Origin of the sequence: Spirillospora sp. NPDC052269 (assembly GCF_040679435.1) — a bacterium.
Taxonomy (GTDB): domain Bacteria; phylum Actinomycetota; class Actinomycetes; order Streptosporangiales; family Streptosporangiaceae; genus Spirillospora.
The window spans coordinates 1-56,176 of sequence record NZ_JBFAUU010000029.1; the positions used below are offsets into that span (position 1 = coordinate 1).

The following is a 56,176-nucleotide window of genomic DNA, read 5'->3' on the forward strand; positions in this document are numbered from 1 at the left end:
GCGGGGGTGGGACCAGTCGAGGCCGTCGCGGTTGCGGTAGCCCTCGAGGATTTCGAGTTTGGCGACCCAGTCGAGTTCGCGGGAGAGCTGCATGGCCCGGACGGTGAGGCGTCCGGGCGACGGGCTCTACCTCACGTGCCGGAGCCGACCTTGCGGATGTCGATCGGGTCCACCGGGGCGTCGATCTTGAGCGGGGCGTCGTACTCGGAGAAGTCGAACTGGCCCACCGGCAGCCCGCCGAACGCCACGGTCGAGTTGAACCGGAGCATGCGCGGCGTCCCGTTCGCGGCCACGAACATCGTCGTCGTATGGTCCGAGCCCGTGATGGCGAGCGTCGGAGTGCCCCCGACGTCCGCGCGAACCGGCCCGCCCCCCGCGGACACCGACGAGAAGACCTTGCGCAGCTGGCCGATGACCTCCCGGTCGAACTTCTGGAGGCTGAGGAAGCTCCGGAACTCCTTGAACTCGCCCACCGGGTACAGCACCCACTTGCCGGCGAGCCTCGCAGCGAGCGCCTTGTCCCCGAGATCCTCCTCCAAGGTGGCCGGGTCGGCGATCAGATAGAGCTTGCCGCCCTTGGCGCGGAACTTCGTCACGCCGCCGTCCACCTGCATGCTGCCGTCCGCCGCGTCGTCGGTCAGACGCAAGTCGACGTGGAACGTCTGCCCGTCTTCAGTGAAGTCGCCCTTCCACCGAACGGATTTGGCGTGTTCGATGCCGTTCAGTGCGGCCTTCACGAGGTCGGCGGGCGGCTTGCCCGAGTTGTCGGGGCCGGCCGGCGTGGCCGGCGCGGATGACGTGGCCGCGTCCAGAGTGCTCTTCGGCTTGGCGCCGTCGCCCTTGCCACCCTCGCCGCCGCAGGCGGCCAGGGTGAGCGTCGTGGCGAGCAGTGCCGCCCCCGCGGCCAAGATTTCGATGCGTCCCACGTGTCAATCCTCTTTCGATCTTGCAATAGAGCATTGGTTGGTCGCCCAGATCGACCGGGACGTTGGCACGAAAGCGTGTTCTTTGCGTCTCACCCTGGCCGGTGACCTCCTCCCGCCGGGTCGGGCGGACTGTTAGGCTTCCCAAGCGAGCGCTTGGTACGTAATGTTGGCAGGGTGCGGCTCCGCCCCCGGGGGCGGGCGCCCGCCCCGCGCGTTGACGAAGGAGCCTGCGACGTGGCTGACCGCCCGATGAAGTTCTCGGCCTTCCACCTGTTCCACCAGTTCGCGGGGCAGACCCCGGGTGAGGTGTACGAGTACCAGATCGAGATCGTCGAACTGCTGGAGGAGCTCGGCTTCGACGGGGTCTGGATCGCCGAGCACCATTTCCGGGAGTACGGGACCGTCCCGAACATCTTCACGATGCTGGCGAACCTGGCCGCGCGCACCGAGCGGCTGCGGCTCGGCACCGGCATCGTGGTGCTGCCGCTGCACAACCCGATCCACGTGGCCGAGGAGGCCGCGATGGTGGACCTGCTGTCCGGCGGACGCCTCCAGCTCGGCATCGGACGCGGCTACCAGGCGATCGAGTTCGAGAACTTCGGGCTCGACCTGGCCGAGGCGCGGGACCGGTTCAACGAGTCGCTCGACGTCATCCTCGGCCTCTGGACGCAGGAGAACTTCGAGTACAAGGGCCGGTTCTTCGAGACCGAGCACCCGCTGAACCTGATGCCGAAGCCGGTGCAGCGGCCGCACCCGCCGGTGCACGTCGCGGCCGTCAGCCCCGAGACCGTCGAGATGTACGCGGCGCGCGGGCTGCCGATCCTGGCCGACCCGGCCGCGCCGTTCAAGAAGATCGCCAAGGCGGCCGAGACATGGCACGCGACCGCCGCGGCGAACGGCGTGGACGCCGCCGACGTGGAGCTGGTCGCCAGCCGGATCGTGTACGCCGCGCCGACCGTCGAGCAGGCCCGCGAGGACCAGGCCCGGTTCGAGGCGTCCTTCGACCGCTCGCGGATCTTCAACCTGCAGAGCGCGCCCATCGACCGGACGACCGGGCAGGCGGCCAAGGGCTTCGAGTACTACCAGAACCGCTACCTGAAGGGCGGTGCGGTGGACAGCGAGTTCCGCTGGGAGCAGCTCGAGGTGATCGGCGACCCCGAACGCGTCATCGGCCAGATCCGGGCGATCCGGGAGATGGGGTTCGGGCACCTGATGTGCGACTTCGGCTCCACCCGGCCGATGCCGCTCGCGGAGATGAAGAAGGTCCTGAGGTTCTTCGCGGCCGAGGTCATGCCCGCGTTCCGCTGATCCCCACCCCCAGGAGGCGCGATGTCCGCAGTACACCGGCTCACCCTCGGCGACGTCCTCGCCGAGCACGCGCGGGGCCGTCCGGCCGGCGCGGCGGTCGTGGACGGCGACGTCCGGCTGACCTATCCCGAGCTCGACGACCGGGTGGCACGGCTCGCCGGGGCGCTGGCCGCGGAGGGCGTGCGGCCGGGCGGACGGGTGCTGTGGCTCGGCCAGAACTCGTTCCGCGTGCTCGAGCTGCTGCTGGCCTGCGGACGGCTCGGCGCGATCTTCTGCCCGGCGAACTGGCGGCAGTCCGCCGACGAGCTCGCCCACGTCCTGTCCGACCTGACCCCGCGGGTCGTGGTGTGGGAGGAGTCCGAGGCCGTCGAGAAGGCACGCGGTCAGGTCGCGTCCGACACGCGCTGGATCGGCTCGGGCGAGGAGTACGAGGCGTTCCTGGCGTCCGGCGAGGCCTACCTTCCGGAGGCCGCCGACGCGGGCGCGCCCGTCCTCGCGCTGTACACGGCCGCGTTCGACGGCCGTCCGAACGCGGCGCTGCTCAGCCACTCGGCGCTCGTCGCGCACAGCGTGTCCCTGCTGCACATGCGGCAGATGGAGGACGGCTTCGCCTTCCTGGCGTGCGGCCCGCTGTTCCACGTCGGGACGATGATGTTCACGCTCGCGACGTTCCAGCTCGGCGGCCGGATCGTCGTCACGCCCGCGTACGAGCCGGCCGAGGTGTGCCGCCTGATCGAGGCCGAGAGGTGCACGCAGGCGTTCCTGTTCGGGCCGATGATCGACGGGCTCGTCCAGGCGAACGCCGGCGGGAGGTACGACCTGAGTTCGCTGCGGTTCGTCTCGCACTCCCCCGAGTGGGACGCGATGATCACGGTGGACGACAGCCCGTGGTGCGCGTCCGGGATGGGTGGGTACGGGCAGACCGAGGTCGGCGGGATGCTGACGTTCCTCGGGCTCGGCATGGGCGGCAAGGGGTTCGCCGGACGCCCCTCCCCACTCGTCCACGTGCGGCTGCTGGACGCGGCCGGGCGGGAGGTCCCGCCGGGCGAGGTCGGCGAGATCTGCGCGCGCGGGCACAGCCTGTTCTCCGGCTACTGGAACCGGCCGGAACTGAACGCGGCGAAGGCGGCGGGCGGCTGGCACCACACCGGTGACCTGGGACGGCGCGAGGACGACGGCACGCTCACCTTCATCGGACCCAGGCTGCGGATGATCAAGTCGGCGAACGAGAACATCTACCCCGCCGAGGTCGAGCGCGCGCTGAAGACCCATCCGTCGGTCGCGGACGCGGCCGTCATCGGCGTCCCGGACGAGCGGTTCGGCCAGTCCCCCAAGGCGGTCGTCGTCCTGAAGGACGGCGCCGACGCCACCGCGGAGCAGATCGTCGACCACGTCCGGGGTGAGATCGCCTCGTACAAGAAGCCGCGCGAGGTCGTGTTCGTGGACGAGATCCCGAAGCGCGGCTACACGCCCGACTACGACGCCCTGGACGACGCGCACGGCGGCGGCGCGTACCCGGGAGCCTGAGCCTCTACTGAGCGCCGATCGGCGTCCTCCGGGACGTCGGTCGGCGCTTCTTTCGAAGAAACTGGTCGGACCAGTTGACGTGTGAACCTTCGGGTCATCAGAATTCCGACATGAGCGGTTTCTCCCCTGTCGAGCGGACCTCGGTGGCGACGGCGGTCTTCGACCAGATCGCGGCGCGGATCCTGGACGGCACGCTGCCCGTCGGCGAACGCCTGCCGGCCGAGCGCGCGCTGACCGAGGAGTTCGGCGTCAACCGGCAGGCGCTGCGCGAGGCGCTGCAGCGGCTCGACCAGCTCGGGCTGGTCGAGATCCGGCACGGCGGGGCGACGCGGGTGCGCGACTTCCGCCGCACCGCCGGGCTCGACCTGCTCCCCCGGCTGTTCCTCGGCGCGGACGGCGGCATCGACGCGACGACCGTCCGGTCGGTGATGGAGATGCGGACGGCCATCGGCGCGGACGCCTCGTCGCTCGCGGCCGGACGCGCCTCCGCCGAGGTCCGCGCCGCCCTCCACGACGTCCTCGCGGACCTGGAATCCCTCGTCACGGACGGCGGAGCCGACGACACCGCCGGGCTCGCCGCGATCGACGTGCGCTTCTGGGACCTGCTCATCGAAGGCTCCGGAAACGTCTGCTACCGGCTGTCGGTGAACGTCCTTCGCGACGCGTACCGCCCGGTCGAGGCGCTGGTCGACCTGCTCGTCATGGACGAGCGGCGCGACGTGGCGGCGCACCGGGACCTGATCGCGGCCGTCGAGGCCGGGGACGGCGAGCGGGCCCGCGCCCGCGCCGTCGCGCTGCTGGACCAGGGCCGCGCAGCCGTGCTGGCCCACTTCTCCGAGGAGGAACGAGGGTGAGCCCCCGACCCGAGACCCCCGGCTGGCTCAAGCCGGGCCTGACCCTGACCGGCGCGGCGCGCGAGTTCTTCCGGCATCCGAGCCCGAAGGCGCTCGTCCCGGCCGCCGCGACCGCCGTGGCCGCGCGCGTCGCGCTCGGCCGCTGGACGCGCCGGGACGCCACCGTCGCCGCCGGGATCGTCGCCGCCGAGCCGTTCGTGGAGTGGATCGTCCATGTGGGCGTGCTGCACTGGCGTCCGAAGACCGTGAACGGCCGCCGGATCGACCCGCTGCTCTCCCGCAAGCACCGCGCGCACCACCGCGACCCGCGCGACGCCGAGCTGGTCTTCGTCCCGATGCCGGTGGTCACCCGGGCGATCGCGGGGATCGTCATCCTCAACGCCGCCCTCCTGCGGGACCGGCGGCTCGCGGCGACCGGCGTCGCGACCTCGCTCACCGCGCTCGCGGCCTACGAGTGGACGCACTTCCTGATCCACTCGTCCTACCGTCCGCGGCACGCGCCCTACCGGACCGCCTGGCGCAGCCACCGCCTGCACCACTACCGGAACGAGCGCTACTGGTTCGGCGTCGTCACGCCGATCTCGGACCAGGCGCTCGGGACGTACCCGGCGAAGGACGACGTCCCGGCCTCGCCGACCGCCAAGACCCTCGGCGTCGAGGAGATCGAAGAACCTCAGCCGGCCTGACCGGACGAGAACGGCGGGCCGCCCGTGCCGGACGGCCCGCCGTTTCGCCGGAGAAGGTCAGCGGTGCTGAGCGCCCCGGTAGACGGCCAGCGCATCCTTCTGCCACTGCGCGCCGCAGGCGTCCTTGCCGCACGAGCCGTAGTAGCTCGCGGTCTGCCAGCCGACGCCGGTGGTGGCGTTGAACTTGATCAGGAACGGGCCGCCGCTGGCGCCGCCGCTCATTCCCTTGCAGTTGGGCAGGTAGATGACGCGGTTGTCACCGCTGCCGTGCGGCTTGCCCGAGCAGCGCCACGGGTAGTCCTTGTCACCCGGGATGCCGAGCAGGTTCGTGGAGTAGGAGCCCGGCTTGTAGTTGAACGCCACGCCCTCGGATCCCGCCGCGTCCTGCACGTGCTTGCCGCTGCGCTTGTTGAGCACGATGAACGCGTTGTCGCCCTTGACCCCGGGCGTGGTCACCCAGCCGGCCTTGCGCCAGGTGAACCAGCCGCGCGGGGCCTTGCCCCTGGAGTACGCCGGGGCGAACCGGTAGTTGGTGGCGCCCTCGCCGAACCCGCAGTGCCGCGCGGTCGCGATGGTGTCGTGGTTGTCGGACACCACGACGGTCGCCGAGCACAACCAGGTCTTGCCCTTGAGGCTGAAGAACAGCCGTCCGAGCGCCGGGGGCTGCCGCCACTGCGCGGTCACCTCGCCGGCGTCGGCCTTGGGCGGGGTGCCGGCGCGCAGGTAGGGCGTGCCCTGGGCGGACGCGTCGACCGAGCCGCCGGAGTCCGCCGCCGACGCGTCCGCGCCGCGGTACTCCCTCGCGCTCGTGATCCTCGCCTTGGTCCAGAACTTGTCGATCTGCGCGGAGCTCTGCCCCGCGTCGACGAACCTGACGTGCGGAGCGGGTGCGGCGGTGGCGGCGGTCCCGGTGAGGGAGACGGCCGCGGCGACGAGCGCCCCGGCCGCGCCGACCGTCACGAGTCTGCGCATCTGGCGTCCTCCTTGCTCTGGGGGGATGGACGCAGGCAAGGCTCGTGGCGGACGATCACCCGTTGATCACTTTTGGGTGGACATAGAGCGAATATTCAGGCATCGCACAGCGGTCCCGAAGGATGCGTCGGGGCCTCGAAGGAGGACGTCAGAGGACGGCGACGGGGTTGATCGGGCTCGCCGTGCCGCCCTCGATCCGGAGGGGGGCGGCGATGAACAGGAAGTCCGTCCGGGACGACTCGGACAGCTCCTCCAGCCACAGCATCTCCAGCAGCGGGATCCCGTGCCGCCAGAGCAGGATCATGTGGAGGTCGTCGGCCAGGCCCTCGTCGGCGAGCTGGCGCTCGTTGAGGCCGCCGATCGCCGCGTTGTCGGACGCGACCGCGCACACGTCGCGTTCCGCGAGCCAGCGGCCCGCCTCGGCGGACAGCCCGGGCTGGCCACTCCAGTACGCGTCGGGACCGTCCTCCCAGGTCAGCGGCCATCCGGTGCGGATCACGGCGACGTCCCCGGGACGGACGTCCACGTCGCACGCCTCGAGGTCGTCCGGGGTGACGCGGTCGGACGTCGCAAGGTGCCGGACGCCGCGCAGGCGCGGGACGTCGAACAGGACGCCGCGCGCGACGACCGGTCCGGCCTTGTCGATGCCGCAGCGTCCGGCGCCGTAGGAGCGGACGCGGTTCGCGGGATGCCCGTTGTACAGCTCGTCACCCGACCACATGTGGCAGAGGGCGTCCATATGGGTGGTGGTGCCGTGCGGGGTCACGACGAGCGCGTCGTCCGCCATCCTCAGGCCCGCGCCGATCGCCCTCGTGCCGGCCGCGTAGTCGCCGCCGTCCACGGACATGAAGTGCTGCGGCAGCGGACGTCCGCGCAGGTGCGGGACCGTCGTCGGCGCGGGCGAGGACGTGGCGCCGCGGATCGGCAGCGACAGCCCGAGCACCCGGCCCTCCCGGACGCAGGACGCGGCGGCCAGCACGGTCTCCGGGGTCAGCAGGTTCAGCGCGCCGCGCTCGTCGGCGGCACCCCAGCGTCCCCAGTTGTTCGGCTCATCGAGCATCATTCGGTTTCAGACCCTTCCGAGGAGAGGACGCCGCCGCCATGACGAACGTGCAGGAACCGACGGTTCAAGGGCACTGCGATCCGGCCTTCGCCGGCGTCCGGGAGGTGTTCGAGCGGAACTTCGCCGAGGGCCGTGAGGTCGGCGCGGCCGTGGCGGTCTACTCCGGTGACCACAAGGTCGTGGACCTGTGGGGCGGCCTCGCCGACCGCCGCACCGGACGCGCCTGGATCGAGGACACGCCCGCGTTCGGCTTCTCCTGCACCAAGGCGCTGACCGCCACGGCCGCCCTGCTGCTCGCCGAGCGCGGCACGTTCGACTGGGACGCGCCGGTCACGGACTGGTGGCCGGAGTTCGGTGTCCACGGCAAGGACGTCGCGACCAACGAGCACCTGTTCACGCACCAGGTCGGACTGCCCGCGTTCGCGCGTCCGGTGACGGCCGAGGAGGCCGCGGACGCGGAGGCGCGGGCCGCCGAGCTGGCCGAGCAGGAGCCCGAGTGGACGCCCGGAACCGCGCACGGCTACGGCGCGCTGACCTACGGCTGGCTGGCCGGGCACCTCGTCCGCCACTTCGCCGGGATGCCCGCCGGGGACTTCATCAAGAAGGAGTTCGCCGCCGATCTGGACCTGTGGGTCGGGTCGGACGACGAGGTGATCGAGCGCGCGGCGAAGCTGACGAACATGCGCGGCGTCCAGAACGAGGACGGGCCGCGCGCGGTGGACGACGCGCGCCTCACCCGTCTCGCCACCGCCTTCCTCGACCGCGACAGCCGGATGAACCGGTCGACGAACAACCCGAGCCCTGGCAAGGGCGGCTTCAACAACCCGGTCGTGCTGCGCGCGGGCTGGCCGTCCGCGGGGATGGTCGCGACCGCGCGCTCGTTCGGGCGGTTCTACGTGAACCTGCTCGCCGGACGGTACGTCCGGCCGGAGACGCTGCGCGAGGGCATCCGGACGCGCGTGAGCGGTGAGGACCTGACGCTCACCGTGGACAGCGCGTTCGGCCTCGGCTACATGCGTCCGTCGATGACGTTCTTCACCCCGGAGGCGGGCCGCGGGTCGGCGTTCGGGCACACCGGCGCGGGCGGCGCGCTCGGCTTCGCCGACATCGATGCCGACCTGGTCGTCGCCTATCTGCCGAACCGCATGGGCGACCAGCTCTCCGGCGACCTGCGGTCGTACCGGCTGGTCGAGGCCGCCTACGCCTCCCTCTAGACCGGTCACTGCATCGTGATCCCGCCGCTGACCGAGACGGTCTGGCCGGTGATGTAGGCGGCGCGGTCGGTGCAGAGGAACGCGACGATGCCCGCGATGTCGGACGGACGGCCGATGCGGCGCAGCGGGATCTGCCGGGCGAGCTTGTCGAGCAGATCCGGGTGCCGCTCGGCCACCTGCCGGACCATGGGCGTGTCCGTCGGTCCCGGGCAGACGATGTTGCTGGTCACGCCGCCGCGCGCGGCCTCTCGGGCGAGGGTCTTGGCGAGTCCGAACAGTCCGGACTTGGTGGCGGCGTACGCGCCCTCGCCGCCCGATCCGGCCCGTGCGCCGTCGGACGAGACGAACACGAGACGTCCGTGTCCGCGTTCGGACATCCCGGGCAGCAGGGCACGGGTGAGCTGCATCGGGGCGCGCAGGTTGACCTTCCACATCAGGTCCCAGTGCGCGGGGTCGCTCTCGGTGAACGGCTCGACGACGCTGACGCCCGCGTTGTGCACGAGGACGTCCACCGGGCCGACGGTCTCGGTGAACGCGTCGATGGACGCGGGGTCGGCGAGGTCCACGTGCCGGGCCGTCCCGCCGAGCGGCTTCGCGGTCTCGGCGGCGGCGTCCGCGTCGAGGTCGGCGACGACGACGTGCGCGCCGAGGGAGGCGAGGTCGGCGCAGATCGCGCGGCCGATGCCGCCCGCGCCGCCGGTGACGACGGCGACGCGTCCGGTGAGGTCGAGACCGTCCATCAGCCCTCCCAGGCGCGGACCAGGTCGCCGGCGGTGGCGCGCGCGGCGAGCAGCGGGATCGTGTGCGCGAGGACGGCGTCCCCGTACTCGGCGGGGGTCCCGGCGACGGCGTCGGTGACGCAGACGACCCGGTAGCCGAGGTTCACCGCCTCCAGGCAGAGGCCCGGGATGCCGAGGTTCAGCGAGAGGCCGACGGCGACGACCGTGGTGACGCCGAGCGAGCGCAGCGTCATGTCCAGGGACGTCCCGGTGAACGGCGAGAACCCGTGGTAGCGGCGGGATTCGAGGTCGGACGGGTCGGACAACTCGGGCAGCACCTCGACGGCGGCCGTCCCCTCCAGCATGTGCGCGGGGTCCTTGAGCAGCGCGCGCAGGAAGGGCGAGTTGCGGGTGTGGCTGCCCGCGCGGTCGGGACGGAACGCGGCCGTGCACTGCACGACGCGCACGCCCGCCGCGCGGGCCGCCCTCGCGACGCGGGCGGCGTTGGCCGTCACGTCGCGGTCGGCGCAGGTCTTCACGAGGTCGGGGAAGCGGGCCAGGTCGCCCGCGACACCGCGCTGCATCTCCATGACGAGCAGCGCGGTGTGGGCGGGGGCCGCGAGGTCGGTGAGATCGGTCGGCACCCGCCCAGCCTAAATGACCTAGCATTTGCTTGGGTAGCTCAGATGGTCGGGCGGCTCAGGTCCGGCGGGTCTGTCCGTAGACGTGGACGCGCCTGCCCCGGTACTCGGTGTCGCGCAGGTGGCGATGCCCGATCCGCTCGGCGACGGCGACGGAGCGGTCGTTGCCCGGCAGGATCAGGGAGACCACCTCCTCGGCGTCCAGCACGGTGAAGCAGAAGGCGAGCGCCGCGCGGGCCGCCTCGGACGCGTAGCCCTTGCCCCAGTGCTCGCGCGCGAGGCACCAGCCGACGCCGAGACCGGGGAAGCCGTGCGGGCTCCACGGTCCGGCGCGTCCGACGAACGCGCCGGTGTCCTTCTCGACGAGCGCCCAGTGCGAGTAGCCGCGGATCTCCCGGTGCCCGATGAACATCGCGAGGTTGCGCCACACGTCGTCCACGGACCGCCCGACCCCCTCGGCCAGCCCGGAAGCCACGTCCGGGTCGGCCATCATCGCGGCGTAGGCGTCGAAGTCGGCGCCCGTCAGGGGCCGCAGCACCAGCCGCTCGGTCTCCAGTTCGCTCATGACCCACCAGTCTGGAGCGGCGCTACGGTTTTCGCCATGGAGATCACGGTTCCGCACGCCTGGCCGACCACACCGTCCGAGGCCGAGGCGGTCCAGAACGCGTTGCGCGGGCAAGTGGAGACGTCCGGCTCGGTCGCTCCCCGCACGGTCGCCGGGCTGGACGTCTCGTACGCGGGCGACGGCGGCGGCACGCACGCGCGCGTGGCCGCGGCGGCGGTAGTGCTGGACACCGAGACCCTGGACGTCATCGAGGAGTCGGTCGCGGTCGGGACGTCCGACTTCCCGTACGTCCCGGGCCTGTTCGCGTTCCGTGAGCTGCCGACGCTGGTCGAGGCGCTGCGCGGCCTCACCACCACGCCCGACCTGCTGGTCTGCGACGGCTACGGCCTCGCGCACCCGCGCCGGTTCGGGCTGGCCTGCCACCTCGGGATCATCACCGGCCTGCCGACGATCGGCATCGCCAAGACCGCGTTCGTCGGCACGCACGAGGAGCCCGGCGCGAAGCGCGGCGACCAGTCCCCGCTCCTCCTGGACGGCACGGAGGTCGGACGCGTCCTGCGCACCCAGGACGGTGTGAAGCCGGTCTTCGTCTCCGTCGGCCACCGCGTCGCCCTGGACGAGGCGTGCCGCCACGCGCTCGCGCTCGCGCCGCGCTACCGGCTGCCCGAGACGACCCGCCGCGCCGACCGCCTGTCCCGCGACCGCCTCGCCGTCTCCTAGATTGCGCCGGGATCGAGCCGCGTTCGGCACTCTTGTCGCCTAACCAAGCGTGCGCTAGGTTGGGCGGCGATGGACGACCCGCGCCCCACTCCGACGCCGAGCCCGGCGACCGAGCCCTACTGGGCGGCCTGCCGGCGCGGTGAGCTGGCACTCCAGCGCTGCGGCGGGTGCCGCCGCTTCGTGCATTTCCCCGAACTCCGCTGCCCGTACTGCGGGAGCGCGGAGCTCGCGTACGAGGCGGTGTCCGGACGCGGCGCCGTGCACACGTTCACCGTCGTGCACCGCTCGTTCCTCCCCGGTTTCCCGCCGCCCTACACCGTCGCCTGGGTGGACCTCCCCGAGGGCGCGCGCGTCTTCGGGGACATCACGGGATGCCCGCCCGGGGACGTCCGGATCGGGATGCCGGTCCGGGTCCGGTTCGCCGAGTTGCCCGGCTTCGGGCCGATCCCCCACTGGAGTCCCGCATGACCGATCTGCCGCGCCTCGGCACCGTGCTCTACCCCGCGCAGGACGTCGAGCGGGCCGTCGCCTTCTACCGGGACGAACTCGGCCTCACGCTGAAGTTCCAGGACGGCGGGCGGTTCGCCGTGTTCGAGGGCGGCGGCACGACGTTCGCCATCGCCGGCCCCGAGGAGGACGTCACCGGGGGCGCGCCCGCCGCGTCCTTCAAGGTCGAGGACGTCGCGGCCGCGGTCGAGAAGCTCACCGCCGCCGGGGCGACGCTCGTGCGCGGCCCGGAGGAGGGTCCGCACGAGATCCGCGCCGTGCTCCGCGACCCCGCCGGGAACCCGCTCGTCCTCTACGGCTCCCGCTGACACGGGGCTCCCGCTGACCGTCCGGTTCGTCCCGGGCCCCGAGTTCTCGCCTCCCGCCGTCCGCCCCGCATCCCACCCCCTGCAGCTTGAGCCGAAGGAGCCGAGCCGTGGCGCGAGAGAACAGTCCCTTCACCAACTACGCCCACGCCATCCTGACCGCCAACGCCCTCCGAACCCCCGACAAGACCGCGCTGACGTACTGCGGCGAGCAGAGCTTCACGTACGACCAGCTCAACCGGCGGGTGAACCGCGTCGCGCACGCGCTGCTCGCCGCCGGGGTCGCGCCGGGCACGCGCGTCGCGTCCCTGATGAACGAGACCCTCCACGTCGCCGAGGTGTACCTCGCGCAGATGAAGATCGGCTCGGTCGTCGCCGCGCTGAACCCGTACTGGCCCGCGGACACCCTCAGGCAGGTCGTCGAGCACTCCGAGTGCACCGCGTTCGTGTACGACGCGACGGTCGAGGGCCTGGTGGAGCAGATCCGCGCGGACCTGCCGAACGTGAAGCTGTGGCTGCGCGTCGGCGGGCCGGGGGACGACACCGTCGACCTCGACACGCTCGCCGCGAACGCGAGCGAGGCCGAGCCGCCGCTCGGCGGGTTCGGCGACGACCTGCTCGCGCTGTTCTACACCTCCGGGACGACCGGCCTGCCGAAGGCCGTGATGCACACGCACTTCTCGTCGCTGGCGTCCGCGCAGATCTGGCTGGACGTCGAGCACGGCCCGGACTCGGTGATGGGCACCGGCGCGATCATCTGGGGCATCGGCTTCCCCGCGCTGGTCGGCCCGGCGTTCTACGCGGGCATGACGCTCGTCCTCGAACAGGACTGGGGCCCGGCGAACTTCCTCAGGGTCGTCCCGCGCGAGAAGGTCACGCACGTCTCGCTGATCCCGAGCTTCTTCTCCGCGCTGCTCGGCTCGGACGACCACGAGGGCGTCGACCTGTCCTCACTGAAGACGATCATGCTCGGCGGCGAGCCGCTGCTGCCCGCGCTGCGCGAACGCATCCTGACGCGCGTGCCGGGCGCCGCGATCTACAGCTACTACGGCCAGACCGAGGCCCCCTACACCTGCTTCGGACGCCAGGACGACGGCAGCCAGGACCTCTCGTCCGCCGGACGCGCCCGCACGTCCTGCGCGGTGCGGATCACGGACCCGAACGGGAACCGCGTGGTGGACGAGGTCGGCGAGATCAACCTCGCCGGGCCGAACATGATGGTCGGCTACGACAAGCTGCCCGGCAAGACCGCCGACGTCATGCGGGACGGCTGGTACGTCGGCGGCGACCTCGGCCGGATGGACCCCGGCGGCTTCCTCCACGTGCTCGGACGCCGCGAGGACGCGATCCTCAAGGGCGGCCGGTGGACCCAGCCCGTCGAGATCGAGGAGGCCGCGATCGAGCTCGACGGCGTCGCCGAGGCCGGCGCGGTCGGGGTCCCGGCGCATCCCGAGGGGCAGGACGCGGTCGAGCAGAAGGTGCTGATCGCGGTCGTCCCGCGCGCGGGCGCGTCGCTCACCGAGGACGCCGTGAAGGCCGCCCTCGCCGAACGGCTGCCCGCCCACCAGCACCCTGACGCTGTCGTCATCGCGGACGGACTCCCGCACACGCAGGACGCGTCGGGCGGTCCCGGCAAGCTGCTGCGCCGGGGCATCCGCGACGCCCACGCCGACCGCGTCTGACGCGGGCCGTCTGAGGAGGACTGTGAGTCACGTTCCCGAACACCAGGTCAAGGCGTGGATCTCCGGCTTCGGGGTGGACGTGCCGCGCGGCGCGACCGCGCGCACCCACGCCGAGCTCGAGGCCGCCGCCGCCGATCTGACCCCGCCGCTGGTCGTCAAGGCGTACGGCCCCGGTCTGCTTCACAAGAGCGACGTGGGCGCCGTGCGGCTGGGCCTCGGCTCCGCGGGGTCGGCCGCGGCGGCCGCCGCCGACATGCTCGACGAACTGGCCGGAAAGGGGATCGTCCCGGACGGCTTCCTGGTCGAGGAGCAGGCGGAGCCGGGCGTCGAGATGATCGTCGGCGCGGTGCGGGACCCGGCATTCGGGCCGGTCCTGATGGTCGGGCTCGGCGGCGTCTGGACCGAGGCGCTGCGCGACACGTCCCTGCGGCTGGCCCCGATCACCGAGGCCGACGCGCACGCGATGCTGTCCGAACTGCGCGGTTCGGCCCTGCTCGAGGGCTTCCGTGGCCGGCCGCCCGTGGACAAGGGCGCGCTGGTCAAGATGCTGCTCGCGATGAGCGACATGGTCACGGCGCTGGGCGAGGGGTTCACCGAGTTCGAGCTGAACCCGGTGATCTGCGGGCCGTCCGGGGCGGTGGCCGTGGACGCGCGGCTCACCGGCCGGGACGACCTCGCCCCGCCCGCCATGGAGGTGCCCGCGTCACCGCAGGTCACCGACTTCGACCGGCTGTTCGCGCCGCGCGGGGTCGCGGTCGTCGGGGCGTCCACGAAGCGGCCGAACTTCGGGAACATGTTCCTCACCTTCTACAAGGCCGTCGGATACCCGGGGCGGCTCGTCGCCGTCCACCCGACGGCCGAGGAGATCGACGGGGTGCCGTGCGTTCCGTCGCTCGCCGAGGCGGACGTCGACTACGCGCTGGTCGCCGTCCCCGCCAAGCAGTGCGCGGAGGTCGTGCGGCAGGCTTCGGGCGTCCCGTTCGTGCAGGTCATGAGCGGTGGCTTCCGCGAGATGGGCGAGCCGGAGCTCGAGACCGACCTCGCGGACGCGGCGCGCGAGGCGGGCGTGCGGCTGCTCGGCCCGAACTGCATGGGCGTCTACTCCCCCGCGGGCGGGCAGACGTTCATCGGCGGCGAGCCGGGCCGTCCGGGCCGGATCGCGGTCGTGTCGCAGAGCGGCGGGCTCGCGGGCGAGGTGATCAAGGTGGGCGAGCGGCGCGGGCTGACCTTCTCCAAGGTCGCGACGGTCGGCAACAGCCTGGACGTGACCCCGGCCGAACTGCTGCGCTACCTCGCCGCCGATGACGGCACGTCCGCGATCGGCCTCTACCTCGAAGACCCGCGCGACGGGCGCGGGCTGTTCGACGCGCTGCGCGAGTCGGGCCGTCCGGTCGTCGCGCTGGTCGGCGGACGCAGCGACCAGGGACGGACGGCCGCCGCCTCGCACACCGGCGGGATGATCGGCGACGACCGGATCTGGACCGCGCTCGGCGTCCAGACCGGGACCGCGATCGTCCGGAGCCAGGACGATCTGATCGGCGCGCTCGACGCCCTCGACCTGCACGGACATCGCGCGGTGCGCGGGGACGGCGTGCTGGTGATCGGGCCGAGCGGCGGCGCGAGCGTCCTGGCCGCCGACGTGTTCGACGGCGCGTCCCTCGACCTGCCGCAGTTCCCGGAAGCGGCCGTCGAGGCCCTGCGAGCGCTCGGACTCGGCGCGGGCAGCTCGCTCGCGAACCCGCTCGAGATCCCGGTCGGCCCGCGCGGCAACCCCGATCTCGTGCGGAACGCCGTGGCGTCCATCCTGGAGCGCCGCGCGTTCTCCGACGTCGTCGCGCACGTCAACGTGCAGAGCTTCATCACCTTCGGGGACAGCGCCGACCCGCTCGTCGCCTACGCGCGCGCGGTCGGACGGCTCCAGGCGGAGACCCCGGACGCCCGGATCACGATGGTCGTCCGGAACGCCGAGTGCGCGCCGCCCGGCGTCGAGGACGAGGTGCGGGCCGTCGCGCGCGAGGCGGGCGTGCCGGTCTACCGGAGCATGGAGGCCGCCGCGAGCGCGGTGGCCGCGATGAGGAGGACCCTCGATGGGAAGTCTTGACGGCAAGGTCGCGATCGTCACCGGCGGCGCGCGCGGGATGGGCAAGGCGCACGTCCGGCGGTTCGTGGACGAGGGTGCGCGCGTCGTCATCGGGGACGTCCTTGAGGAGGCCGGGGCCAAGCTCGCCGCCGACCTCGGGGACGCCGTCCGGTTCGTCCGGATGGACGTGACGAGGCCCGAGGACTGGGAGAACGCCGTGCGCACGGCCGTCGAGACCTACGGCGGGCTGCACGTCCTGGTGAACAACGCGGGCATCCTCAAGCACAAGACGATCGAGGAGATGACGCTCGACGAGGCTCGGGCGATCCTCGAGGTCAACGTGCTCGGCCAGTGGCAGGGGATCAAGGCCGTGACCGGCGCGATGCGCGAGTCCGGCGGCGGGTCGATCATCAACGTGTCGTCCACCGAGGGGTTCATCGGCGCGGCCGGGCTGTCGGCGTACAGCGCGTCCAAGTTCGGCGTGCGCGGGCTGACGAAGTCCGCGGCGCGCGAACTCGGCCAATACGGCATCCGGGTCAACTCCATCCATCCCGGAGCGATCGTCACCGGGATGTCGATGCAGCAGGACGTCATCGACGCGACCGCCGACCGCGCGGACGCCCTCATCGAGGGCCTGCCGCTCGGCCGGCTGGGGAACTCGCGCGAGGTGTCCGGGCTGGTGGCGTACCTGGCCTCGGACGACGCGTCCTACTGCACGGGCAGCGAGGTGCTCGTGGACGGCGGCCTGGTCACCGGATCGGGCTACTGAGCGTCTCGGCCGGACGCCGGTCGGCCCAGTTCTCCACCGACTCCAGCTGCGCGGCGAGCGAGATCAGCGTCGCCTCGTCGGAGTCGTGGCCGAGCAGCTGCGCGCCGATCGGCAGGCCGTCCCGGCTGAGCCCGGCCGGGACGTTCACGCCCGGCCAGCCGAGCACGTTCCACGTCCAGGCGTACGGGCACGCGGCGGCGACGCCCGACTGCGTCTTGTTGTAGCCCGCGCCGTCGAACGCGCCGACCTTCAGCGGGAGCTGCGCGGTGGTCGGGGTGAGGACGACGTCGGCGGTCTGGAAGATCCGTCCGACCCGGCGCCGGAAGTACGGGTCGAGGCGGCGGGCGAGCGGCAGCAGGCGGCGGCCCGCGATCCGGCCGATCTTCGCCTCCACCTCGGTGCGCGCCTCGGGACGCGGGTTCGGCATGGCGTCCAGCCAGTCCGCGACGCCGGTCGTGCCGCGCGGCACCAAGCCCATGAAGATCGGCCCGTAGTCGGGGTCGGCGGGGAACACCTTGTGGCCGAGCGCCGTGAGCCGCCGCGCGAGCCGCTCCACCGCGAGCCGGATCTCCGGGTCGAGCCTCCCGGGCACGCCGAACGCGGTCCTGAACGAGACGGCGACGCGCAGGCGTCCGGGATCGCGCCGCGCGGCCTCGGCGAACGGCGTGACGGGGCGGTCGAGCTGGTAGGCGTCCTCGGGATGGCTTCCGGTCAGGACGTCCAGCATGAGCGCGGCGTCCCCGACCGTCCGGGCGAGCGGGCCCCAGACCGTGATGCCGTTGAACGGGTCGCGGTTCGGGAAGCCGGACACGCGCCCGCGCTGCGGCTTGATGCCGACCAGGTGCGACCAGGCGGCGGGGATGCGGATCGAGCCCGCGCCGTCCGACCCGACGGCCGCCGCGACCATGCCCGAGGCGACCGCCGCCGCGCTCCCGCCGGACGACCCGCCCGGCGTCCGACCGGTGTTCCACGGGTTGCGCGCCCAGCCGAACCCGGGCGACTCGCTGAACGGCCACAGCCCGATCTCGCAGGTCGTCGTCTTGCCGACGATCACCGCGCCCGCCGCGCGCAGCCTCCGGACGACCTCGGCGTCCTCGGTGACGGGCCGGTGGTCGCCGAGGACCGCGAACGGCGTGGTCTCGCCCGCCAGGTCCGTGTCGTCCTTGATCGCGACCGGGACGCCGAGCAGCGGCAGCCGCTCCCCCGCCCGCAGCCGCTCATCCGCCGCGTCCGCCTCCGCCCGCGCCGCCTCGTGCCGGACGACCCGGAACGCGCTCAACGACTCCAGCGCGTCGATGCGGGCGAGCGACCGCTCCACCAGTTCCCGCGACGAGACCGCGCCGTCCGCCAGCAGAGCCGCCTGCTCGGCCAGACCGAGGAAGTCGTCCATCCGGGCCCCTCTCCAGTTGTCGTTCGTTCGAACGAACGATAGCTCTCCCGGTCCGGATGGGGAAGACTGGAACGGTTATGACCACCGCGCGCGCCACCCCGACGACCGGCACCCCGGGCGAGAGCCCGCGTGACCGCATGCTCCAGGCGACCCTGGACCTCATCTCCGAGCAGGGCGTCGGCGCCGTCACCAACCGCGCCGTCGCCCGCGCCGCCGGGGTCTCCCTCGGATCGCTGACCTACCACTTCCCCAGCCAGTCCGACCTGCTGCGGGAGGCCCTGGCCGCGTTCGTGGACGACGAGATCGCCCGCATCACCGAGCACGCGGAGCGGCTGCGCGACACGGACATCGACCCGGGCAGCGCCGCCGACGAGGTGGAGAAGGCCATGGTCGGCTTCGCCACCGACCGTCACCAGATCGCCAACCTCGAACTGCACCTGCACGCCGCCCGCGACCCGGAGGTGCGCGCCACCTCGGCCCGCTCGGTCGCCGCCTACGACCGGCTCGTCGTCGAGATCCTCACCGCGCTCGGCATCAAGGACGCCGAACACCACGCGCCCGCGGTGGTCGCCCTCTTCTACGGCCTGGCGGTGCGGCGGCTCGCGACGGGCGACCCGTCGGCGGCCGGCACCGCCGACGCCCTCCGCACCGTCCTGAGCGGCCTGTCCACCGACCCGCCCGCGGTAGCCGGACGCGACGCCCAGGGCTAGTAAAAGCGATCGGCCCGCACGGCCCCGAGCGGGGCAGAACGGGCCGTACGGGCCGATCACCTGTCTCCGACAGAAGCCCAAGCCGGGATTTCCCGACCAACAGCCACGCTAAGCAACCCGCCACGCCGGGAGAACCCCCTTAAGCCTCCCTTAGGCTTCGCCTGAGCCGGCGTTATTCCGAGGCGCCCGGCACCGGGGATGAGCTGCGCGAACATGAAGGGCCCCCCGCGGCAACGGGAGGCCCTTCCAAGTCGTGGTGCCCCGCCCGAGCCATCGAACGTGGAGCCATCGACCCCCACACGGTAAGCGCCGAGGCGTGTTGTTCGGTACGCAAGCGGGCTTCACTCCGACCGCGTGCAGACGGCCGCGCGACAACAAAGCCCTGACCAGCGGAAACGTCGCGATGGTCACCGGCCTTCATTGTTCAGAGTTTCAGCGCGGGGGGCCGTTCGTGCCTCTGCATGAGCATGTGCCCGGTTCAGCTGAGGAAGTGCGAACAACTTCCCCTTGACCGGACCCAAGGGACCGCGGTATTCACGCGGGCCGTCCGGACTCCGAACAACGAATCGGGCCAGATCGCTTCCGGATGGAGTGGGCGTCCGCCACGATGAACGCGAGAAGGGCGCGGACCGCCCTTCGCGGCGGCAACCGCGAAGGACCGAAGGAACCGCGCCCGCTCAATTCCCCCGCCCGAGCCATTCGTCAATTGGGAGCTTCCGTGTCTTCTCCGTCTGCATTCGCGCTGTGCGTCTCCCGTCCGGCTGTGCGCGATGTCTGGGCCGCGCCCGTCGTGGTGCTGCTGGTCGTACTGATCCTGCGGGGCGTCGAGCCGTGGTGGGCACTGGTCGTGGTCGCTGCCGCCGTTCTTCTCCGGACGTCCTCCAGCTGATGGCGCGTCCGGAGAACCCGCTCGATCCGGAGTCGGGTCCCGTCGCGGCGTTCGCCGTCGCCTTACGGGAACTGCGGGCGAGCGCGGGCGCACTGGGCTACCGGGCCATGTCGAAGCGGTCCTACTACGGCTTCACCACCCTCTCCGAGGCCGCCGCCGGACGCCGATTTCCGAGCTGGGAAATCACCCGCGCCTATGTCGCCGCCTGCGACGGCGACCTCCAGGAATGGGAGCGGCACTGGAGAAAGACGAGCGCTCTCCTGCGCCTGACCGGCGACACTGAACCCGAGGAGAACGGGGAACGATCGCCACCTCGTCCTTCAGACGCCATCGTCCCGGAGCAGGACAGGTCCATGACCGGGCCCGGCGCCCCAGGCCCGGTCGCGGCCGGCGGGAACGCGGTACGGCCCTTGACGCCCCCACCGCCTGACAAGCTGGTCGCGACCGCTCAGGCGAAAACCCCCTCGTGGACCAGTTTCCAGAGCCGCGGCGGGCCGACCGTCCGGCGCATCCTGCTGGGCGCGCAGCTCCGGCGGCTCCGGGAACGGCGGGGGATCTCGGCCGAGGACGCGGGCTACGAGATCCGCGCCTCGCACTCCAAGATCAGCCGGATGGAACTCGGCCGCGTCGGGTTCAAGGAACGGGACGTCGCCGACCTTCTCACGCTCTACGGCGTCACCGATCCCACCGCCCGCGATCCGCTGCTGGAACTCGCACGGGATGCCAACTCGCCCGGATGGTGGCAGCCCTATGGGGACGTCCTGCCGACGTGGTTCGAGAACTACCTGGGGCTGGAGGAGGCGGCCTCCGTCATCCGCGGCTTCGAGCTCCGGCTGGTGCCCGAGCTCCTGCAGAGCGAGGACTACACGCGGGCCGTCATCCGGCTGAGCCACCCCCGGGCGCCGGAGGCGGACGTGGAGCAACGCATCCGGCTTCGGGCGACGCGGCAGGAACGGTTCGTCGAGCCCGGGGCTCCGAAGCTGTGGGCGGTCGTGGACGAGGCCGTGCTCCACCGTCCGATCGGTGGCCGGAGGGCCATGCGCGGCCAGCTCGCCCACCTCGCCCAGATGGCGAAGCTGCCCAATGTCACGTTGCAGATCGTGCCCTCCACGATGTGCGACGTGCCCGTGACCGTCCCCTTCACCATCCTCCGATTCCCCGAGGCCGGCCTCTCGGATGTCGTCTACATGGAGCAGCTGACCTCCGCCATGTACCTCGACAAGAGGGCCGACGTCGACGCCTACCAGATGCTGTGGGACGAGATCAGCGTCATGGCTCTGCAACCCGAGGAGAGCGTCCGCCACCTCCAGGTCCTGTGGCGCCAGACCTAGGCCCACCCACCGCACACGCTCACACTGAAGACCAGGTGTCGGTGGGGGTCGCTTAGGCTTTTGGGATGCGGGTTCCGTCTGATGGGGAGATCCGGGGGCTGCACGAGAAGCACGCTCCCTCGGTTGAGGCGTTCGAGCTGGTGTTCACGCATTGCGAGATCGTGGCTCGGATCGCCGGGCAGTTCAGCGACAGTCCGCTGGTCCGGGCGGGGGCGTTGCTGCATGACATCGGCGTGTACCGGCTCTATGGGCCGGACGGACGGCTCGACTCCGCCGACTACATCCGGCATGGGGTGCTGGGTGAGAAGTTGTTGCGGAAGGAAGGGCTGCCGGAGGTGCTGTGCCGGTTCTGCTCGCATCACACCGGGGTCGGGATCACGTGCGCGGACGTGCGGGAGCAGGGGCTGCCGCTGCCGGAGGCCGACTTCCTGGCGGAGACGGACGAGGAGGCGGTCGTCATGTACGCGGACAAGTTCCACAGCAAGACGACGCCTCCGGTGTTCGTGTCCGCGGCGAGCTACACGGTGAAGGTCGGACGGTTCGGCGAGGACAAGGCGCTGGCGTTCAAGGCGATGCGGGAGCGGTTCGGCGATCCCGAGCTGGACGGGCTGGCGGAGCGGCACGGGTTCGCGATCATCTGACCGGCGGAGTCGCGGAGCGCCCGTCGCGCGCGTCCGATGAGTTTTGACGCGTCCGGGGGTCTCCCCTTGCACGGATCGGAGCAAGGAGGACCGCATGAGCGGCATCACCGGAATCTGGGCGGCGGGCGTTCCCGTCACCGACCAGGACAAGGCCGTCGACTTCTACGTCGGCGTCCTCGGCATGGAGAAGCGGCGGGACGTGCCGCTGGGGCAGTTCGGCGGACGCTGGATCGAGGTGGCCCCGGCCGGGTCGCCGACCACGATCGCGCTGGTCCCGGCGAGCGAGCTGTCGCCCGCCGGGCGCAGCACGGAGATCCGGCTCGCGACCGCCGACGCGCAGGCGCTGCACACCGAGCTGGTGACCAAGGGCGTGGACGCCGACGACGTCCTGTTCTGGGAGGGTGCGCCGCCGATGTTCGCCTTCCGCGACCAGGACGGCAACGGCCTCTCCGTCACCCAGATCTAGGCCGCCCGACCCGGCGGGTCGGGTTCAGTCCCGTCCCGGTCCGCCGGCCGAGCGCGCGGACCGGGAGTGCCGCCGCCGGACGAGGCGCCGGGAGCGTCGTTGCGGCGGCAGCCAGCGGGTACGGAACCACATCTGGATCTGGGCCCCGCCGAGGGCGGAGCGGTGGATGCGCAGGTGGCCGCCCGTGGACTCGGCGGCGCGGCGGGCGATGTCCAGGCCGAGCCCGGTCGAACCGCCGCCGCTCCGGCCGCGTTGCAGCGCCGCCTCGGGGTCGGCGATACCGGTTCCGGCGTCCGCGACGAGGATCCCGGTCACGCCGCGTCCCTGGTGCAGGGTGACCACGAACGCGGCGCCCTCGGCGGTGTGCTTGAAGACGTTGCCGAGCAGGGCGTCCACGGCGGCGGCGAGCTCGCTGCCCGGCAGTGGCAGCGGCGCGGGGCGGTCCGCGTCGATCAGCTCGCACGACCGGCCCTCGTCCTCGGCGAGGACGGACCAGAACCGGACGCGGTCGCGCAGCACCTTCGCGGCGTCGCAGCTGCCCCGCGCGGTCGGCTTCCGGACGGTCCGGATGATCTGGTCCACCTCGCGTTCCAGCCGTTCCACGGCCTCCCGGGTCTGGTCGGCGACCGGCCCGCCGCCGAGCGCCTCGGCGTTCAGCCGCAGCGCGGCGAGCGGTGTGCGCAGCCGGTGCGACAGGTCCGCGGCCATCTCCCGCTCCGCCGCCAGCAGCTGGACGACGTGGTCGGCCATCGCGTTGAACGCGAGCCCGGCCTCGGCGACCTCGGGCGGGCCGTCCGGGACGACGCGGGCCCCGAGGTCGCCGTCGCCGAACGCGGCCGCGGTGTCCGAGAGCCGCCGCGTCGCGCGGATCACCCGCGCGCCGTGCCGGTCGGCCGCGAGCACCGCGCCGCCGACCAGCACCCCCGCGACCAGGCCCATCACCAGCCAGGACCGCGCGACCCCGCGTGTCAGCTCCGACCGCGGCAGGAACACCTCGACCACCACGCCCCGGCCGCCGGCCAGGGACACCGGCTGGAGCAGCGACTCGCCGCCCGGCACCGGGACGGTGGTCGAGCGTCCGTGCCCGATCGCCGCCTGCACCTGCGCGGACGTGGCGTTCCGGCGGCCCGACGGCGGCACGGTCGTGTCGTCCGGCAGGTGCAGGATCATGCGGTGCGCCGCCCCCGCGGGCTGGGCCGCGATGGCGCGCTCCAAGTCGTTCGGGGCGCGCGCGGCGGCGAGGTCCGGCACGATCGAGGCGGCCTGGCGCTCGGCCGCGCTCACCGCCCGGTCGTGCACGGTGTCCCGCATCAGCAGCGCGAGCGGGATGAGGAACGCGAGCGCGGTCATCGCCGACGCCGCCAGCGCCACCACGACCAGCGTCCGCCTCACGCCACCGCCCTCACGCCCTCGCCACCGTCCTCACGGGCCGATCAGGCGGACGCCGACCCCGCGGACGGTGTGCAGGTAGCGGGGTTTCGCGGCGGTCTCGCCCAGTTTGCGCCGCAGCCAGGACAGGTGCACGTCGATGGTCTGGTCGTCGCCGTACGGCTGCCGCCACACCTCGGCGAGCAGTTCTCGGCGCGCGACGACGCGTCCGGCGCGGGCGGCGAGGTAGGCGAGCAGGTCGAACTCGCGCCGGGTCAGCTCCAGCGGCGCGCCGTCGAGCGCGGCCTCGCGCCGGTCCGGGTCGATGTCCAGCCCGCCGACCCGCAGCCGGACCGGCGGCCCGGACCGCGCCGCGCGGCGCAGCACCGCGGCCAGCCGCGCCGACAGGTGCTCGGCCGAGAACGGCTTGATCAGGTAGTCGTCCGCGCCCGCGTTGAGCAGCCGCACGATCTCGGGCTCGTCGTCGCGCGCGGTGGCGATGACGACCGGGACGTCCGAGACGCCGCGCAGCATCTTCAGCACCGCCCCGCCGTCCAGGTCGGGCAGCCCGAGGTCGAGGACGACCACGTCGGGCGGCCGCTGGGTCACCTCGCGCAGCGCGTCCATCGCGGTCCCGGCGCTGCGGACGACGTGGTCGCGGGCGCCGAGCTCACGGATCAGGGCGGTGCGGACGTCCGGATCGTCCTCCACCACGAGCACACTCGCCATGGTCCGCACGGTACGTCAGCATCGGGGCACACGGGGAGGGATGTCACATGTTGTCCGCGAGCCCGTAGCCCTCGGCGAAGGCCGTGACGCTCTCGACGGCGTCCCGGGATCGCCGCCACGGCCGGACGATCAGCCGGTCGACCCCGAGCCCCGCCCATTCGGCCACCTCGGCGGGGTCCTCGAGGGCGTAGGCGTGCGCGGTGATCTCGAACGGCTCGTCGCCGCGTCCGGCCTTCTCGCGGAGTTCGCGCAGCAACTCGATCTGCGGCCGGATCCGGTCGACGGTCTGAGGCATGGAGATCCAGCCGTCGCAGAGGGCCGCGGCGCGGCGGAGGGCGGCCTTCGACTCGCCGCCCGCCAGGACGGGCAGGTGCGGCTGGACGGGTTTCGGCTCGAAGGCGACCTCGGGAAAGGCGTAGAACTCGCCGCGGTGCTCGACGGCGGGTTCGGTCCAGAGGCGGCGGGAGACGGCGAGGGCCTCGTCCAGGCGGCGGCCCCGGGTGCCGAAGTCGAGGCCGGCGGCGAGCCATTCGCCCTCGTACCAGCCCGCGCCGACGCCGACGATCGCGCGGCCGTTGGAGATCTGGTCGAGGGTCGCGAAGGCGCGGGCGGCGGTGAAGGGGTGCCGCAGTCCGTAGAGGTAGACGGCCGTGCCGAGCCGGACGCGGCTGGTCAGCGCGGCGAGGGCGCACAGGTAGGCGGGGGCGTCGTAGAGCGGGGTCGCCGGGTTGATGCCGGGTTTGTCCGTGTCGGGGTACGTGGCCGTGGAGAGGTCGGTGGCGAAGACCAGGTGCTCGGCGAGCCAGACCGACTCGAACCCGGCGCGGTCGGCGGCGACCGCCAGGTCCTTCCAGGCGGCCGGGTGGACGAGGCCGAGCGGAATGCCGAACTTCATGTGGTCCTCCCGTCGGCGCGGTCGCGTGTGAGGGCTTCGGGGGCGCGTTCCCCGGGCGGGCCGTGGCCTCCGCCGCCGGACGTCTCGACGATCAGGGCCTCCCCGGCGGCGAGCGGCTGGCGGGTGGCCTTGCTGCCGAGCGGCTCGATCCGCCCGTCGACGCGTTCGCGCCGGTAGGAGCCCGCTCGTCCGGGTGACCCGCCGGACGCTCCGGGCGGCGGCCGGAGCAGGCGGTCGCCGCGCGTGTCGACGCGGGCGTCGTCGAGCACGCGCAGGACGGTCCGGGTGCCGAGGCCGCCCCGGTGCCGTCCGGGGCCGCCCGAGTCGGGGATGAGGGAGACCTCCTCGATCCGGACGGGCAGCCGGGCCTCGACGGGCTCGACCTGCGGAACGATGTTGCGTCCGCCGCCGAACAGCGCGCCCGTGGCGTCGACGCCGTCGCCGTCCGGGCGGGCTCCGGTGCCGCCGAGGTCGAACGCCATGTGCAGCCAGGGCGTCCGGACGCCGCTGATGCTGAACGCCTGGAGGATCCCGGACGCGGCGGCGCCGTCCGGGGCGATCGCAGACAGGACGGCCTCCTCGGCGGCGGCGACCGTGCCGAACCGTCCGCCGCCCGGGAACGGGGGCGTGCAGTGGACGAGCGTGCCGCGCGGCAGGCGGACGTCGACGGGCGTGAAACACCCCTCGTTCATCGGCAGGGCCGGGTCGACGAAGCACCGCACCGCGTACAGGACGCCGCCGATGGTCTGCGAGAACCCCGAGTTCACCGGCAGCGGGACCTGCTCGTCGGTCCCGTCGAAGTCGACGGCGAGCGCGCCCGCGCCGTCCGAGGTGACGGCGACGCGGACGATGTGCCCGTCGTCCAGCGCGTAGGACGCGCGGCGCGTGCCCGCCGGGATGCCCGCGAGGCCGTCGCGCATGCGGCGCTCGGTGTGCGCGAGGTAGTCGGCGACGCCGCGCGCGAGCCCGTCGGGCGTGTACGTCTCGATGATCTCCGTGAGCCGCCGGGCCGCGACGTTGGCCCCGGCGATCAGCGCGCGCAGGTCGCCGACGAGCCGTTCGGGCGTGCGGCTGTTCGCGGCGAGCACGCGCACGAGGTCGTCGACGAGCCCCTCGGCGGTCGCGATCCGGACGGGCGGCAGCTGAAGCCCCTCGAGGAACACATCGGACGCGTCGGAGGCCATCCCACCTGCGGAAAGTCCCGAAAGATCGGCGACGTGGATGAGCGTCCCGGTGAAGTAGGCGGGCGTCCCGTCCACGAACACCGGCCGGAAGACCAGCAGGTCGTTGGCGTGGATGCCGCCCTGGTAGACGTCGTTCAGCACGAACACGTCGCCCGGTTCCATGGTCTCGGACGGGTGCGCGTCCAGGAGGAACGGCAGGGCGCTGCGCAGGCTGGCGCACTGGATCAGCGCGGTCGACAGGGAGTGCGCGACGAGCCGTCCGCGCGCGTCGAGGATCGCCGCCGCCGCGTCAGCGCCCTCCACGATGAACGCCGAGTACGCGGACCGGACGACCACGATCCCGGCCTCCTCGGCCGCGACGCACAGCGCGTTCCGCAGGATCTCGGCGGTCAGGTCGGGGAACGTCATGGCCGGGCCTCCAGGAGGATCGCGCCCTCGTCGTCCACAGTGCCGCGCCACCCGGACGGGACGAGCAGCGAACACTGCGGTTCGGTGACCACACACGGCCCGTCGAAGGTCTCGCCAGGCGCGTGGCTCGTGCGCGCGCGTACCGGCACGTCCACCCACTCGCCCGAGAGCCAGACCCGACGGGACGCAGTAGGCGACGGCACGGGAGTCATCCGCACTGAAGGCTGAGCGTCCCCGGGAAGGGTCACTCGTACGCGCGCGGTGGTCAGCTCAACGGGATCGCGCAGGTCGATGCCGTACGACTCGTGGTACCGCTTGTAGAACTCCTCGGCCGCGCGCTGGACGGTCTCGGGCGTGACCGGCCCGGCCGCCAACTCGACCGTGAACGCGTGCGCCTGCCCCACGAACCGGATCCCGACCGACCGGACGACCTCGGCCTCGCCACTCGCGGAAAGATCCGTCCGGGCGGCCCGTTCCAGCTCTTTCAGCAGGTCGGCCAGTTCCCCCAGCGTGTCGCGGCTGGCCGAGCAGGACGTCAGCCGCGACACCGGCGCGAGGAACGTGCGCGCCCGCTCGATCGCGAGGTCGGCGTGCAGCAGTCCGGCTGCCGAGCCGACCCCGGCGTGCGGCGGGACGAGCACCCGTCCGATCCCGAACCGCTGCGCCAGCCCGACCACGTGCGTCGGAGCCGCTCCGCCCAGCGCGACCAGCGTGAATCCGCGCGGGTCAATGCCCCGCCGGACGGTCACGACGTGCACCGCCGCGCCCATCTGCGCGCCCGCGATGTCGTGGATCGCGGCGGCCGCGCTGATCACGTCCACGCCGAGCGGACGCGCCACGTGCTCCTCGATCGCGGCCCGCGCGAGCGACGCGTCCAGGTGGAACGCGCCGAAACCGTCCGGGGCGAGGTAGCCGAGAACGAGGTCGGCGTCGGTCACGGTCGGAAGGGTTCCGCCGCGTCCGTAGCACGCGGGCCCCGGATCCGCGCCCGCCGAGCGCGGGCCGACGCGCAGGGTCCCGGCGTCCGCCCAGGCGATGGACCCGCCGCCCGACCCGACCTCGGCAAGGTCGATCGCAGGCACCTTGATCGGGACGCCGGTCCCGGGCCGCCGCCCGCCGTGGCTGCCCTTGCCGCCGACCTGGAACTCGTGCGTGACGCCCGGACGCCCGCCCCGGACGAGCCCGGCCTTCGCCGTCGTCCCGCCCATGTCGAAGCAGACCAGATCGGCGAGACCGCGCCGCGCGCCGAGCCGCGCCGCGGCCACGACCCCGGCGGCGGGCCCCGACTCGATCGTGTACACCGCGCGGTCGGCGGCGAGCGCCGCGGGCAGCACGCCGCCCGCCGACTCCATCACCCGAACCGGCGCCACGACCCCGATCCCCCGCAACCGCTCTTCGAGTCTGCGCAGGTAGGCGGCCATGACCGGTCCGACGTAGGCGGACATCAAGGTCGTCGTGGCCCGCTCGTACTCCCCCATCTCCGGCCACACGTCGCAGGACGCGACGACCGGCGTGCCGTCCGGCAGCCGCGCCGCGACGATCTCCGCGAGCCGCCGCTCATGCGCCGGATTCAGGTACGAGTGCAGCAGGCAGATCGCCACGGCCGAGACACCCAGCCCCGCGATCCGACCGGCCACGACCTCGGCGGCCGCTTCGTCCAGCGGAGTGAGCACGGCGCCGGACGCGTCGATCCGCTCGGGCACGGCGAACGTGTGCGTCAGCGGGACGGGCGGCTCCGGCTGCACGAAGAACCGGTCGTACCGGTCCTCCTCCACGCGCGCCTGCCGTCCCAGCGCGAGCATCGACCGGAACCCCTCGGTCGTGACGAACGCGACCGGCACGCCCGTCCGCTCGAGGATCACGTTGGTCGCGAGCGTCGTCGCGTGGACGAACCGGGTGACCACCCCCGCCGGGACGCCGCCGTCCGCGAGCGCCCGACGGACCCCGCGCAGCAACCCCTCGGTCGGGTCGTCCGCCGTGGTCAGCGTCTTGGCGACCACGACGCGGCCGTCCGGCCCGGTCAGCACCACGTCGGTGAACGTCCCGCCGACGTCGGTCGCGAGGGTGACGCCCATCCGCACCTCCGCAGCATCACCTAGCTAGCGCTTGGTACGTTAATGGGCATGATGCTGGACGGCAAGATCGCGGTGATCACCGGCGCGGGCCCCGGCCTCGGCCGCACCCTGGCGGTCCTGATGGCCCGCGAGGGCGCGGACGTCGCCCTCGCGGCACGCCGCGCCGACACCCTGAAGACCATCGCGGGCCAGGTGGAGGCGGAAGGCCGCCGGGCCCTGCCCGTCCCCACCGACATCTCCGACCCCGCCCAGGCCGAGCGGCTCGCCGAAACGGTCACCGCCCACTACGGACGCGTCGACGTGCTGGTCAACGCCGCCTTCCCGGGCTCACACCGCCGCAACGTCCTCGACATGGACGCCGCCTACCTCGAACAGTGGCGCAAAGCGGTCGAGATCGCCGCCTACGGCACCCTGCTCGCCTGCCGCCACATCGCCCCGCACATGGTCGCCGCCGGGACGGGCTCGATCGTCAACGTCACGTCCATGTCGTCCCGCACCGGCTACGCCGGACGCAGCGACTACGCCGCGGGCAAGGCGGCCGTCCACCTGCTCTCCCACTGCCTCGCCGACGAACTCGGCCCGTCCGGCGTCCGCGTCAACTGCGTCGCCCCCGGCTGGATCGCCTCCGACGTCCTCGACGACTGGATGCGCACCCGGGCCGAGGCCGAGAACACCACCTACGAGGCCGTCCGGGCCCGCGACACCGCCGCCATGGCCCTCCGCCGCATCGCCACCGAGGAGGACGTCGCCAGAGCCGTCATCTTCCTCGCCTCCGACCAGGCCGCCGCCACGACCGGCGCCACCCTCGACGTCAACGCCGGCCAACAGTTCACCTAGCCCACGTCACCTGTCGTAGCGGGGCAGCCCGTCCGTGCTCAACCGCGCATCGAACACTCCGAGCTCGATGTCGTCACCGAAGTGCCCCTCGGTCACGTCACCCCACTCTCCCGCGCGATCAGGCAGCGCCAGCAGCCGCCACACACCCTTGCCGGGATCCACGACGAGGAGCCTCTCCACCCCGGCGCGCGAGTACCAGTCCTCCTTGCCGTCACCCGGCCGAGAGTTGACCTCCACCGCGAGCGCGACGTCGTCGGGGTCGGCGATCCACGTCTCGGCCTCGTCCCACTCGACGGGCAGGACGGCGAGGTCGGGCGTCACGTAGTCGTCGTCATCTCCGGGCATGGCGACCGATGACACCTCGTAGGCCCCCAGACTCCCCGGCAACCGAGGTTCCAGCTGGAGGCGGAGCCGCCGGACAATCCCGGCATGCTTGCCACGCGGCGTCGGCGACATCATCAGGGTGCCTCCCACGATCTCGACCCGCAGCCCGGTGGCCCGCTCGATCTGCTCGGCCACCTCACGCAAGTTGCCCGGCCGCACAGGGATGGAATGCAACGCCATCACTCCCCCATTCGGTCGACACCGACACCGCCTCCACCCTACGTGTCAGTGCACGGGCGCGGCGGCCGGGGGAAGTCTGCGACCAGAACTGACAGCGATCACCTTCTCACAGAGCGCACATAGGGGCGCGATTCAACGCTGAAGCGTGTCCTCGTCCAACTCCTTGACAGCCATGGCACAGATCGTGCCATTTGCCGCCGACAGGGTGACGATGTCGGTGTGACGACGGATATTCACGGATTCTTCGAGTGCCGGATGCGCAGCGACCCCCTCGACCGCTGGCGCGGCGTGCTGGATCTGCGGGACGTGTACGGCGGCCGGTCCGACCCGGCGTTCGGCTGCCTGTTCGGCGTGCGCGAGCGGCTGGGCTTCCGGCCGGTCGCCGGCGCGCGCGGCCTGCCGCTGGACGTCTCGCCGCAGACCCGCGCCGCCCAGCACGAGGGGCTGTCCGGGCACACCTGGATCGGCTGGCAGGAGCTGGCGGGCATCGACTGGGACGAGCCGTCCGAGCGCCCCGACAGCCGCGTCCGGCACTACCGGCGACGGGAGGACGGAACGCTCGAGCTGGTCGGGACGTACCTGTGGGACACCGCCTTCACCGGCCGGGTGGACGTCGAGACGAGCGAGGGCGGCCTCGCCGACTGGACCGAGCGGCGCGAGTGGACCGACGGGAGCGCGGTGTACCGGGCCGACCGGGCGCGCCGCCGGGACGCGGTCGACGACACGACCTGGAATCCGGTCTGGAAGATCATGGAGGTGCTGGCGGACGTGCACGGGCCCGGCAACGTCCGGCTGGTGGTCTGGTTCGGCTGACCCGTCCGAACTATCCCAAGCAAATGCTTGGTGTTACCGTGGGCGGCCGAGCCCGAGGGAGGCCACGGTGGCGGAGACGGTGATGCGCGCGGCGGTGCTGCGGACGTTCGGCGAACCCCTGGAGATCGCCGAGGTGACGGTCGCGGCGCCGCGCGCGGGCGAGGTGTCGGTGCGGATCGCCGCGTCCGGCGTGTGCGGCTCCGACATCAAGGCGCTGGACGGGAAGAGCCCGGTGGTCCGGCATCTGCCGTGCGTCCTCGGCCATGAGAGCGCGGGCGTCGTGGAGGAGGTCGGGCCGGGCGTGCGGAACGTCCGCCCCGGTGACCATGTGGTCATCGCCATGAACGGCCCGTGCGGGCGCTGCCGCGCGTGCGCGCGAGGCCACGCCCACCTGTGCTCGGGCAAGACCCGGAGGTCGTCCATCATGGGCGTCTTCCCGGACGGCTCGACCCGCCTGTCGCTCGGCGGCGAGGCCGTCCGGCCCTACATCGGGATCGGCTCGTTCGCCGAACGGGCCGTCGTGACCGAGGCGATGTGCGTGAAGGTCGCCGAGGACGCGCCGCTCGACCTGCTCGCCCTCACCGCCTGCGGCGTCGTCACCGGGTACGGGGCGGTCATGAACACCGCGCGGGTCGAGCCCGGCACGAGCGTGCTGGTGGTCGGCTGCGGCGGCGTCGGGCTCAACGTGATCCAGAGCGCGGTGCTCGCCGGGGCGACCACGATCATCGCGGCGGACGTCGTCGAGTCCAAGCTGCGACTGGCCGAGGAGTTCGGCGCGACGCACACGCTGCTGGCCGACGACCTGCCCAAGCAGGTGGGCGACATCGTGCGCGGCGGCGCCGAGTACGCCTTCGACGTCACCGGCGTCCCCGAGGTGCTCACCAAGGCGTTCGCCTCGACGCAGCCGGGCGGGACGACGGTCATGGTCGGCTCCCCCGCCACCACCGAGGACCTGCGGATCCCCCCGGGCCAGCTGTTCGGCTCACGGCGGCTGATGGGCACCCAGGGCGGCGACGCCACCCCGGCCCGCGACCTGCCGATCCTCGCCGACCTGTACCGGCTCGGGCGGCTCAACCTGGACGGCCTGGTCAGCGAGCGCGTCCCGCTGGAGCAGGTGAACGAGGCGGTCGCGCACGTGCGCGGCGGCGCGGTCGCCCGCTCGGTCGTCGTCTTCGACTGACCGGTTCGGGCCGTCCGCGCGGGGCCTCGATCGAGGCATCGACGTGCTCGTTCACGGTAAGTTGCCAGGTCGGCACCCCCGTCCGTCTGGAGAACCGTGAACGAGCTCCCGCCGCAGCCGCCCGGCCCGCAGCAGCCGCCGCCGGACGTCCCTCCGCCGCACGACGCTCCGCCGTACGGGCCGCCGCCGCACCCCGCCCTCTACGGCTCGCCGCAGGGGTACGACCCGCGCTACGGCTACGGCCCGCCCGGCGTCCCGCAGTACCCGTCCTCCCAGGGCGGCCCGGTGACGTCCGAAGAGACGAACATGGTGGTGCTCGGCTACGTGCTGCAGCTGTTCGTCGGCTTCCTCGCGCCGCTGGTCATCTTCCTGATCAAGAAGAACACCTCGCAGTTCATCCGCCACCACATGGCGCAGGCGCTGAACTTCCAGCTCACGATGCTGATCCACCTGCTGGCGCTCGGCGCGGTGTGCGCGGTCCCGGCGATCCTCACCAAGAACGCGCTGTTCCTGCTCCCCCTGATCCTGGTCTACGTGGAACTGCTGGTCGGCGGCTGGGTCTTCCCGATCGTCGGCGCGGTGTCCGGCGGCAAGGGCAAGTGGACCCGTTTCCCGACGTTCTTCTGCTTCCGCATCATCCGCTAGTCACCGGCACGAAGGGCCGCGTACCGGTCGAGGACGGGTAGCACGGCGTCCCGCCCGCCGGCCGGGACGCGCAGCACGACCTCCTCGACGCCGAGCCCCGCGTAGTACTCCAGCTTGCCGGGCGCGGGCACCGTCCCGAACGGGACGACCCGCGCCACCTCCCGCCCGGCGGCCTCGCACGCGGCGCGCAGGGCGGGCAGCGCCTCGCGGACCCCCGCGCCGCCGATCGGCATCCACCCATCGCCGTACTCCGCGACGTGCGCGAACAGCGTCGGGCCGGGCGCGCCGCCGAGCAGCACCGGCACCCGTGCGGCGGCGGGCTTCGGCCATGACCAGCTCGGCTCGAACGACGCGTACTCGCCCTTGAACGCGGCCTCCTCCTTCGTCCACAGCTCGCGCATCGCGAGCACGTTCTCGCGCACGCGCGCGCGTCGGGTCGTCCAGTCGACGCCGTGGTCGGCGGCCTCCTCACGGTTCCAGCCGTAGCCGACGCCGAGGACGACGCGTCCGCCCGAGACCCGGTCGAGCGTCGCGACGGCCTTCGCGGTGACGACCGGATCCCGCTGCGCGGCGAGCAGCACGCCCGTGCCGAGCATGATCGTGCTGGTCAGGACGGCCGCGGCGGCGAGCGCGACGAGCGGGTCCGGGGTGCGGGCGTACTCGTCCGGCAGGGTGTCGTCGCCGGTCGGCGGCGGGGTCGTCCGAGCCACGGGGATATGGGTGTGCTCGGGCAGGTAGAGCGAGGCGAAGCCGCGCTCCTCGGCGGCGACGGCCAGCTCGTGCGGCGGCATCGTGCGGTCGGTCGCGAACATCGTGATCCCGAGGCGCATGCCCGGTTCCCTTCCCCTCACGGCCGGTCGACCGGCCGGACGGCCGACGCGCGGACGGCGCGCGACACGCGTCACACTGTATCCACAAACCAAGCGATTGCTCGGGCTCTCCCGATTGATGTAGCGTGCGCTTGTTCGGTCAATCCGAGGAGGTCCGGCCGATGCCGTTCGCACAGCTCGGCGACGTGCGGGTGTTCTTCACCGACGACCCGCCCACCGCCGCCGACCAGGAGCCGCGCGGCACGCTCCTGCTCGTCCACGGCTACGGCGCCGACTCCGACGACTGGGTCTTCCATCTCCCCCGGCTCGGCCGCCAGTTCCGGATCATCGCGCCCGACCTGCGCGGCCACGGCCTGTCGTCCGCGCCCGCCACCGGCTACACCCCGCACGACATCGCGGCCGACCTCATCCGGCTGCTCGACCACCTCGGCGTCACCGAGCCCGTCGTCGCGATCGGCCACTCCCTCGGCGCGATGGCCATCAGCGTCCTCGCCGTCGAGCATCCCGAACGCGTCCGCGCCCTGGTCTGCGTGGACCCGGGCTACGGCCAGTCCCCCGACGTCGCCGCCACCCTCGCCGCGACGTTCGCGGGCCTGCGCTCCGGTGACCCGTACCCGACCGCGCTGGCGAACGAGGACTGGTGCCACACCCCCGTCACGCCGCCCTGGCTGCTGGCCTGGCACCGCCGCAAGATCCTCGCGACCGCGCCGCAGGCCCTCGTCCAGGCGTTCCCCGCCATGTACGAGGGGGACGGGGCGTTCGGCCTGCGCCCGGAGGGCGACGCCTACATCGCCCGCCGCGCCTGCCCGGTGCTGTCCTGCTGGTCGACCCGGCAGGCCGCCTGCGCCGACTGGGAGCGCGGCCTGCTCCGGCACCCGGCGTCCCGCGCCGAGTCCTGGCCCGGCGGCGGCCACCGCCTGCACACCGAACGCCCGGACGAGTTCACCCTGGTCGTCCGCCGCTGGCTGGGCGAGCTCGACCGCCTCCACCCGCCCGGAGCCCCCGCCACCGGGGACGCCGCGACCGCGGACTCGGCGATCGAGGACCCCACGACCGGAGCCCCCCGGACCGCTTCCGTCCCGACCGAACCCGCTCGCTAAGGAGACGCCCGCGTGAAGTTCGCGATCTTTCTGAACCCGCAGATCCCCGGCTCCGGGTGGGCCGCCGAGGAGAACGCCAAGGCCAGGCGGCCGATCGGACGGGACCGCGAGTCGTACCAGAAGCTGCTGCACGAGGTCCGCGAGATCGCCGTGCACGCCGACCGGATCGGCTTCGACGCCCTGATGATGACCGAGCACCACTTCCACTCGGAGGGCTTCGAGTTCTCGGTCAACCCGCTGATGTTCCTGACCGACCTCGCCGCCCGCACCGAGCGCATCCTGCTCGCGCCGCTCGGGCTCGTCCTGCCCACCTGGGACCCGATCCGCGCGGCCGAGGACGTGGCGCTGCTCGACCACTTCTCGCGGGGACGGCTGCGCCTCGGCGTCGCCCGCGGCTACCAGGCGCGGTGGGCGAACGTGCTCGGCCAGCGCTGGCACGCCGCCGCGGCCCGCTCGGACGGGTCGAAGTCCGACAACCGCAACTTCGACGTGTTCGGCGAGATCTTGAAGATCATGAAGCTGGCGTGGGAGCAGGACAGCCTGCGCTACAAGAGCGACGTCCTCGACTACGAGGTGCCCGCGCCCTACGAGGGCCTCGAGGGCTGGCCCGCGCAGGAGTGGACGCGGACGTTCGGCGCGCCCGGCGAGATCGACGACGACGGCGTGCTGCGCTCGGTGTCGGTCTGCCCCAAGCCGTACCAGGACCCGCACCCCGAGCTGTGGCAGCCGTTCACCGTGTCCGACCGGTCGGTCGTCCGCGCGGCGCAGGAGGGCATCCTGCCCTGGATGTTCACCCCGAACCCGGACGAGCACGCCAAGAAGGCCAAGCTCTACCAGGAGGAGTGCGCCAAGCTCGGCCAGGCCTACAAGCTCGGCGAGCACACCGGCATCCTGAAGATCGTCGGGATGGCCGACACCCGCGAGGAGGCCATCGCCACCTACGGCAAGGGCATGCAGAAGGACTTCGCGTCGTTCTTCGGCCCGTTCGGCTACCTGGAGGTCCTGCGCACGCAGGAGGACGACAAGCACAAGCCGATCTCGCCGGAGAAGGGCGACTACAAGCGCATGGCCGACGTCGAGATGGCGCTGATCGGCGGCCCGGACGACGTCAAGCGCGGCATCCAGCGGATGCTCGACCGGATGCCCGACCTGGAGTGGTTCGGGCTGTTCATGCAGGGCCAGCAGGGCGTCCTGCCGCTGGACACGGTCAAGCGGAACCTGGAGCTGTTCGCCACCAAGGTCATCCCCGAGTTCCAGGACTGACGGCCGTGGAGTTCTGGCTCGGCGCGTCCTTCGTGGACGCCGGCGAGTACCTGCCGCTCGCGGCGGCCGCCGACCGGCTCGGCTACGACGTGGTCGCGATCTCGGACCACCTGTTCCACGCCGACTACCAGGCGTCCTACCCCTACAGCGAGACCGGCGCGCCGCCCTACCCCGAGGGCACGCACTGGCCCGACGCGTGGGTCGCGATCGGGGCGATGGCCGCGGCGACGACCCGGGTCCGGTTCGCCACCAACGTCTACATCGCCCCCGCCCGCGACCTGTTCACCGTCGCCAAGGCCGTCTCGACCGCCGCCGTCCTGTCCGGCGACAGGGCGATCCTCGGCGTCGGGGTCGGCTGGTGCGAGGACGAGTTCCGGCAGACCGGCCAGGACTTCCGGACGCGCGGCAAGCGCCTGGACGAGATGATCCCGGCCCTCCGCGCGCTCTGGAAGGGCGGCCGGGTCGAGCACCACGGCCGGTTCTTCGACCACGACTCGCTGAGCATCGCGCCCGTGCCGTCCGCTCCCGTCCCGGTCTTCATCGGCGGGGACAGCGACGTCGCGCTGCGCCGCGCCGCCCGGATCGGCGACGGCTGGATCGGCAACCGCGTCTACAAGGAGGACGACCTCTCCGACCTGCTCGAACGCCTCAAGGGCCACCTCGCCGAGCACGGCCGCACCCTGGACGACCTCCAGATCGTGGCTCCGATCGCGAAACGCCCCAGCGCGGACCTCTACCGCAAATGGCGCGAACGCGGCGTCTCCGGGACGCTCGCCGCCCCCTGGTGGATGCCGACCGACGCGGAGAAGGCCCGCCTCACCGGCGCCGACCTCAAGATCGCGAGCATGGAGCGCTTCGCCGAAGAGGTCATCCAGAAAATGTGATCAAGCGGACACCAGGCGGGCGACGGCGCGCACCGGCGCGCCGTCGCCCGTGCCCGCGCCCGTCAGCCGCAGCGGGAAGAGGGTCACCTCGGCGGGCCCGGTGATCCGCTCCAGCCCGGTCAGGTTCTCGCAGATGACGCCGGACGCCCCGAGCAGCACCCGGTGCGCGTCCAGGGAGCCGGACGGGTCCACGCTCGCCACGTCGACGCCCACCGTCCGGACCCCGGCGTCGACGATCGCCGAGGCCGTCTCCGGCGCGAGATAGGGATGGGACGTCCAGTACTCCTCGCTCCCCCACCGCTCCGACCAGCCCGTATGGACGAGCAGCACGATCCCCGGACGCAACCCGTCCGGCAGCAGGCCGGGCCCGATCACCCGGCCCGTCACGCCCGTCGCGTCCATGATCACGGCCGGGCCCGCGAACCGCTCCAGCGGCAGCTCGGACAGGCGCGGCAGGGCGTCGTCGATGTGGAACGGCGCGTCCACGTGGGTCCCGCACTGCGAGCCGAGGTGCAGCCGCGCCACGTTCGCGCCGTCCGCCGGGACGGTCAGGGCGGTCTCCGCCAGCACCTCCGGATCGCCCGGATACACCGGCATGCCGCTCTCCACGGGGTGCGTGAGGTCCACGAAGGTCATGGGCACATCATCGCGTCCGATAGCGTTCGCGTGTGCTGCCGACCGTAACCGCCATCCGGTACGTGACGCCGCTCCGTGAGGGCGGGTCGCTGCCGGGCGTCGTCGAGGCCGACGACCTGGGCACCTACGTCATGAAGTTCCAAGGCGCCGGGCAGGGCCGCAAGGCCCTGGTCGCCGAGGTGATCGCCGGAGAGCTGGCCCGCCGGCTCGGCCTGCGCACCCCCGAGCTGCGGATCATCGACCTCGACCCGGTGATCGGACGGCACGAGCCCGACCCCGACGTCCAGGACCTGCTCAAGGCCAGCTCCGGCTGGAACCTCGCGGTCGACTTCCTGCCCGGCTCGCTCGGCTTCGACCCGATCGGCTGGACGCCGGACCGGACGTTCGCCTCGCGCGTCCTGTGGTTCGACGCGTTCATCGGCAACGTCGACCGCAGCTGGCGCAACCCCAACATGCTGGTCTGGCACAAGGACGTCTGGCTGATCGACCACGGCGCGAGCCTGATCTTCCACCACGCCTGGGCCAACGCCGACCGGCTGTTCGCGGGCCCCTACGACGTGGACGACCACGTCCTCACCCCGTTCGCCGCGCACCTGGCGGAGGCCGAGGCCGAGTTCCTGCCGAGGATCACCCCGGAGCTGCTGCGCGAGCTGACCGAGCTGGTCCCGGACGCCTGGCTCGAGGGCGAGCCCGGCTTCGGCTCGCCGGACGAGGTCCGCGACGCCTACGTCCGCGTCCTGAGCCGGCGGATCGCCGACCCGCGCGACTGGCTGCCGTCCCTGGACGTCACGGACCGGCGTCCGCACACCGAGGAGCGGCGCGGCGAGCGGCGTCCCGGCTGGCTGGGAGGCCCCGCGTGAACGCCGTCCGGCCGAAGGCGAACGTGGGGGCGACGGCGTCCGGCAAGCAGGTGTTCGAGTACGCGACGCTCCGCGTGATCCCGCGCATCGAGCGCGGCGAGTCCATGAACGTCGGGGTGATCGTCTACTGCCGCGCGCTCGACTACCTGGGCTGCGCGACGCGGGTGGACGAGCCGCGCCTGCTCGCGCTCGACCCGTCCCTCGACCTCGACGGCGTCCGCAGGGCGCTGGCCGCCGTCAGCGGGCTCTGCAAGGGCGGGGAGGCTGCGGGCCAGGCCGCCGAGGAGTCGCCCGGCGGGCGGTTCCGCTGGCTGACCGCGCCGCGCAGCACGATCGTCCAGCCCGGGCCCGTGCACGCGGGGATCACCGGCGACCCGGCCGCCGAGCTCGACCGCCTGCTGACCCTGCTCGTCGCCTGAGCACGCCCCGAGCGGGCGGGGAGGCGCTCAGAAGAGGATCGACATGAACTCGCCGACCTCGGCGAACCCGACCCGGCGGTAGGCGGCGCGCGCCCGGACGTTGTAGTCGTTGACGTACAGCGACACGACCGGCGCGATCGACCGCAGCGACTCGCCGACCAGGGCCGCCATGCCCGCCACCGACAGCCCCTGCCCGCGCAGGTCGGGCGGCACCCACACGCCCTGCACCTGGCAGGCGTGCGGGGTGACCGCGCCGACCTCGGCCTTGAACATGACCCGGCCGCCCTCGATCCGGGCGAACGCGCGGCCGGACCGGATCAGCTCGGCGACCCGCGCCCGGTACAGCACACCGCCGTCGCCCGAGTTCGGGGAGACCCCGACCTCCTCGGTGAACATCGCCACGCAGGCCGGATAGACCAGGTCGAAGTCGGCCATGCCGACCCGGCGGACCCCCGGATCCGCGAGCACGGGCGGGGCCTGCGAGGTCGCCATGACCGGCTGGAGCCCGCGCACTGCGCGCGGCGGACCCCAGTACGGGCCGAGGATCTCCCAGAGCCCGGTCACCGCGGCGACCGGGCCCACGATGGACGAGCAACGCCGGCCCTGCGCCTGCGCGCGTTCGGCGAACGCGCGCACGGCGTCGGGGCCGGCGTTGACCGGGATCAGGTTGGCTCCGGCGTAGCAGAGCGACCGCAGCCGCCCGTCCCGCTGGTAGCCCCACATCTGCGCGCCGAGCCGCCGGGGGTCGAGCCCGGCGGCGTGGACGCGCGAGCCGACGAACACGTTCGCGACCGGATCGGCGTCCAGGATGCGCAGCGCCTCGTCACGGTGCCGGTCGTCCAGCACCCGCACCGGCGACGCCCCCAGCATCCGCATGGCTATCGGGCCGCCATCACCGTTGTCAGCACCACGTGTCCAAGACTAGATCCTGCTCCCGACCGGTGCGGACACCTGGACCCCGACAGGGCCGCGGAGCCGCTGGGACGCCCCTGTCGGAGCGGGCGGCGCCGGGGCCTTGCAGATGGTGTTCGGCTGCGGCAGGGCGCCCGTGGCGAAGTAGCGGGCGACGGCTCCGTCCACGCACGGATCGCCGTTCAGGGTGACGCCGTGGATGCCGCCGCCCTGCTGCACCAGCAGCCGCGAGTTCGGCAGCAGCCGGTGGGTCTCCTCCGCCCCGTTGAACGGGGTCGCGGCGTCCTCGGTGCCCTGGACGAGCAGGATCGGCACCAGGTTCGCGGGCCCGTGGACCTTCGGCCGCGGGCCCCCCGGCACCTTCCAGGTCGCGCACGGGGCGTTGTACCAGGTGTTGCTCCAGGTCTCGAACGTGTATCCCTCGCGATAGAGCCGGACGCTGTCGTCGTGCCACTTCCTCCAGCCCCGCGGCCACGAGGCGTCCCGGCACTGGACGGCGTTGTAGACGGCGTAGTCGTTCTGGTCGAGGAAGCTCGGCTTCTCCCACGCCGCGGCGAGCGTCTTGGAGTCGCCGTGCGCGTAGTCGGACAGCACCTTGGCGTGGTTCGGCCAGCCGAGGTTGCTGTAGCCGTCCGTCAGGAACATGTCGTCCAGCTCGGTCGCGCCGATCCGGGCGTTCACCGGGTTGGCCTTCAGGGCGGCGCGGACCTGCTGGTAGACGGCGGCGACCTGCCTCTCGTCGCCTCCCAGGTGGTACACCGAGTCGTAGCGGGCGATCCAGGCGAAGAAGGCGTGGATCCGCTTCTCGAACGCCATGTCCTGGTCGAGGTTGTCGTCGTACCAGACGCCGCTCGGCCGGACGATGCTGTCCAGCACCATCCGCCGCACCCGGTTCGGGTGCGTCGCGGCGTACACCGTGCCCAGGTAGGTGCCGTACGAGTAGCCCAGGTAGTTGATCTTCTTCTGGCCGAGCGCGGCGCGGATGTCGTCCAGGTCGGCCACCCAGTCCGCGGTGCCCATGTGCGGCAGCAGGCGCGGGTAGCGGCGGGCGCAGTCGGCCGAGAACCGCGCGGCGCGGTCGCGCCAGGCGTTCTCCTCCACCGCGTTCGCGGGGGTGGTGTCGGCGCGCGGACGGCCCGGGTCCTGGTAGGACTCGTCGCAGAGCATCGCGGGCTTGCTGCCCCCGACGCCGCGCGGGTCGAACCCGATCCAGTCGTAGGACGCGGAGACGCTGTCCGGCAGGCCCAGCTTGAACAGCATCGGCATGTCGCGGCCGTGGGCGCCGGGCCCGCCGCGGTTCAGCAGGACGACGCCCTGCGAGTGGGCGGTGGTGTGGCGGGCACGGGTCAGGGCGAGGGTGATCTTCTCACCCTCCGGACGGGCGTGGTCGAGCGGCACCTGGACGGAGCCGCACTCCAGCCCGCGCAGCTTGCCCTTCTCGACGGGATCGTTCTGTGGGCAGGGCCGCCAGGTGATCGCCTCGATGGCGGCGGCGGCGGGAACGGACAGGACGGCGAGGACGGCGACCGCCGCGGCGGCCCCGGCCGTCGCGCGGTGGGCTATGGGGTTACGCACTCTGGAGTTCTACCGGCCGGGTCAGGCCCGGCCCGCGATCCGCGAATCCCGCGTTTCCGGGCGAAGCCCGAGGAAGCCGCAGAAGGCAGACCCGCAGATCAGGGGAACGAAAACGGGGCCGCTCCCGAAGGAACGGCCCCGTCAGTGCTCAGTGCCGCCGGTGTCCGGCAGCCACTGAACGCCGGTTAGGTGAGGACGTCAGAGACGGCCGACCGGAAGGTCCTTGCCGGTGTGGACGCCCGCGGAACGCAGCTGCTGCGTCGGGTTCGGGTCGTTCAGCGCCGGGTCGGCCTTGCAGGAGTCGTCGTGGCCGTGACCGCGCTTCGGCAGCCAGCCGGTGGACAGGTACTTGCCGACCTTGTCGTCCAGGCACTTGTTGCCGTTGAGCGTGTTGGCGTGGGTCTTGCCGCCGATCTCCAGCACCAGGCGGGACGACGGGAAGGCCTTGTGCATCTCGTAGCCGCCCGCGACCGGGGTCGCGGCGTCCAGGGTGGACTGGATGAGCAGGATGCCGCCCAGGCCCTTCTTGCCCTGGAGCTTCAGCGACGGGCCGCCCTTGAACGGCCAGTACAGCACCGGCGCGTTGTACCAGACGTTGCTCCAGGTGTTGAAGCGCTTGCCCTGCTTGACGAGCTTGTTGGCGTCGTTCTTCCACTTGGACCAGCTGCGCGGCCACGCGGCGTCCGCGCCCTGGACGGCGTTGTAGACGGCGAAGCCGTTGTCGTCGTCGCCCGGGTCGACGCTGTCGAGCAGCGGCTGCGGGTCCTTCTTGACGATCCACGCGGACAGGGCCGCCGCCGGGTCCTCGTAGGCCGAGGTGTAGTAGCCGGCGGACAGGACGATGTCGTCGAGCTCGTCACCGCCGACGAGGCCGCCGATCGGCTTCTTCAGGGCGGCGGCGCGGGTCTGGTAGTACTTCGCCTCGACGGCCTTCTCGGTCTTGCCGAGGTGGTAGACCGAGTCGTACTTGGCCATCCACGCGAACCAGAACTTGATGTTCCGCTCGAACGCCTTGTCCTGCTCGAGCTGCGAGCCGTACCAGACGGTCTTCGGGTTGACGTTGCCGTCCAGCACCATGCGGCCGACGCGCTTCGGGAACATGGTCGCGTAGGTCGCGCCCAGGTAGGTGCCGTAGGAGAAGCCGTAGTAGTTCGTCTTCTTGGCGCCCAGGACCGTGCGGATGGCGTCCATGTCGCGGGCCACGTCGGTGGTGCGCATGTGCGGCAGCAGCCAGCCGAACTTCTTCTGGCAGTCCTGCGCGTACTTCTTCGACTTGGCCAGCCAGTACTTCTCGATCTTGGCCGAGGTCGGGTTGTAGTCCGGACGCGGCGGCTTGGCGTAGTGCGCGTCGCAGGTCAGCGCGGGCTTGCTGGATCCGACGCCGCGCGGGTCGAAGCCCACGAAGTCGTACTTGGCGGCGGCGGCGCCCTGGCCGGTGCCCTTCATCCAGCGCGGCAGCTTCTCGGAGTACAGGTAGCCCGAGCCGCCGGGGCCGCCCGGGTTGCCGAGCATGATGCCCTGGTAGTGCTTGGTGTCGGTGTGGTGCGTCCGCGAGATCGCGATCTGGATCTTCTTGCCGTTCGGCTTCGACCAGTTCAGCGGGACGGTCACGAAACCGCAGTCGGCGTTGGCCTTGACCAGGCTCGGGTCGGTGCACTTGACCCAGCTGACCTTCGGCTTGGCCGTGGTCTGCGACGGGGCCGCGACGGCGGCGGACGCGGTGCCGCCGACGCCCATCACCGCGGCGGCCGCGGCAATGACGATCTTCTTCATCCAGTGGTCCTTCGGAAGGGGGCGCGCCCCGCCTCGGGGGAGGCGGGGCGCGCCGTCACGTGGTGTTCGGCGCCGTGGTCCGCGGTCAGCGGATCTTCGGCAGCGCGAGCTCGGGCAGGCCGGGGACGGCGGTCAGCGACTTGAGCGACATGGCGGTCGGGTCGGGGTCGTTGGTCGCCGGGTTGGCGTCGCAGCTGTCGTCGACGCCGTGCGTGCCCGCCGGGACGGAGGCGGCGTCCAGGTAGGACACGGCCTTGGTGAACAGGCAGAGGTTGCCGAGGCTGTTGGCGTGGGTCTTGCCGCCGACCTCGACGAGCAGGCGCGAATTGAGCTCACGGTGCTGGACGAGCACGCCGTCGTACGGGGTGGCGGCGTCCAGGGTGGACTGGATCAGCAGCGTCGGCGTCGCGGTCTTGCGCGCGTTGATCTGCAGCTTCGGACCGCCGTTGAACGGCCAGTAGAAGATCGGCGCGTTGAACCACACGTTCGGCCAGGTGTTGAAGCGGTTGCCCTGCTTCACCAGCTTGACCGCGTCGTTGTGCCACTTGTTCCAGTTGGTCGGCCAGTGCGCGTCCGCGGCCTGGACGGCGTTGTACACCGCGAAGCCGTTGTCGTCGGAGGCGTCGCCCTGGCGGTCCAGGAGCCCCTGCGGGTCGTTGCCGACGATCCACGCGGACAGCGCGTCGGCGACCGGGACGTACTCGCTGGTGTAGTACGGGGCCTGCTGGACGATGTCGTCCAGCTCGTCCGGGCCGATGGTCCCGCCGATGGGGGCCTTGGCGGCCGCGGCGCGGGCCTTGTAGTAGTTGGCCTCGACGGCCGCCGCGGTGGTGCCCAGGTGGAACTTGGAGTCCCACTTGGCGATCCACGCGTTGAACAGCTTGAAGTTCCGCTCGAAGGCGCGGTCCTGGTCCAGCTGCGTGTCGTAGAAGACGCGGTCCGGGTTGACGTTGCCGTCCAGGACGAACTTGCCGGTCTTGCCCGGGAACAGCGTCTCGTAGGTCGCGCCCAGGTAGGTGCCGTAGGAGAAGCCCCAGTAGTTGAGCTTCTGGTCCGGGCCGAACGTCCGGCGGATCTGCTCGACGTCACGGGCGGCGTCGGTGGTCCGCATGTGCGGCAGCATCCAGCCGAACTTCTGGGTGCAGTCCTGCGCGTACTGCTTGGACTTGGCGAGCCAGGCCGCCTCCTCCTTGCGCGAACCCGGGTTGTAGTCCGGGCGGACCGGCTTCTGGAAGTCGCTGTTGCAGCGCAGCGCGGGCTGGCTGTGCTCGACGCCGCGCGGGTCGAAGCCGACCAGGTCGTACTTGGCGGCGAGCGCCGCGTAGCCGCGCTTGTTCAGCAGCAGCTTGAAGTAGGGGCCGTAGACCATGCCGCCGGCGCCGGGACCGCCGGGGTTGAAGGTCAGCACACCGCGGTAGTCCTTGGTGTCGGTGTGCTTGACCCGCGACACCGCGATCGAGATCTTCTTGCCGTTCGGCTTGGCGTAGTCCAGCGGCACTTGCATCTGGCCGCACTCGGCGCCGGTCGCCTTGTAGTAGGCGCCGTAGCCGTCGTCGGGGCAGGAGCCCCAGGTGACCTCGGACGCGTCCTTGGCGATCGGCGCGGTCGGCGCCGGGTCGGCGACCGCGGCCGTCGCGGCGCCACCGACGCCCAGCACGGCGGCGGTCGTGATCAGGAGGAGCTTCTTCACCAAACCCCCTCGGCCGGGGCGCACCGCACCCCTTCGTGGGGACGTGTGTGGGGGCGGCCCCCGGCATCGCTCCGTCAACAGTTAGGCAAATTGTGGTGTTTGGGCCTGTTCTGACGGGAGAGCCCGATGTGAGTAGATATCAAACTGTGACCAGGACGCGGGAACACGCTGCGCGTCAGGGACGTCACGCCACCGGTGAAAGACCCGCCCGGCGACCGCCCGAACGAGCGTGGCCCCCGCCGACGAAAGGTCGGCAGGGGCCACGGAACCGCAGGTCACGACGCCGCCACCGGAGCGGCGGCGCCGGGACGGCTTACTTGGTGATGTCCAGGCCGAGCGGCTTGACGGACGCGCCCTTGAGCCCGGCGGCGTTCGCCGGAGGCGTCGGGTCACCGGTCGACTTGACGTAGGTCAGGCCCGCGGACGGACGCTGGCCGGTCAGGAAGTAGGTGTCCCACACCGCGTCCACGGCCGGGTTGCCGCGGTGCACGATGCAGTGCGTCCGGCCGTCGGACTCGACGAGCATGCGCGAGCCCTTCAGCGCCCGGTGCAGCTCCAGCGCGCCCGGGAACGGCGTCGCGGCGTCGCTGGCGGCGTTGAACATCATGATGTTCGACGGCAGCTTCTTGACGTGCCGGACGTCCACCGGCGTGCCGGCCTTGGCGGGCCAGTTGATGCACGGCGCGTTGAACCAGACGTTGCCCCAGGTCAGGAACGGGTGCTTCTTCTGGATCCTGTCGTTGTCGCGCTGCCACTTGGCCCAGTTCGTCGGCCACTGCACGTCGGTGCACTGGACGGCGTTGTAGCCGAAGTAGCTGTTGTCGTCGGACTCGCCGGTGGTCGGCCCGCCGAAGGCGTCGGCGAACCCGGCCATGTCGCCCTTCTTGTAGGCGGCCAGGCCGTTCGCGGGCGGGAACCAGTAGCTCGGCAGCCGCCGGTACGCCGCGTTCTGGATGTTGTCGGTCAGCGAGTCGGACGAGACCGCGGTGACGTCACCGGACTGCGGGTCGGTGACGGTGACCGGGTTCTTGGCCAGCTTGGCGCGCAGGTCGTAGAACCACGAGCGCACCTGCTGCTGCGTGGTGCCCAGGTGGTACACCTTGTCCCACTTGGCCAGCCAGCCGAAGAAGTAGTCGATGTTCCGGTCGAACCAGATGTCCTGCTGCAGGTTCGCGTCGTACCAGACACCGCCCGGGCCGACGTTGCCGTCCAGGGCCATGCGGCCGACCTTGTCCGGGAACATCGCGGCGTAGACCTGGCCCAGGTAGGTGCCGTAGGACGAGCCGTGGTAGTCCAGCTTCTTGCTGCCCAGCGCCTGGCGGATGGACTCGACGTCCCTCGCCGAGTCGGTGGTCTTGTCGTGGTTCAGCAGCCCGACCTTGTCGGCCTTGCCGCAGTCCTCGGCGTACTTCTTGGTCTTGGCGAGCCAGACCTTCTCCGACGCGGCGTCACCGGTGCCGTAGTCGGGGCGCGGCTCGAGCTGGAAGGAAAGGTCGCACTGGATGGCCGGGACGCTGTGCCCGACGCCGCGCGGGTCGAACCCGACGAAGTCGTAGGCGTCCTGCATGGCCTTGCTGCTCTGGTTGAACATCCGGCCGCCGAAGTAGGCGCCCGAGCCACCCGGGCCACCCGGGTTGACGACCATCTGGCCCATGGCCGCGCCGGAGCCGGTGTGCGGCGTGAAGGTCACCTCGAGGGTGATCTTCGTGCCGTTCGGCTTGGCGTAGTCCAGGGGCACGCTGAGCTCGGCGCACTTGATGCGCTTGGAACCCTGCGCCTGAGCGGTGTCGGACGACGCCACCGAATGGACGATGTCCGCCGCACAGGCGTGCCAGGCGAGGGCCGACGCCGGCTTCGCCGCCGCCTGGGCGGATGCGGCCGCGCCGAGCCCGGCGAGCCCGAGGCCGGTCACCGCGGCGACCGTGACGAGTCGTTTCACGAACCACTCCTCCTTCGGACCCCCACGCGGGAGGGTCCTGAAATGGACGTACCGAGCGATCTTCGTCAACGCGACATATGGGAAGTCAGCCGCCAAATTGTGTTGTATCCGACTTGAGTCTCCGCCGTGACCCGATAGAGACCAGGCCACTACAGGACATCGGGGTTGTATCGGTGGTATAGGACGGTCCCAAAACGAGACGGGCCCCGCCTCCGAGGAGACGGGGCCCGTCGTGGAGCGTCGTGCGAGGCTCCACGGGGAACCTCACACGGTGTTCCGCGTGCGGACGTCGCTTACTTGATGACGTCGTTCAGCAGACCGGCGGAGACGGCCGCGCTGCGCATCCCGGCCGGCGGGGTGGGGTCACCCAGCTGCGGGACGTGGACGGTCCGCTTCGACGGCAGCTTCCCGCCAAGGAAGTACGCGTCGAAGTAGGCGTCCACCGCCGCCGAACCGCGGTGCACGATGCAGTGCGTGCGGTCGCCGTCCTGGACGACCAGGTGCGAGCCCTTGAGGTGGCGCTGCATGTCCAGCGCGCCCTTGTACGGGGTCGCGGCGTCGGCCGTCGCCTGGAACATCAGGATGTTCTTCGGCAGGTTCTTCACCGCGCCGATGTTCACCGGCTTGGCGGCCTTGGCCGGCCAGCCGAGGCACGGCGAGTTGAACCAGACGTTGCCCCAGGTGCCGAAGGGCGCGATCTTGTTGACCCGGACGTTGTCCTTGTGCCACTTCTTCCAGCTGGTCGGCCACTGGGTGTCGGTGCACTGGACGCCGTTGTAGACGGCGAACTCGTTGTCGTCCACCGCGCCCTTGGTCGGACCACCGAAGGTGTCGACGAAGGTGGCGGTGTCGCCCGTCTTGTACGCCGACAGGCCCACGGCGAACATGTTCCACACGGCCTGGCTGCGGCGGTAACCGGCGGTCTGGATGACGTCGGTCAGGGCCGCGGAGCTGACGGCCGCGCTCTTGTCCGCCGAGTAGACCGGCTTCTTGGCGAGCTTGGCGCGCAGACCGTAGTAGAAGGAGCGGACCTCCTTCTGGGTCTTGCCCAGGTGGTACACGGAGTCGTACTTGGCCAGCCAGCCGAAGTAGTAGTCCATGTTCTTGTTGAACGCCACGTTCTGGTCCAGGTTGGCCTGGTACCAGACGCCGGACGGGCCGACGACGCCGTCCAGCACCATGTGGCCCACCTTGGTCGGGAACATGGTCGCGTAGACCGAGCCCAGGTAGGTGCCGTAGGAGGCGCCGTAGTAGTCGAGCTTCTTGTTCCCCAGCGACAGGCGGATCGAGTTGAGGTCGCGCGCCGAGTCGGTGGTGTGGATGTGCTTCAGCAGACCGATCTTGTCGGCCTTCTTGCACTTCGCGTCGTAGGCGTAGGTGCGCTTCAGCCAGATCTTCTCCGACTTGGCGTCGCCGTTGCCGTAGTCCGGACGCGGCTCGAGGTTGTAGCCGGTGTCGCAGCTGACCGCGGGCTTGCTCTCCCCGACGCCGCGCGGGTCGAACCCGATGACGTCGTAGGCGGCGCGCATCGCGGCGGAGTTCTGCGCGAACACGCGCGGGCCGAAGATGCCGCCGGCGCCGCCCGGGCCACCCGGGTTGACGACGATCTGGCCCTTGGCCTTGCCGCTGCCCGTGTGCGGGGTCTTGGTCACGAACAGGCTGATCTTCTTGCCGTTCGGCTTGGCGTAGTCCAGCGGGACCTTGAGCTCACCGCACTGAACGATCTTCGAGACCGGGAAGATCGGGTCGTAGTTCGCGGCGACCGTCTTGACGAAGTCGGCGGAACACGCGTGCCACTTGACCGCGGACACCTTGGCGGCGTCCGCGTTGCCCGTGGCGGCCGAGGCGGCGGTGGCGCCGAGGGCGGTGACGCCCAGGCCGGCCGTCGCGGCGACGATGACGAGTCTCTTCACAGATCACTCCTCCACACCGGACCCTCTGATAGGCCCGGTTCACGGTGATTCGCCCGAAATTTTGGCGATCACCGAGGTCACGGAGGTAGTACTCGCACGTTGATCGTTGTTACATGGTTGCCCTTTCGTGATTTTTGCCTCTTAGATGAGCGAAAGGTAAATATCGCCATCAACGCGAAAGCCCCTGGGGCTTCCCAGGGGCTTCGCATGCGCGCAGGGGTCAGCCCGCGTAGCCGATCTCGTGACCGGTCACCGGTGGCCTGTGGCGGCGGGGCTCGGCGTCAGCTGACCGTGACGGTCGCGCCGGGGCCGCCGGCCGAGCCGTCCGCGGCGATCACTGTGCCGTCCTCGCCGATCTCGAGGCCCATCTCCTCGGCGATGCGCATGGCCTCCTCGATGAGGGTCTCGACGATCTGCGCCTCGGGGACGGTCTTGACGACCTTGCCCTTGACGAAGATCTGGCCCTTGCCGTTGCCGGACGCCACGCCCAGGTCGGCCTCGCGGGCCTCGCCCGGGCCGTTCACGACGCAGCCCATGACGGCGACGCGCAGCGGGACGGGGAAGCCCTTCAGCCCGGCCGTGACCTCCTCGGCGAGGGTGTACACGTCCACCTGCGCGCGCCCGCAGGACGGGCAGGAGACGATCTCCAGGCCGCGCTGCTTCAGCCCCAGCGACTCCAGGATCTGCGAGCCGACCTTGACCTCCTCGACGGGAGGCGCCGACAGCGAGACGCGGATCGTGTCGCCGATGCCCTGCGCGAGCAGCGCGCCGAACGCCACCGACGACTTGATCGTGCCCTGGAACGCCGGACCGGCCTCGGTCACGCCCAGGTGCAGCGGGTAGTCGCAGGCGGCGGCGAGCTGCCGGTAGGCCTCGATCATCACGACCGGGTCGTTGTGCTTCACCGAGATCTTGATGTCCCGGAAGTCGTGCTCCTCGAACAGCGAGCACTCCCACAGCGCGGACTCGACCAGCGCCTCGGGCGTGGCCTTGCCGTACTTCTCCAGGAGGCGCTTGTCGAGGGAACCGGCGTTCACGCCGATCCGGATCGGGGTGCCCGCGTCCTTGGCCGCGCGGGCGATCTCGCCGACCTTGTCGTCGAACTTCTTGATGTTGCCCGGGTTCACCCGGACCGCCGCGCACCCGGCCTCGATCGCCGCGAACACGTACTTCGGCTGGAAGTGGATGTCGGCGATCACCGGGATCGGGGACTTGCGCGCGATCGCCGGCAGCGCCTCCGCGTCGTCCTGCGACGGGACGGCCACCCGGACGATCTGGCAGCCGGACGCGGTCAGCTCCGCGATCTGCTGCAGCGTGCTGTTCACGTCGGCGGTGAGCGTCGTGGTCATCGACTGCACCGACACCGGGGCGTCGCCGCCCACCGGCACGTTGCCGACCATGATCTGCCGGGACTTGCGACGCTCGCCGAGCGGCCAGGCCGCACCGGCAGCCTCCTCGTCGCCGCCCCTGATCGTCGGAATACCCAGTGAAACGCTCATCCCACTCCTTCACGCTCTCGCCCACCCAAGCCTAAGTGCCTGTGGTGGGTGACGTGACGCGGATGGGTGACGAAGTGGGTCACTCTTTGTAGCTATTCCGTGTCATCCAGGTATCTGTAGCGGGTTGAACAGGTCCGCGAGTATCAGGAGCAGTCCGAGCCCCACCAGTATCAGGACGGCCAGATACGTGATCGGCATGAGCTTGGTCATATCGACCGTCCCGGGGTCGGGCAGGCCCCTCCGCCGGGCCAGCCGGGCCCTGGCCCGCTCGTAGGCCACGACGGCCAGGTGCCCGCCGTCCAGCGGGAGCAGGGGGATCACGTTCAGCGCGCCCAGGAAGACGTTGACCGACACCACCAGCTGGAGGAACAGGAAGGTCTTGTCGCGGGCCGAGCTGTGCGAGGAGAAGATCTGCCCGGACACCTCTGTGGCCCCGACCACACTGCCGACCTGCCCTCCGGGGGTGCTGGCCCGGTCCGGTGAGAACAGCTTGGGCAGCGCCTTCGGGAGGTTCACGGCGACCTCGCCGACGGCCTTGAGCATCGCGCCGAGCGACCGGCCGCCGTAGCCGAGTGCGGCGACCGGGCCGAGGCGCTCGTAGTGCCGTCCGACGATCTTGGACTGGATGCCGATGAAGGCCGCGCCGGAGAGGTCGGCCATAGTCACCTGGACGGTCAGCTCGGCGCCGCCGCGCCGGACGACCACCGGGACGGTCTGCCCCGGACGGGCCTTGCCGATCGCGTCCCGGAACTGCGTCCAGTCGTTGACGGGCGTCCCGCCGAAGACCACGATCCGATCACCCGGCCGGATCCCGGCGGCCTTCGCGGGCGACACCGGACGCCCCTCGCAGGACGTCGACGCGCCCGCCGGGACGCAGGCGCTGACCGCCTCGACCGTCGAGCTCGGCGTCCCCAGGTGGAGCTGCCCGACCGTCATCGCGGTCACGGCGAGCAGCAGGAAGGCGAAGACGAAGTTCACCACCACGCCCGCGGAGATCACGATGGCGCGCCGCCCGGCGGGCTGCCTGTAGAAGGCCCGGTCCCGGTCCTCCTCGGGGATCTCCTCCAGCGGCGTGTAGCCGACGATCCGGACGAATCCGCCGAGCGGCAGGGCCTTCACGCCGTACTCGGTCTCGCCGCGCCGGCGGGACCACAGGGTCGGACCGAACCCGACGAAGTACTGGGTGGCCTTCATGCCGAACCGCTTGGCGGTCAGCAGGTGCCCGCCCTCGTGCAGCATGACCGACACCAGCAGCGCCACGACGAAGGCCACGGCGCCGAGGAGAAAGGCCATCCGCGGGCCCCCTTCGGGCGGTCGCGCCGCCGGGGGCCGCTCCCCCGGTCAGCCGGTCTCGGTCAGCGCGCGGGCGCGCTCCCTGGCCCACGCGTCGGCGGCGAGGACGTCGTCGACGGTCAGGTCGGCCGTGCCGGCGTCGCGCGCCGCGTGCTCCTCCACTACCCGCGCGACGGTGTCGACTATCCCCAGGAACGGCAGGGTTCCCGCCCGGAAGGCTTCCACGCACACCTCGTTCGCCGCGTTGAACACCGCCGGGAACGTGCCGCCCTCGGCGCCGACGTGCCGGGCCAGCCGGACGGCCGGGAACGCCTCGTCGTCCAGCGGGAACAGCTCCCAGGTGTGGGCGCGCGTCCAGTCCACGCCGGGCGCGGCGTCCGGGACTCGGTCGGGCCAGTCCAGGCCGAGGGCGATCGGCAGGCGCATGTCGGGCGGGCTGACCTGGGCGAGCGTCGAGCCGTCCACGAACTCCACCATCGAGTGGATGTAGGACTGCGGGTGGACCATGACCTCGATCCGGTCCATCGGCACGTCGAACAGCAGGTGCGCCTCGATGACCTCGAGGGCCTTGTTCACCAGGGTCGCCGAGTTGATCGTGATGACCGGGCCCATGTCCCAGGTCGGGTGGTTCAGGGCCTGCTCGACGGTGACGTCGGCCAGCTCGGCGCGGGTGCGGTTCCGGAACGGCCCGCCGCTCGCGGTCAGCACCAGCCGCCGGACCTCCTCGGCGCTGCCGCCGCGCAGGCACTGGGCAAGAGCCGAGTGCTCGGAGTCGACCGGGACGATCTGCCCCGGCCGGGCCCGCCGCTTGACCAGCGGGCCGCCGACGATCAGCGACTCCTTGTTGGCGAGCGCGAGGGTGCGACCGGCGTCCAGCGCGGCGAGCGTGGACGCCAGGCCCAGCGCGCCGGTGACGCCGTTCAGCACCACGTCACAGGGCAGGGCGGCGACCTCGGCGACCGCGTCCGGACCGGCGACGATCTTCGGGATCGGGTACTCCCCCGCGCTGTACCCGCGCCTGCTCGCCTCGGCGTAGAAGGCGAGCTGGAGGTCCTGCGCGGCCGAGGCACGCGCGACGGCGACCACCTCGGGGTGGAACTCCAGGGCCTGCTCGGCGAGCAGGTCCACCCGTCCGCCGCCCGCCGCCAGGGCGGTCACCCGGTACCGCCCGGGGTTGCGGCGGATCACGTCGAGGGCCTGGGTGCCGATCGACCCGGTCGAGCCGAGCAGCACCACCTCGCGGAGTCCCGCCCCGCCGAGCGTTCCGGCGGGGTTCTCGGCGCGGGCTCCGCCGGGGTCTCCGGCCGGGTTTCCAGTCGCGGTTCCAGTCACGTTCCCATTGTCGGCCATGACCGGCCACGCCGAGGACGGTCCCCAGAGAACCCGCACAGGGCCTCCACAAGGAGGAACACCCAAACACGCCGTCCGCCTCTGACGGGCTTTGTCCAGTTATGCCACTAGCCGTGTCAGTTCGCCCGGCATACCGTCCGCTGGCGGGCTTCCACTCGCATCCCCGTCTCCAACCCCGACTCGAGGAGACCCGATGGGACGCCTCCCCCTCCGCCCGAGCCCCCGCCCCACCCCCCGCCGGATCGCCCTGGCGCTGCTCGCCACGGCCGCGGTCGTCCCGCTCGTCGCCGGCCCCGCCGCCGCGGACCCCGCGCCCACCGCGCCGCGCGACCGCACCCCGACGGCCCCGTTCCCGACGGCGCCCAACCCCACCGCGCCCAATCCCACCGCGCCCGACCCGACCGCGCCGTTCGCGCCCGGGCCCACCGCGCCGGTCGTCCACCCGCTGGCCTCGACCACCGCGTCCCAGCAGGCGCTGGAGCGCTTCTGGACGCCGCAGCGGATGCGCTCGGCCACCCCGATGGACGCGCTGACCAGCGCCAAGCGGATCACGCCCGAGCAGATCAGGAAGGGCGTGCCCGCGGTCGTCCAGTACTCGCAGCCGAACGGCGGCGCGGCCTGGACGGGCGGCGGCGCGATCACCAAGACCGCCGGACGGGTCTTCTTCACCTACCAGGGCAGGACGGCGTCCTGCTCGGGCGACGCGATCACCAGCAGCAACAAGAGCGTCGTCGTCACCGCCGGGCACTGCGTGAAGCTGGGCGGCGTGTGGCACACCAACTGGGTCTTCGCCCCGGGCTACAGCAACGGCAACGCGCCCTACGGCACCTGGGCCGCCGCCAAGACGCTGTCCACCCCGCAGTGGACGGCCAGCGAGGACCTCAACTACGACGTCGGCGCGGCCGTGGTCGGCCCGCTGAACGGGCAGTTGCTCACCGACGTGGTCGGCGGCCAGGGCATCGCGTTCAACCAGGCGCGCGGCCAGGTCATGTACGCGTTCGGGTACCCGGCGGCGGCGCCCTACGACGGGACGAAGCTGATCTACTGCTCCGGCTCGGTCATCAACGACTTCCTGACGAGCAACGACCTCGGCATCGGCTGCGACCAGACCGGCGGCGCGAGCGGCGGCCCCTGGTTCCTGAGCTTCAGCGAGTCGTCGGGCGCCGGCGTGCAGAACTCGGTGAACAGCTTCAAGTACAACTTCCTGCCGAACTACATGTTCGGTCCCTACTTCGGCACCGACGCGCAGAACCTCTACAACACCGCCCAGTCGTCCTGACCGCCGGACCCGGACAGGCGATCATGTGAGGTGACCGGACGAGTGCGGCGCCGCCCCGGATGACCCGTCAGCCCCGGCCCGCGAGCGGGAGGGACAGGACGAACGCGGCGCCGCCGCCGGGGGCGTCCTCAACGGTGAGCGCGCCGCCGTGCCGGACGGCGATCTCCCGCGCGATCGGCAGGCCGAGTCCGCTGCCCCCGGCGTCCCGGCTGCGCGCCGCGTCCAGCCGGGTGAACCGGTCGAAGATCCGCTCGCGCTCGCCCGCCGGGACGCCCGGGCCGTCGTCGGCGACGGTGACGACGGCCCGGCCGTCCTCCGGCCGGACGGTCACCACGACCTTGGACTCGGCGTGCCTGTCGGCGTTGGCCAGCAGATTCACCAGGGCGCGGGCGAGCTGCAGCCGGTTGGCGACGACCATGACGTCCGGCCCGGCGTCGATCACGACCGGGACGCGCGGGTCGCGCCGCCGGTGCTCGGCCCGCACGAGCTCGCCGACGTCCACCACCGAGCGGGCGGGCTCGACGCCGGAGTCCAGCCGGGCGAGGGCGAGCAGGTCGTCCACGATCTGGTGCAGCCGGTCGGCGTCGCGCAGCGCGTCCCGCATCGTGCGCTGCGGGTCGGTGCCCTCGGGATCGTCCAGCGCCAGCTCCAGCCGGGTGCGCAGGCCGGTCAGCGGGGTGCGCAGCTCGTGCGAGGCATCTGAGGTGAAGCGTCGCTGCTGCGCGACCGCGGCCTCCAGCCGGTCCAGGGTCGCGTTCACGGTGGCGGCGAGCCCGGCGATCTCGTCCCCGGTGTCCGGCTCCGGGACGCGCCGGGACAGATCGGACGCGGTGATGTCGGCGAGCCCCTGCTCGATCCGGCGGACCGGGCGCAGCGCCCGGCCGGCCGCCCGCCACACCCCCGCCGCGACCAGCCCGAGCACCGCGGCGCAGAGCAGGCCGAGGACGAACTCGGGGACGACGCTGCCGACGAACCACGGCTCCGGGATCGCCGCGTAGACCGTCACCTCGCCGTACGCGTCGGTGACGACGTCGTATCCGACGACGACCGCGCAGCCGCGCGCGACCTGCCGCTTGCCGCAGACCCGGACGTCCACGCGGGAATCGGCCTCCGTCGGCCGCTGCCGGGTCAGCGGAGGCTCGCCCTTCAGCGCGGCGGACGCGGCGAGCACCCGGCCGGTCTTGTCGTCCACGATCTGGATCGCGACCGAACGTCCCTGCAGCGGGATGGGGTCGGGCAGCCGCCCGGCGGTGGCGGCGACGGCAACGCGCCGGGCGGCCTGCGCGGTCTCGTCGTGCACCTGCGCGCGGGCGACCCACTGGAGCAGGACCCCCGCGGCGGCCACCAGGACCACCAGCAGCAGTCCGGTGCCGAGTGACGCGGCAAGCGTGACCCGGCCGCGGATGGAGCGCGGGCGCGGCCGCGGGGCGCCTCTCCTCCGAGGCGCCTTTCCCTCCGGCCCGACCGCCCCGACCCGCATGTCTCCTTTCTAGGCGGGGGCCGTCCAACAACCGGCAAAGCACGCTCCCGGACCGTTCCAGGGCCGCGCACCCCCTACCGGATTCCTGTTGTTTCCGCAGGTCACGACACGGGCGAGGGGGAGATCGGCGCACTGATGCTTTGCTGGCACTTGCACCGCGCGTATCCGATACAACACAATCGGCGATCTATAACTGAAGTTACGTGATCCCGACTCCCGCTACGGGGGGAATGGCAATGGTTCCGCAGGGCGAGCTGAGGTTCGATCCCAGCGCGCTGAGCGCCTCGCAACGTGAGGGCGACGCTTGCGTCGTCTGCCACAAACGGTGGCCGCGTCCGCGGGTGCGCGTCGGTCGTCTGCCCGACGGCCGGGAGGTGGTGGCGTGCGATGACTGCGCGCCGGTCCTTCCCGTCCCGCGCGGCCGGCCGAGGACGACGCGGAACGACGGGGAGCGGGACACGGACGCCGAAGGACCGGTGGTGGAGCCGGCGTCGGCGACTGCGGCGGCCGTCGACTAGGCCGCCTCGGAACTGGAGGTCTCTCCAGGAGAGGGTGACCCGGAGATTCGGGGGGAGATCCGGGACCACCCCGTAAGGGCGCGCCCGGCTGGGGGCGGTCGGGCGCGCCGCCCCTCCCACGTGGCGTCGCCCCTCGCCCCGGCCCCACTCGGCGGCCGGCGCCCCGGCCCTACTTGGCGGCCAGCACCTCGTCCCAGCGGCGCACCCACTCGGTGTAGTCCGTGCAGGCCGTGTCACCGCCGTCGCCGCCGCCCTTGGCGCACGTCTTCGCCGGGGTGTGCGCGAACAGCACCCGGTCGA

52 protein-coding genes and 1 pseudogene (1 of these 53 cut by a window edge) are annotated in these 56,176 nt (G+C 72.1%); 26 read left to right on the forward strand and 27 right to left on the reverse strand.

Annotated features, from left to right (window positions below):
• Both AB0L06_RS40120 and AB0L06_RS40125 read right to left on the reverse strand, forming a co-directional pair.
• Positions 1 to 111: pseudogene (locus AB0L06_RS40120) on the reverse strand (proteasome accessory factor PafA2 family protein); the annotation flags it as partial.
• Positions 112 to 131: 20 nt separating this feature from the next.
• Positions 132 to 926, reverse strand: a complete 795-nt coding sequence (locus tag AB0L06_RS40125) for a hypothetical protein (RefSeq protein WP_500236614.1) — start codon at positions 924 to 926, stop codon at positions 132 to 134.
• A gap of 249 nt (positions 927 to 1,175) precedes the next feature.
• Between AB0L06_RS40125 and AB0L06_RS40130 the strand changes: the two genes are divergently transcribed.
• The 4 genes from AB0L06_RS40130 (at position 1,176) to AB0L06_RS40145 (ending at position 5,301) form a co-directional block, all read left to right on the forward strand.
• Positions 1,176 to 2,234, forward strand: coding sequence for an LLM class flavin-dependent oxidoreductase (locus AB0L06_RS40130; protein WP_500236735.1), 1,059 nt, complete (start codon positions 1,176 to 1,178; stop codon positions 2,232 to 2,234).
• Positions 2,235 to 2,255: 21 nt separating this feature from the next.
• On the forward strand, positions 2,256 to 3,761 hold the full coding sequence (locus AB0L06_RS40135; protein WP_500236616.1) for an AMP-binding protein: 1,506 nt from the start codon (positions 2,256 to 2,258) through the stop codon (positions 3,759 to 3,761).
• Between the two features lie 110 nt (positions 3,762 to 3,871).
• Positions 3,872 to 4,615, forward strand: a complete 744-nt coding sequence (locus tag AB0L06_RS40140; RefSeq protein ID WP_500236618.1) for a FadR/GntR family transcriptional regulator — start codon at positions 3,872 to 3,874, stop codon at positions 4,613 to 4,615.
• Positions 4,612 to 5,301, forward strand: a complete 690-nt coding sequence (locus AB0L06_RS40145; protein ID WP_500236620.1) for a sterol desaturase family protein — start codon at positions 4,612 to 4,614, stop codon at positions 5,299 to 5,301. The genes AB0L06_RS40140 and AB0L06_RS40145 overlap by 4 nt, the downstream gene beginning before the upstream one ends.
• A gap of 57 nt (positions 5,302 to 5,358) precedes the next feature.
• Here the strand turns inward: AB0L06_RS40145 and AB0L06_RS40150 are convergent, their stop codons facing one another.
• Positions 5,359 to 6,273, reverse strand: a complete 915-nt coding sequence (locus AB0L06_RS40150) for a hypothetical protein (RefSeq protein ID WP_500236622.1) — start codon at positions 6,271 to 6,273, stop codon at positions 5,359 to 5,361.
• A gap of 148 nt (positions 6,274 to 6,421) precedes the next feature.
• Positions 6,422 to 7,333, reverse strand: a complete 912-nt coding sequence (locus tag AB0L06_RS40155) for a cyclase family protein (RefSeq protein ID WP_500236736.1) — start codon at positions 7,331 to 7,333, stop codon at positions 6,422 to 6,424.
• A 41-nt stretch (positions 7,334 to 7,374) separates the two neighbouring features.
• Between AB0L06_RS40155 and AB0L06_RS40160 the strand changes: the two genes are divergently transcribed.
• On the forward strand, positions 7,375 to 8,550 hold the full coding sequence (locus tag AB0L06_RS40160; RefSeq protein ID WP_500236623.1) for a serine hydrolase domain-containing protein: 1,176 nt from the start codon (positions 7,375 to 7,377) through the stop codon (positions 8,548 to 8,550).
• Positions 8,551 to 8,555: 5 nt separating this feature from the next.
• On the opposite strand, the gene AB0L06_RS40165 is transcribed toward AB0L06_RS40160, so the two are convergent.
• The 3 genes from AB0L06_RS40165 to AB0L06_RS40175 are packed head-to-tail and all read right to left on the reverse strand — an operon-like array spanning position 8,556 to position 10,475.
• Positions 8,556 to 9,290 (reverse strand): SDR family NAD(P)-dependent oxidoreductase, encoded by a 735-nt coding sequence (locus AB0L06_RS40165; protein WP_500236624.1) that lies wholly within the window; start codon positions 9,288 to 9,290, stop codon positions 8,556 to 8,558.
• Positions 9,290 to 9,913, reverse strand: coding sequence for a cysteine hydrolase family protein (locus AB0L06_RS40170; protein WP_500236625.1), 624 nt, complete (start codon positions 9,911 to 9,913; stop codon positions 9,290 to 9,292). The genes AB0L06_RS40165 and AB0L06_RS40170 overlap by 1 nt, the downstream gene beginning before the upstream one ends.
• A 55-nt stretch (positions 9,914 to 9,968) precedes the next feature.
• Positions 9,969 to 10,475, reverse strand: coding sequence for a GNAT family N-acetyltransferase (locus tag AB0L06_RS40175; RefSeq protein WP_500236627.1), 507 nt, complete (start codon positions 10,473 to 10,475; stop codon positions 9,969 to 9,971).
• Positions 10,476 to 10,511: 36 nt separating this feature from the next.
• Here AB0L06_RS40175 and nfi point away from each other — a divergent pair, with 36 nt between their 5' ends.
• The 6 genes from nfi to AB0L06_RS40205 all read left to right on the forward strand — a co-directional run bounded on the left by nfi (position 10,512) and on the right by AB0L06_RS40205 (position 16,538).
• The gene (nfi, locus tag AB0L06_RS40180; protein WP_500236629.1) at positions 10,512 to 11,195 is read left to right on the forward strand and encodes a deoxyribonuclease V; all 684 of its coding nucleotides are present in this window, start codon (positions 10,512 to 10,514) and stop codon (positions 11,193 to 11,195) included.
• A gap of 69 nt (positions 11,196 to 11,264) precedes the next feature.
• Positions 11,265 to 11,663: a Zn-ribbon domain-containing OB-fold protein gene (locus AB0L06_RS40185; protein WP_500236630.1), complete on the forward strand. Its 399-nt coding sequence runs from the start codon at positions 11,265 to 11,267 to the stop codon at positions 11,661 to 11,663.
• Positions 11,660 to 12,010 carry a VOC family protein gene (locus tag AB0L06_RS40190; protein ID WP_500236631.1) on the forward strand — a complete coding sequence of 117 codons (351 nt, stop codon included), beginning with the start codon at positions 11,660 to 11,662 and terminating at the stop codon, positions 12,008 to 12,010. Before AB0L06_RS40185 ends, AB0L06_RS40190 begins: the two co-directional genes overlap by 4 nt.
• Positions 12,011 to 12,117: 107 nt before the next feature.
• Entirely contained in the window at positions 12,118 to 13,689 is a 1,572-nt protein-coding gene (locus AB0L06_RS40195) for a class I adenylate-forming enzyme family protein (protein WP_500236632.1), read from the forward strand.
• Between the two features lie 22 nt (positions 13,690 to 13,711).
• A complete protein-coding gene (locus AB0L06_RS40200; protein WP_500236634.1) occupies positions 13,712 to 15,790 on the forward strand; it encodes an acetate--CoA ligase family protein in 2,079 nt (692 codons plus the stop codon).
• Positions 15,777 to 16,538, forward strand: a complete 762-nt coding sequence (locus tag AB0L06_RS40205; protein ID WP_500236636.1) for a glucose 1-dehydrogenase — start codon at positions 15,777 to 15,779, stop codon at positions 16,536 to 16,538. Before AB0L06_RS40200 ends, AB0L06_RS40205 begins: the two co-directional genes overlap by 14 nt.
• Here the strand turns inward: AB0L06_RS40205 and AB0L06_RS40210 are convergent.
• Positions 16,519 to 17,928, reverse strand: coding sequence for an amidase (locus AB0L06_RS40210; RefSeq protein ID WP_500236639.1), 1,410 nt, complete (start codon positions 17,926 to 17,928; stop codon positions 16,519 to 16,521). The genes AB0L06_RS40205 and AB0L06_RS40210 overlap by 20 nt on opposite strands.
• A gap of 77 nt (positions 17,929 to 18,005) precedes the next feature.
• Between AB0L06_RS40210 and AB0L06_RS40215 the strand changes: the two genes are divergently transcribed.
• The 5 genes from AB0L06_RS40215 (at position 18,006) to AB0L06_RS40235 (ending at position 21,965) form a co-directional block, all read left to right on the forward strand.
• On the forward strand, positions 18,006 to 18,638 hold the full coding sequence (locus AB0L06_RS40215; RefSeq protein WP_500236641.1) for a TetR/AcrR family transcriptional regulator: 633 nt from the start codon (positions 18,006 to 18,008) through the stop codon (positions 18,636 to 18,638).
• Between the two features lie 763 nt (positions 18,639 to 19,401).
• Complete coding sequence (locus tag AB0L06_RS40220; RefSeq protein ID WP_500236644.1) at positions 19,402 to 19,527, forward strand: hypothetical protein; 126 nt, start codon at positions 19,402 to 19,404, stop codon at positions 19,525 to 19,527.
• A complete protein-coding gene (locus AB0L06_RS40225; protein ID WP_500236646.1) occupies positions 19,527 to 20,858 on the forward strand; it encodes a Sco1979 family transcriptional regulator in 1,332 nt (443 codons plus the stop codon). The genes AB0L06_RS40220 and AB0L06_RS40225 overlap by 1 nt, the downstream gene beginning before the upstream one ends.
• A 65-nt stretch (positions 20,859 to 20,923) precedes the next feature.
• The gene (locus AB0L06_RS40230) at positions 20,924 to 21,499 is read left to right on the forward strand and encodes an HD domain-containing protein (protein ID WP_500236648.1); all 576 of its coding nucleotides are present in this window, start codon (positions 20,924 to 20,926) and stop codon (positions 21,497 to 21,499) included.
• 94 nt (positions 21,500 to 21,593) lie between these two features.
• On the forward strand, positions 21,594 to 21,965 hold the full coding sequence (locus AB0L06_RS40235; RefSeq protein WP_500236650.1) for a VOC family protein: 372 nt from the start codon (positions 21,594 to 21,596) through the stop codon (positions 21,963 to 21,965).
• 24 nt (positions 21,966 to 21,989) lie between these two features.
• On the opposite strand, the gene AB0L06_RS40240 is transcribed toward AB0L06_RS40235, so the two are convergent.
• The 5 genes from AB0L06_RS40240 to AB0L06_RS40260 are packed head-to-tail and all read right to left on the reverse strand — an operon-like array spanning position 21,990 to position 28,624.
• Positions 21,990 to 23,357: a sensor histidine kinase gene (locus tag AB0L06_RS40240; protein ID WP_500236652.1), complete on the reverse strand. Its 1,368-nt coding sequence runs from the start codon at positions 23,355 to 23,357 to the stop codon at positions 21,990 to 21,992.
• A 30-nt stretch (positions 23,358 to 23,387) separates the two neighbouring features.
• Positions 23,388 to 24,062, reverse strand: a complete 675-nt coding sequence (locus AB0L06_RS40245; protein ID WP_500236653.1) for a response regulator transcription factor — start codon at positions 24,060 to 24,062, stop codon at positions 23,388 to 23,390.
• A gap of 43 nt (positions 24,063 to 24,105) precedes the next feature.
• Positions 24,106 to 24,957, reverse strand: a complete 852-nt coding sequence (locus tag AB0L06_RS40250) for a TIGR03619 family F420-dependent LLM class oxidoreductase (RefSeq protein ID WP_500236654.1) — start codon at positions 24,955 to 24,957, stop codon at positions 24,106 to 24,108.
• Complete coding sequence (locus tag AB0L06_RS40255) at positions 24,954 to 26,549, reverse strand: hydantoinase B/oxoprolinase family protein (RefSeq protein ID WP_500236656.1); 1,596 nt, start codon at positions 26,547 to 26,549, stop codon at positions 24,954 to 24,956. The genes AB0L06_RS40250 and AB0L06_RS40255 overlap by 4 nt, the downstream gene beginning before the upstream one ends.
• Positions 26,546 to 28,624 (reverse strand): hydantoinase/oxoprolinase family protein, encoded by a 2,079-nt coding sequence (locus AB0L06_RS40260; protein ID WP_500236657.1) that lies wholly within the window; start codon positions 28,622 to 28,624, stop codon positions 26,546 to 26,548. The genes AB0L06_RS40255 and AB0L06_RS40260 overlap by 4 nt, the downstream gene beginning before the upstream one ends.
• A 48-nt stretch (positions 28,625 to 28,672) precedes the next feature.
• On the opposite strand from AB0L06_RS40260, the gene AB0L06_RS40265 reads away from it, so the two are divergent.
• A complete protein-coding gene (locus AB0L06_RS40265; protein ID WP_500236659.1) occupies positions 28,673 to 29,461 on the forward strand; it encodes an SDR family oxidoreductase in 789 nt (262 codons plus the stop codon).
• Between the two features lie 6 nt (positions 29,462 to 29,467).
• Here AB0L06_RS40265 and AB0L06_RS40270 read toward each other — a convergent pair whose 3' ends face one another.
• Positions 29,468 to 29,980 (reverse strand): Uma2 family endonuclease, encoded by a 513-nt coding sequence (locus AB0L06_RS40270; protein WP_500236662.1) that lies wholly within the window; start codon positions 29,978 to 29,980, stop codon positions 29,468 to 29,470.
• A 264-nt stretch (positions 29,981 to 30,244) separates the two neighbouring features.
• On the opposite strand from AB0L06_RS40270, the gene AB0L06_RS40275 reads away from it, so the two are divergent.
• From AB0L06_RS40275 to AB0L06_RS40285, 3 genes are all read left to right on the forward strand, one after another.
• Positions 30,245 to 30,838 carry a hypothetical protein gene (locus AB0L06_RS40275; RefSeq protein ID WP_500236663.1) on the forward strand — a complete coding sequence of 198 codons (594 nt, stop codon included), beginning with the start codon at positions 30,245 to 30,247 and terminating at the stop codon, positions 30,836 to 30,838.
• 82 nt (positions 30,839 to 30,920) lie between these two features.
• Positions 30,921 to 32,018, forward strand: coding sequence for an alcohol dehydrogenase catalytic domain-containing protein (locus tag AB0L06_RS40280; protein ID WP_500236738.1), 1,098 nt, complete (start codon positions 30,921 to 30,923; stop codon positions 32,016 to 32,018).
• A gap of 96 nt (positions 32,019 to 32,114) precedes the next feature.
• A complete protein-coding gene (locus tag AB0L06_RS40285; RefSeq protein WP_500236664.1) occupies positions 32,115 to 32,663 on the forward strand; it encodes a DUF4870 domain-containing protein in 549 nt (182 codons plus the stop codon).
• Here the strand turns inward: AB0L06_RS40285 and AB0L06_RS40290 are convergent.
• The gene (locus AB0L06_RS40290) at positions 32,660 to 33,493 is read right to left on the reverse strand and encodes a TIGR03619 family F420-dependent LLM class oxidoreductase (protein WP_500236665.1); all 834 of its coding nucleotides are present in this window, start codon (positions 33,491 to 33,493) and stop codon (positions 32,660 to 32,662) included. The two genes, AB0L06_RS40285 and AB0L06_RS40290, sit on opposite strands and share 4 nt — an antisense overlap.
• A 161-nt stretch (positions 33,494 to 33,654) precedes the next feature.
• Between AB0L06_RS40290 and AB0L06_RS40295 the strand changes: the two genes are divergently transcribed.
• The 3 genes from AB0L06_RS40295 to AB0L06_RS40305 are packed head-to-tail and all read left to right on the forward strand — an operon-like array spanning position 33,655 to position 36,740.
• Entirely contained in the window at positions 33,655 to 34,593 is a 939-nt protein-coding gene (locus AB0L06_RS40295; RefSeq protein WP_500236668.1) for an alpha/beta fold hydrolase, read from the forward strand.
• Positions 34,594 to 34,605: 12 nt separating this feature from the next.
• Complete coding sequence (locus AB0L06_RS40300) at positions 34,606 to 35,856, forward strand: LLM class flavin-dependent oxidoreductase (RefSeq protein ID WP_500236669.1); 1,251 nt, start codon at positions 34,606 to 34,608, stop codon at positions 35,854 to 35,856.
• A 5-nt stretch (positions 35,857 to 35,861) separates the two neighbouring features.
• Positions 35,862 to 36,740 carry a TIGR03619 family F420-dependent LLM class oxidoreductase gene (locus AB0L06_RS40305; protein ID WP_500236671.1) on the forward strand — a complete coding sequence of 293 codons (879 nt, stop codon included), beginning with the start codon at positions 35,862 to 35,864 and terminating at the stop codon, positions 36,738 to 36,740.
• Here the strand turns inward: AB0L06_RS40305 and AB0L06_RS40310 are convergent, their stop codons facing one another.
• Positions 36,741 to 37,376 (reverse strand): cyclase family protein, encoded by a 636-nt coding sequence (locus AB0L06_RS40310; RefSeq protein ID WP_500236672.1) that lies wholly within the window; start codon positions 37,374 to 37,376, stop codon positions 36,741 to 36,743. It lies immediately after the preceding gene.
• Positions 37,377 to 37,408: 32 nt separating this feature from the next.
• Between AB0L06_RS40310 and AB0L06_RS40315 the strand changes: the two genes are divergently transcribed.
• Positions 37,409 to 38,236 (forward strand): HipA family kinase, encoded by an 828-nt coding sequence (locus AB0L06_RS40315; protein WP_500236673.1) that lies wholly within the window; start codon positions 37,409 to 37,411, stop codon positions 38,234 to 38,236.
• Positions 38,233 to 38,655: a DUF3037 domain-containing protein gene (locus AB0L06_RS40320; protein WP_500236675.1), complete on the forward strand. Its 423-nt coding sequence runs from the start codon at positions 38,233 to 38,235 to the stop codon at positions 38,653 to 38,655. Before AB0L06_RS40315 ends, AB0L06_RS40320 begins: the two co-directional genes overlap by 4 nt.
• 27 nt (positions 38,656 to 38,682) lie before the next feature.
• Here AB0L06_RS40320 and AB0L06_RS40325 read toward each other — a convergent pair whose 3' ends face one another.
• From AB0L06_RS40325 to dxr, 9 genes are all read right to left on the reverse strand, one after another.
• Positions 38,683 to 39,525, reverse strand: coding sequence for a GNAT family N-acetyltransferase (locus tag AB0L06_RS40325; protein WP_500236740.1), 843 nt, complete (start codon positions 39,523 to 39,525; stop codon positions 38,683 to 38,685).
• Between the two features lie 51 nt (positions 39,526 to 39,576).
• Entirely contained in the window at positions 39,577 to 41,142 is a 1,566-nt protein-coding gene (locus AB0L06_RS40330) for an alpha/beta hydrolase (RefSeq protein WP_500236677.1), read from the reverse strand.
• 198 nt (positions 41,143 to 41,340) lie between these two features.
• Positions 41,341 to 42,915, reverse strand: a complete 1,575-nt coding sequence (locus tag AB0L06_RS40335) for an alpha/beta hydrolase (protein ID WP_500236679.1) — start codon at positions 42,913 to 42,915, stop codon at positions 41,341 to 41,343.
• An 85-nt stretch (positions 42,916 to 43,000) separates the two neighbouring features.
• Entirely contained in the window at positions 43,001 to 44,605 is a 1,605-nt protein-coding gene (locus tag AB0L06_RS40340; protein ID WP_500236680.1) for an alpha/beta fold hydrolase, read from the reverse strand.
• A 313-nt stretch (positions 44,606 to 44,918) separates the two neighbouring features.
• Positions 44,919 to 46,544, reverse strand: a complete 1,626-nt coding sequence (locus AB0L06_RS40345) for an alpha/beta hydrolase (RefSeq protein ID WP_500236682.1) — start codon at positions 46,542 to 46,544, stop codon at positions 44,919 to 44,921.
• A gap of 293 nt (positions 46,545 to 46,837) precedes the next feature.
• On the reverse strand, positions 46,838 to 48,457 hold the full coding sequence (locus tag AB0L06_RS40350; RefSeq protein ID WP_500236684.1) for an alpha/beta hydrolase: 1,620 nt from the start codon (positions 48,455 to 48,457) through the stop codon (positions 46,838 to 46,840).
• A 281-nt stretch (positions 48,458 to 48,738) separates the two neighbouring features.
• Entirely contained in the window at positions 48,739 to 49,956 is a 1,218-nt protein-coding gene (ispG, locus tag AB0L06_RS40355; RefSeq protein WP_500236685.1) for a flavodoxin-dependent (E)-4-hydroxy-3-methylbut-2-enyl-diphosphate synthase, read from the reverse strand.
• A gap of 102 nt (positions 49,957 to 50,058) precedes the next feature.
• Positions 50,059 to 51,249 carry a M50 family metallopeptidase gene (locus AB0L06_RS40360; protein ID WP_500236686.1) on the reverse strand — a complete coding sequence of 397 codons (1,191 nt, stop codon included), beginning with the start codon at positions 51,247 to 51,249 and terminating at the stop codon, positions 50,059 to 50,061.
• A gap of 48 nt (positions 51,250 to 51,297) precedes the next feature.
• On the reverse strand, positions 51,298 to 52,485 hold the full coding sequence (dxr, locus tag AB0L06_RS40365; RefSeq protein WP_500236741.1) for a 1-deoxy-D-xylulose-5-phosphate reductoisomerase: 1,188 nt from the start codon (positions 52,483 to 52,485) through the stop codon (positions 51,298 to 51,300).
• A 307-nt stretch (positions 52,486 to 52,792) separates the two neighbouring features.
• Between dxr and AB0L06_RS40370 the strand changes: the two genes are divergently transcribed.
• Positions 52,793 to 53,878 carry a trypsin-like serine peptidase gene (locus AB0L06_RS40370; protein WP_500236688.1) on the forward strand — a complete coding sequence of 362 codons (1,086 nt, stop codon included), beginning with the start codon at positions 52,793 to 52,795 and terminating at the stop codon, positions 53,876 to 53,878.
• A gap of 67 nt (positions 53,879 to 53,945) precedes the next feature.
• On the opposite strand, the gene AB0L06_RS40375 is transcribed toward AB0L06_RS40370, so the two are convergent.
• On the reverse strand, positions 53,946 to 55,358 hold the full coding sequence (locus AB0L06_RS40375) for a sensor histidine kinase (protein ID WP_500236690.1): 1,413 nt from the start codon (positions 55,356 to 55,358) through the stop codon (positions 53,946 to 53,948).
• A 687-nt stretch (positions 55,359 to 56,045) separates the two neighbouring features.
• Positions 56,046 to 56,176, reverse strand: the final stretch of a protein-coding gene (locus tag AB0L06_RS40380) for an extracellular solute-binding protein (RefSeq protein WP_500236692.1). It continues 1,207 nt past the right edge of the window; 131 of the gene's 1,338 nt are visible here — the last part of the coding sequence; its start codon lies beyond the right edge, outside the window; it ends in the stop codon at positions 56,046 to 56,048.

Excerpts from the sequence above, each read along its gene's own strand:
- AB0L06_RS40175 (WP_500236627.1), bottom strand. The coding sequence starts at position 10,475 with ATGAGCGAACTGGAGACCGAGCGGCTGGTGCTGCGGCCCCTGACGGGC.
- AB0L06_RS40290 (WP_500236665.1), bottom strand. The coding sequence starts at position 33,493 with ATGCGCCTCGGGATCACGATGTTCGCGACCGACCGCACGATGCCGCCG.
- AB0L06_RS40190 (WP_500236631.1), top strand. The coding sequence starts at position 11,660 with ATGACCGATCTGCCGCGCCTCGGCACCGTGCTCTACCCCGCGCAGGAC.
- AB0L06_RS40155 (WP_500236736.1), bottom strand. The coding sequence starts at position 7,333 with ATGCTCGATGAGCCGAACAACTGGGGACGCTGGGGTGCCGCCGACGAG.
- AB0L06_RS40280 (WP_500236738.1), top strand. The coding sequence starts at position 30,921 with ATGCGCGCGGCGGTGCTGCGGACGTTCGGCGAACCCCTGGAGATCGCC.
- AB0L06_RS40360 (WP_500236686.1), bottom strand. The coding sequence starts at position 51,249 with ATGGCCTTTCTCCTCGGCGCCGTGGCCTTCGTCGTGGCGCTGCTGGTG.
- AB0L06_RS40205 (WP_500236636.1), top strand. The coding sequence starts at position 15,777 with ATGGGAAGTCTTGACGGCAAGGTCGCGATCGTCACCGGCGGCGCGCGC.
- AB0L06_RS40215 (WP_500236641.1), top strand. The coding sequence starts at position 18,006 with ATGACCACCGCGCGCGCCACCCCGACGACCGGCACCCCGGGCGAGAGC.
- AB0L06_RS40135 (WP_500236616.1), top strand. The coding sequence starts at position 2,256 with ATGTCCGCAGTACACCGGCTCACCCTCGGCGACGTCCTCGCCGAGCAC.
- AB0L06_RS40325 (WP_500236740.1), bottom strand. The coding sequence starts at position 39,525 with ATGCTGGGGGCGTCGCCGGTGCGGGTGCTGGACGACCGGCACCGTGAC.
- AB0L06_RS40130 (WP_500236735.1), top strand. The coding sequence starts at position 1,176 with ATGAAGTTCTCGGCCTTCCACCTGTTCCACCAGTTCGCGGGGCAGACC.
- AB0L06_RS40245 (WP_500236653.1), bottom strand. The coding sequence starts at position 24,062 with ATGGCGAGTGTGCTCGTGGTGGAGGACGATCCGGACGTCCGCACCGCC.
- AB0L06_RS40225 (WP_500236646.1), top strand. The coding sequence starts at position 19,527 with ATGGCGCGTCCGGAGAACCCGCTCGATCCGGAGTCGGGTCCCGTCGCG.
- AB0L06_RS40165 (WP_500236624.1), bottom strand. The coding sequence starts at position 9,290 with ATGGACGGTCTCGACCTCACCGGACGCGTCGCCGTCGTCACCGGCGGC.
- AB0L06_RS40140 (WP_500236618.1), top strand. The coding sequence starts at position 3,872 with ATGAGCGGTTTCTCCCCTGTCGAGCGGACCTCGGTGGCGACGGCGGTC.
- AB0L06_RS40295 (WP_500236668.1), top strand. The coding sequence starts at position 33,655 with ATGCCGTTCGCACAGCTCGGCGACGTGCGGGTGTTCTTCACCGACGAC.
- AB0L06_RS40235 (WP_500236650.1), top strand. The coding sequence starts at position 21,594 with ATGAGCGGCATCACCGGAATCTGGGCGGCGGGCGTTCCCGTCACCGAC.
- AB0L06_RS40260 (WP_500236657.1), bottom strand. The coding sequence starts at position 28,624 with ATGGGCGTCACCCTCGCGACCGACGTCGGCGGGACGTTCACCGACGTG.
- AB0L06_RS40150 (WP_500236622.1), bottom strand. The coding sequence starts at position 6,273 with ATGCGCAGACTCGTGACGGTCGGCGCGGCCGGGGCGCTCGTCGCCGCG.
- AB0L06_RS40370 (WP_500236688.1), top strand. The coding sequence starts at position 52,793 with ATGGGACGCCTCCCCCTCCGCCCGAGCCCCCGCCCCACCCCCCGCCGG.
- AB0L06_RS40210 (WP_500236639.1), bottom strand. The coding sequence starts at position 17,928 with ATGGACGACTTCCTCGGTCTGGCCGAGCAGGCGGCTCTGCTGGCGGAC.
- AB0L06_RS40230 (WP_500236648.1), top strand. The coding sequence starts at position 20,924 with ATGCGGGTTCCGTCTGATGGGGAGATCCGGGGGCTGCACGAGAAGCAC.
- AB0L06_RS40265 (WP_500236659.1), top strand. The coding sequence starts at position 28,673 with ATGATGCTGGACGGCAAGATCGCGGTGATCACCGGCGCGGGCCCCGGC.
- AB0L06_RS40335 (WP_500236679.1), bottom strand. The coding sequence starts at position 42,915 with ATGAAGAAGATCGTCATTGCCGCGGCCGCCGCGGTGATGGGCGTCGGC.
- AB0L06_RS40375 (WP_500236690.1), bottom strand. The coding sequence starts at position 55,358 with ATGCGGGTCGGGGCGGTCGGGCCGGAGGGAAAGGCGCCTCGGAGGAGA.
- AB0L06_RS40250 (WP_500236654.1), bottom strand. The coding sequence starts at position 24,957 with ATGAAGTTCGGCATTCCGCTCGGCCTCGTCCACCCGGCCGCCTGGAAG.
- nfi (WP_500236629.1), top strand. The coding sequence starts at position 10,512 with ATGGAGATCACGGTTCCGCACGCCTGGCCGACCACACCGTCCGAGGCC.
- AB0L06_RS40255 (WP_500236656.1), bottom strand. The coding sequence starts at position 26,549 with ATGACGTTCCCCGACCTGACCGCCGAGATCCTGCGGAACGCGCTGTGC.
- ispG (WP_500236685.1), bottom strand. The coding sequence starts at position 49,956 with ATGAGCGTTTCACTGGGTATTCCGACGATCAGGGGCGGCGACGAGGAG.
- AB0L06_RS40160 (WP_500236623.1), top strand. The coding sequence starts at position 7,375 with ATGACGAACGTGCAGGAACCGACGGTTCAAGGGCACTGCGATCCGGCC.
- AB0L06_RS40310 (WP_500236672.1), bottom strand. The coding sequence starts at position 37,376 with ATGACCTTCGTGGACCTCACGCACCCCGTGGAGAGCGGCATGCCGGTG.
- AB0L06_RS40185 (WP_500236630.1), top strand. The coding sequence starts at position 11,265 with ATGGACGACCCGCGCCCCACTCCGACGCCGAGCCCGGCGACCGAGCCC.